This is a genomic window from Alistipes sp. (assembly GCF_048465635.1).
Classification (GTDB): domain Bacteria; phylum Bacteroidota; class Bacteroidia; order Bacteroidales; family Rikenellaceae; genus Alistipes.
In genome coordinates this window covers 57,062-114,732 of sequence record NZ_DBFWLF010000024.1, presented here as the reverse complement: position 1 = coordinate 114,732, position 57,671 = coordinate 57,062, and the positions used below count along the sequence as shown (strand labels likewise).

Here is a 57,671-nt window from a genome sequence, read left to right as displayed (position 1 = left end):
TCCGTTCGGCGGTGATGCCCCACCCGCAGCACCTCTACGACCGCTGCGACGAGGAGGGGGTGTTGGTGTGGATCGACGCCCCGCTGCACCGCGCCTTTCTGAGCGACGTGGCCTACTACCCCACGCAGCGGTTCGAGCAGAACGGGCTGGAGCAGCTGCGCGAGATCGTGGCGCAGCACATGAACCACCCCTCGGTGGTGATGTGGGGCATCTTCTCGCGGCTGTGGATGCGCGGCGACGACCCGGTTGCGTACCTGCGCCGGCTCAACGAAGCGGCCCATGCGCTCGACCCCTCGCGCCCCACGGTGGCGTGCAGCGATCAGGACGGGGATATCAACTTCGTGACCGATCTGGTGGTCTGGCGGCAGGACGTGGGTTGGAACCGCGGTTCGACGGACGACGTGCGGATCTGGCGCGACCAGCTCCAACAGAACTGGTCGCACCTGCGCTCGGGCGTGGCCTACGGCGGCAGCGGCATGCCCGGACACAAGAGCTACACGGCCAAGGCGGCCCCGCGCTCCAACTGGATGCCCGAGGAGCGGCAGACCGCCTTTCACGAGGAGTACGCCCGCAACCTGCAAAACGACTCGCTCTTCTGGGGCGTCTGGATCGACAACATGTTCGACTACGGCTCGGCGCGACGCCCCTACGGCATCAATTCGGAGGGGTTGGTGACCATCGACCGCCGCCTGCACAAGGACGCCTACTACCTCTACCGGGCGTTGTGGAACCGCCGTTCGCCGACGCTGCATCTGGTCGACAAGCGTCATACGCTGCGCGACCGGGAGCGGCAGGCATTCCGCGTCTACTCCTCGGCAGGCGTGCCGCAGTTGGTCGCGGGGACGGATACGCTCGTGATGAAGGAGTACGCGGCCTGCCACTACCGGTCGGATTCGGTGTCGCTCAATGGGCGGGTCGAGGTGAAGGTGTGGGCCGGGGAGCTGCGCGACAGCGTTACTCTGCTGGTAGGCAACGTGCTAAAACCGAAGCGGACGCCGGTCCTTCGGCGAACAACAGGTCCGCAAACGACAAATTAGGTGCAAAGGGCATCCGGTCGGAGAAGACCTGCACATAGGGTTCGGCAGCGAATGCCGGACCCTCTTTTCGTTTGGGACGCAGGTCCCGGTCGCCGGGCGCGGCTTCAACGTAGCGTTCGCTCACGCGGGGCACGGGCAGGCCCAGCTGCGCACACAGGAGTTCGATCAGCGCCAGGTCGTAGTCGGCCAGAAAGGCCCACTCGCGGCGGTAGAACGGCTCGAACAGCGGGGCGTAATGGTCGAAATAGGGCGACGCCTTGTACGAGGCCGTCAGCGCGCCCCAATGCTGGTGCTGCCACCGCTTGGAGTAGTCGATGCGCATGTCGCGCACGGGTTGGCCGGGTCGGTTGGCGTTGCGCACGTGGACCGTCAGCTCCATCACCCCGTCCGGGGCAAGGATGCGGGCGCGGTTGCGCTCCGAGCGCTTCACGAAATGCTCGCCCAGGTCGATGACGCACTCGCCGCGCACGAGGTGCGCGAACCACTCCACGCCGGGCAGATAGGCGATCGGCAGGATGGTCATGGGCGGGCCGGGCTTTCGGGTTCGCTCCAGTCGCCGTGCTCCCGGATCAGCTCGACCAGCCGGTCGAGCGCCTCTCCCTGCGGAATGTTGCGCGCCACGACCTCGCGGCCCTTGTAGAGGGTGATGCGGCCCGGAGCCGCACCCACATAGCCGTAATCGGCATCAGCCATCTCGCCGGGGCCGTTGACGATGCAGCCCATCACCCCGATGCGCAGATTCTTTAGGTGCGCCGTGCGCGCCTTGACCGCCGCCAGCGTCCCCTCCAGATCGTAGAGCGTCCGCCCGCAGCTCGGGCAGGCGATGTATTCGGTCCGCGAGAAGCGCACGCGGGCGGCCTGGAGGATCATCAACTCGACGTCGCGGACCTGTTCCTGCGGAAAGGCGGGCGCGTCGATCCAGATGCCGTCGGCCAGTCCGTCGAGGAAGAGCAGCCCCAGATCGGCGGCGGCCTTGACAGCCAGCGCTTCGAGCGAGGGTTCGTCATAGCGTCGCTTCACCACCACGGGTTCGTCGGAATCGAGATTCAGAATCGCGGCGCGCAGCTCGGCCGTGGGGTTGCCTGAGACGGCTTCGATCACGCGGAATCCCGCCAGCGGCTCGGTATGCACGACGGGAACCGTCACCCGCGAACGGCGGCGGTAGGCACAGGGCGAATACGCCTCCGGGTGCGCGACCGCGAAGACACCGGGCCGCTCGCGGAAGTGGTCGGCCAACAGCTGCGCCACGGGAATCTCGTGCTCGGGCGCTTCGGTGAGCGAGACGCGGATCGTGTCGCCGATGCCGTCGGCCAGCAGCGCACCGATGCCCACGGCGCTCTTGATGCGCCCCTCCAGCCCGTTCCCGGCCTCGGTGACCCCCAGATGAATCGGGAAATTCATCCCCTCTGCATCCATCGCCTCGACCAGCAGGCGGTAGGCGGCCACCATCACCCGCGTGTTGGACGACTTCATCGAGACGACCGCCTGGTCGAACTCCATCCGCCGGCAAATTCGGAGGAACTCCATCGCCGAGACGACCATCCCCTCAGGCGTGTCGCCCCACTCGTCGAAGACGCGGCGGGCGAGCGAACCGTGGTTCACCCCGATGCGGATGGCCACGCCCCGCGCGCGGCACTGCTCGACGAGCGCTTCGAACTCGCCCCGGTCGAGGCGGTAGTTGCCCGGGTTGATGCGCACCTTGTCGACCCATTGCGCGGCCACGGCGGCGACCTCGGGCAGGAAGTGGATGTCGGCCACCAGCGCCGTGTCGAAACCGTCCTCGCGCACGCGGCGGACGATCTGCGCGAGGTTCTCCCCCTCGCGGCGGCCCTGCGCCGTGAGCCGCACGATCTTGCCGCCGGCGCGGTCGATGCGCTCGATCTGCGCCACGGAGGCCTCGGTGTCGTTGGTGTCGGTGTTGGTCATCGACTGCACGGCGACGGGATGCCCGCCGCCGATCACCACCCCGCCGATGCGCACTTCGCACGCGGGGCGGCGTCTGTATTGTGTCAGGTCCATGTTCGGGTATTTGCTGCAACAAAGGTAACGAAAATTTCGGTCGGACGCTCCGCTCCCCGAACGGACGACGCTCGAAAAGACGTGCACGCCCGCCCGCAGGGCGGAAAATTTGTATATGCTCTCCGAAAAGCGTATATTTGTGCTTCGTAGACCGAAACCCCGTGAGCAACTACCTCGATAACGACGTCAAGTTCGTCGCAGGCGTCGGCGAGGCGCGTGCCAAACTCTTAGAACGCGAGTTGGGCATCCGCACTGTCGGCGATCTGCTGCAACACTACCCGTTCCGCTACATCGACCGCACGCGCATCTACCGCATCGGCGAGGTGACCGAGGCGGCCGCGCTCTCCTACGTCCAGCTGCGCGCCCGCATCACGGGCATCTCCTACGCCGGAGCGGGGCGCAAACGCCGCTTCACGGCCTGTGCGCAGGATCAGACCGGGCAGGTGGAGCTGGTCTGGTTCCAGGGGATCAAGTGGATCGAGAAGCGCGTGGAGGTGGGGCGCGAGTACCTCGTTTTCGGCCGCCCGTCGTTCTACCGCGGGGAGCTGCAAATGGCCCATCCCGAGCTGGAGACCATCGAACAGGCCCTTTCGCGCAAGGCCGAGAGCGGCATGCAGGGCATCTACCCCTCGACCGAAGGGCTGGGCAAGGTGCTCGGTGCGAAAGGTCTGTATCAGATCGTCTGCAACGCCTGGGCGCTCGCCAAAGAGCATATCGCCGATCCGCTGCCCGAGAGCGTAAGGATCCGCTACGGACTGGTTCCGCTGCGCGAGGCGTACTACAACATCCACTTCCCCCAGTCGCAGGAGGCGCTGCGGCAGGCGCAGTACCGCCTCAAGTTCGACGAACTGTTAGGTGTGCAGCTCAACATCCAGCAGCGGCGCACCGAGCGGCTGGCCAAGAGCAACGGCTTCCTCTTTCCGCGCGTCGGGGGCGTCTTCAACACCTTCTACACCGAAAAACTCCCCTTTCCGCTCACCGGGGCGCAGAAGCGCGTCATCCGGGAGATTCGGCAGGACACCGTGACGGGCTACCAGATGAACCGCCTGCTGCAGGGCGACGTGGGCAGCGGCAAGACCCTCGTGGCGCTGATGTCGATGCTGCTGGCCGTGGACAACGGCTACCAGGCCTGCATGATGGCCCCCACCGAAATACTGGCCCGTCAGCACTACGCCACCATCACCCGTCTCATGGAGGGCATGGACGTGGGCGTGGCGATTCTGACGGGCGCGTCGAAAGCCCGGGAGCGCAAAAAGGCGCTCGAAGGGATCGCCTCGGGCGAGGTGGACATTCTGATCGGCACGCACGCGCTGATCGAGGACCGCGTGCAGTTCGCCAACCTGGGTTTCGTGGTGATCGACGAACAGCACCGCTTCGGCGTGGAGCAGCGCGCCCGGCTCTGGACCAAGAACGAGCGGCCGCCCCACATTCTGGTGATGACCGCTACGCCGATCCCCCGCACGCTGGCGATGACCCTCTACGGCGATCTCGACGTCTCGGTGATCGATGAGCTGCCCCCGGGCCGCCGGCCGATCAAGACCGTGCACTACACCGACGCGGCGCGGCTGCGGCTGTTCGGCTTCATGAAGCAGGAGATTCGCAAGGGACGGCAGGTCTACGTCGTCTATCCGCTCATCAAGGAGTCGGAGGCGATGGACTACAAGGACCTCACGGACGGTTACGAGGCCATCTCGCGCGACTTTCCGCTGCCCGAATATGTCACGGCCATCTGCCACGGCAAGATGAAGCCCGCGGACAAGGAGGAGTCGATGCGCCAGTTCAAGTCGGGCGAGGCGGACATTCTGGTCGCCACGTCGGTGATCGAGGTGGGGGTCGACGTGCCCAACGCCACGGTCATGGTCATCGAGTCGGCCGAGCGTTTCGGACTTTCGCAGCTCCACCAGCTGCGCGGCCGCGTGGGGCGCGGCGGCGAACAATCCTACTGCATCCTCATGTCGGGCGAGAAGCTTTCGCGCGAGTCGCGGGCACGGCTGGAGGCCATGTGTCAGACCAACGACGGCTTCCAACTGGCCGAACTCGACCTTAAGCTGCGGGGGGCCGGGGACATCAACGGAACCCAGCAGAGCGGCATGGCATTTGATCTGAAGATCGCCAGCCCGACGGCCGACGTGCAGATTCTGACCCTCACGCGCGATGCCGCCGCGGAGCTGCTCGCCGCCGACCGCACCCTCTCCGCCCCCGAACACCGCGGGCTCGAAGCGCTCCGGCGGCGCTATTCGGGACGCGAAGAGATTGATTTTTCGCGTATTTCGTAATATTCGACCCCATCGACCCGTTAACTCTTTAAACGCTACCGAATGAAACGACTTCTGTTTTCGATACTCCTGCTCGCGGCGGCTTCGCCCCTCGCCGCGCAGCTCTACCACCCGGGCGAAGTGCTCGACTACCGCGTGAGCTACAAGGCCAAGATGTTCCCCAACACGGAGGTGGGGACCGTCGAGATCGTCACTTCGATCGACTCATTGCCCGACGGGAAACCCCTCTACAAGGTCGTCGGCGCGGGGCGCACGCTGCCCACCTACCGCTGGTTTTTCAACCTGGAGGATATCTACACGGTGTGGATCGACGCCGAACGGCTGCGTCCCCTGCGCTTCGAGAGCGACATCCGCGAGGGAGATTACACGTTCCAGAGCTTCTACACCTACGACTGGGACAACGCACGGATCGACACCCGCTGGCGCAGCCGGCAGAACCCCTACGAACAGCGGCAGATGGAGCTTACGCAGCAGAGCATGGACCCCATCGCCCTCTTCTTCAACCTCCGCTCCGCCGAGGCAGACGACTTCCGCGAGGGGGAGCCCGCCACGCTGAGGATGGTGCTGCAGGACACGATCCGCGACCTGCGGTTCCGCTACCTGGGCCGCGAGACGAAGAAGATTCGCAACATGGGCCGCTTCCGCACGCTCAAGTTCGAATGCGAGCTGGGTTCCACCGAGGAGTTTTCGTTCACCGACGGCACGGTCTTCACGATCTGGATTTCGGACGACAAGAACAAAATCCCGCTCTACATCGAGTCGCCCGTACGCATCGGCAGCATCCAGGCCTACCTTTCGGGGTACAAGGGGCTGAAATACCCGCTTTCGAGCCGCGACAAGTAACCGGCACGGTCTGCGGCGAATTGCGTAATTTTTCCTATATTTGCCCTATAAACTCAGCTCCGACAGGCGGCGGCCCGGCCCGTGCGCGGTCGGCCACTAACTGAAAACCTATGGAAGAGAACAACAAGGGATACGAACCCTCCGATTACGAGGACGACTACGCGCCCCGGCCGGAAGAGGCCGTCAAATCGATCCGCGGCTACCGCATCGTCATCATCATCCTTTCGGTGATTCTAGTGGCGCTATCGGTGCTCTACTTCAGCATCCACCGCCAGCAGATGCGCGACAACGAGCTGCTGCAGGCCGACCGCGACTCGATCCAGAACGACCTGGGACGGCTGATGACCGACTACGACAACCTCCAGGTTTCGAACGACTCGATCTCGGCCAACCTCACGATCGAGCGCGACCGCGCCGATTCGCTGATGACGCGCCTGAAGAAGGAGCGTTCGTGGAACCTCTCGAAGATCAAGCAGTACGAGAAGGAGGTGGGCACGCTGCGCACCATCATGACGGGCTACATCCGGCAGATCGACTCGCTCAATACGCTCAACAAGCAGCTCATTTCGGAGAACGTCTCCTTCCGCAAGGAGATCACTTCGGCCAAGCTGCGCGCCGACATGGCCGAGGAGAAGGCCGCCGAACTGGACAACAAGGTCAAGGTCGGCTCGGTCATCCGCGCCCGCGACATCCGCCTCTCGGCCCTCAACGCGCGCAGCAAACCCGTTTCACGCGTCAAGAACGCCGACCGGCTGCGCGTGGACTTCGTCCTCGCGGCCAACGAACTGGCCGAACCGGGCAACAAGGCGGTCTACGTCCGCATCATCTCGCCCGACGGCTACGTGCTGACCACCGAGGCCATGCCGACCTTCGAATACGAGGGCGAGCGGCTGAGCTACTCGGCCATGCGCGAGGTCGACTACCAGAATCAGGACCTCGAAGTGGGTATCTACTTCAACTCGTCGGGCTTCGCGCCGGGAACCTATCAGGTGGAGCTTTTCTGCGAAGGCCGGCTGATCGGGCAGTCGCAGATCGTGATGCGCTGATGACCCTCCCTCGGGTGGGGCTTCCGCGCCGCTGCGCGGCACAATGAGGTTGCCGGTCGTCGATACAGGATTCTTTCTCAATAACGAAAGGCGTCCCTTTGCTGGGACGCCTTTCGCAGGTAAGGGGTGACGGATCAGTAGCGGTAGACCGCGCGCACGCGCAGCTCCGTCGTCTTTTCCTTCACGTCGCGCACCTCGTAAGACCAACTGCCGAAGTCGACGTACCAGGCGAAATCGGCGTTCGACGTGCTTTCGTTCGAGGCCCAATACTTGTCCGAGCCGTTGAGCGGCGTACCGCCGTTCGCATTGAGCGTTTGGTTCAACGCGGTCGAATTGTCGTAAATCTGCTTCAGCTCGTTCAGCGCGGGCAGATACCACTTCACCTCGCCGGCCGCGTTCTTCGCGTTGCACCAGGCGAAACCCGGATAGTTCTCCTGCCAGTTGTCGCGCTTGCTGATCCTGCTGAAATTGTAAAGTCCGTCGCTCCACGAATCGGCTCCCGTGGTCTCGCCGACCTCGCGCGAGTAGATGGCCTTAGTCTCGTCCAGCGAGATCAATGTGCCGTGCTCGCCGTCAGTATTGCAGACGACCCCCTTCACCCCGTTCACGTCGTAGAAATCGCCGATCGCGTACTGGCTCTGCGTGACGACGATCTGCCGCTTCATCTTGGCATCGGAAGCCAGCGTCACGTCGATGGTCGCCGAACGGAAGCTGCCCGTCTCGTTGGCCTCGATCGTCAGCACGATCTTGCGCCCGTTGCGCGAACTCTTGCACCAGGCGGTCTCGCTCACATTAACCTGTGCGTCGGCGGGAGAGAGGGTCAGTTCGATCTTCGAAGCGTTCCGGTCGCAGGCCGGCTCATAGAAGGAGAGCGAGAAGGGAATGATTCCGGCTCCCGGGTTGGGATTGGGATTCTCCGGCACCGGGAAGGCGTGCACGGCGCGCATCCCGTGTTCCTCACTCTTATAGAGAGCTTCGTTGCCGAAGGAGAACTTGATCGCATAGCTCATCTCGTTGTCGAACTGCGTGGAGGTCCAGTAGGGAACGGTTTCGAACGCCACGCCGCCGGCAGCGACCAGTTTTGCGTTGAACGCCGCGCGGGCCTCCTCGTTGCGGCCGCTCGGGCCGCCGTTGTAGACCTCGAACACTTTCGACAGCTCGGAGTAGGCGGGTACGTACCAGCCGGTAACCCCGTCGACATTCTTCTCGTCGACCCAGGCGAAGCCGGGGTAGTAACGCTTCCAGTCGGTAATCTGCCGGACGCGCTCCATATTCACGCTGCCGTCGTACCGTTCGCCGTTGCCGTTCTCTCCACCGCTCAGGTCGTCGAAGCGGGGCGACCAGACGCAGAAGGTCTCGTCGAGCGACACGATCATGCCGCTGGTCCCGTTGCTCCCCTCGTCGAGGGCGTAGACGATGCCTTTCACACCGCCGTGGTCATAGAGGTCGCCCACGGCGTAGCTGCGCAACGCTTGGGGCGTAAATTCGATTTCGGCCCACTCCGACGGTGCGAAACGCTCCGTATCCGTGGGGACGGCGCGGACGCGGATGCAGTGGGCGACACCTGCTTCGAGGTCTGCTGCAACGCATTGGCATTCAACAGTAGAGCCGCTCGCAAGGGGGGGGGTATTTTCCCCTTTCAATAATTCATAGTCGTAGGACGCCGCCCCGGCGACCGCCTCCCAGGTGACGGTCACACTTGTTCCCACGATCCCGGGCAGCACCGGAACGGGCTTGTCGAGCCGCGGCAACTCGGGTTTGGTCGACACTTTCACCTCGGCGTATTCCGATTCGCGGAAAGCACCGTTTCCCGAGAGCGCCTTCACGCGAACGAGGTACTCGGCATCCGGCGTCAGCCTCTCGAGCGCAAAGAATCGCTCGGCGGTCGTGCCGCTGACGCCCGCAAGGCCGCCGCCCGTAACTTCGTAACCGTACGAATCGGCATTGGCCACCGGATTCCAGCTCACCCGGATCGTGGTCTGGGTTGCTTCGGTATTGGAAAATACCGGTTTGGCGAGCACGGCCGAACCGTTGTCGTCCTCCGAATCGGAGCATCCGCCGCCGAACATGACGAGCATGCCCGCGGCCATGAAAAAGAAGAATTTTTTCATAAAACGTGGATTTAATGGAACGTGAAACACTTGAGAGAAACCAGCGGTGTCAACCGAACACCCCTTTAACCTAAACCTTTGGTTGCAAGTTAGGGATAAAACGGTTCGGATGTATCGCATCGGGTCGCTTTTCTGTGCAAGCCAAACTATTCCAAAACGTTCTTTTTGTGAACTAAACGGACATATTTTCCCCGGACAACCAAAAAAACAGCCCCCGGTCCGTATCCGGGGGCTTTTGGTTGGTCAGTTTGTGGGTCAGGAGGGCGGGTAACCAGGCTGTAGGACTGTCGGGTGACCGGGGGCCGGGCTGTCGGTCGGACCGCCTGCGCGGGCGGGTGACCAGGCTGTGGGACTGTCGGGTGGCCGGGACCGGGCTGTCGGGAGACCTGCGCGGGCGGGCTATTTCTCCTGCTGCCAGATTAGGGCCGAAGCGCCCAGGATGGCGGCATTCTTGCCCTGGATGCCGCTCGGGAGCAGCTTCACCTTGTTCTTGAAGACGAAGAGCATGTTCTCCTCCATGTACCACTGCGTGGGTTCGAAGATTAGCTTGCCCGCTTTCGACAAGCCGCCGAAGAGGAAGATCGCCTCGGGCGAGGTCACCGTCACCACGTCGGCCAGCGCGCGGCCGAGCAGTTCGCCCGTATAGCGGAACGCCTCCAGTGCGACGGGGTCGCCCTGTTCGGCGGCCACCGAGATCATCGAGGCGTCGAAATCGTCGAAGGCGATGCCGCGCAGCTTGCTCGGAGCGGACATTTTGGCCATCAGCTCGAAAGCCGTGCGCTTGATGCCCGTGGCCGAGACGTAGGTCTCCAAACACCCCTTGCGTCCGCAGCCGCACTCGCGGCCGCCGCGCTCGACGATGATGTGGCCGAACTCGCCCGCGAAGCCGTCGTGGCCGTAGATCATCTCCCCGTTGGCGACGAAACCCGAACCGAGGCCCGTGCCCAGCGTAATCATGATGAAGTCCTTCATCCCCTTGGCGTTGCCGTAGATCATCTCGCCGATGGTCGCGGCGTTGGCGTCGTTAGTGATGAGCGTCTTGACCCCGCCCAGGCAGCGCGAGATATCGTCGGCCAGCGTGAACAGGCGGCGCGACTCGTCGGGATTGGGTTCGCCCTCGCGGAATTTCCAGAGGTTGGCCGGATTTTCGACCGTGCCCCGGTGGTAGTTGGCGTTGGGCGCGCCGATGCCGATGCCCGCGAGCTGGTAGTCGAACGAAACGCTGTCGATCAGCGCGCGCATGGCCGCACAAAGGTCCTCCACATAGGCGGGATAGTCGTCGACAGTGGGATATTTCTTGGTCGAGATGACCGATTCGGCATAGAGGTCGCCGTTCTCATCCACCAGCCCGAAAGCCGTGTTGATGCCGCCGATGTCCACGCCGATAGCGAGTTTTTTCATAGGTCCTGTCTGGGATTGGTTAATTTTCATTCAAAGTTAGGACAAAATTCGGCTACTCCAAACTTTTTTTCTACTTTTGAACCTCCTAAACACCCTAAGCAATATCCAGCCATGCAATCCAACGAGCAACTCCTCGCCCTTATCGAAAACCACCTGGCTCAGATCGAATTCGCGGCCGAGCCGGAACTTCTCTACGCCCCGATCGGCTATTCGCTCGCTGGGGGCGGCAAGCGGCTGCGGCCGATGCTCACGCTGCTGGGGTGCTCCCTGTTCACCGACGAGGTGCAGCGCGCGTTGCCGGCCGCCTCGGCCGTGGAGGTGTTCCACAACTTCACGCTGCTGCACGACGACATCATGGACAATGCCGCCGTGCGCCGCGGCAAGCCGTCGGTCTACGCCAAGTGGGGGCAGAATGTGGCTATCCTCTCGGGCGATGCGATGCTGATCTGCGCCTACCGCCTGCTGGGCGAGGTTCCGCCGCAGCTGCTGCCGCACATCCTGCGGACCTTCAACACGATGGCTCTCGAGGTGTGCGAGGGGCAGCAGTACGACATGGATTTCGAACAGAGGCAGAAGGTCTCGGTGGTCGAATACATGCACATGATCGAGCTGAAGACCTCGGCCCTGCTGGCCGGAGCGACCGTGATCGGGGCGCTGCTGGGCGGCGCTTCGGAGGAGGACTGCCGCAAGCTGCGCCGCTTCGCGGTCGAACTGGGGCTTGCGTTCCAGTTGCAGGACGACTTGTTGGACAGCTACGGCGACCAGCGCCTGGGCAAGGCCATCGGCGGCGACATCCTCGAGGGCAAGAAGACCTACCTGATGATTACGGCCATGAGCCGCGCCGAAGAGAGCGCCCGCGACGTGCTGCGCAACGCCTACCGCGATCCGATGCTCACCGACGCGGAGAAGATCGCCGCCGTGAAGGCCATTTACGACCGCTACGACATCCCGCGGCTGACCGAACAGCAGATTTCGCTGCGCTTCGAACGGGCGCTCGGCATCCTCGAGACGCTGTCGGTCGACCCAGCCCGGCTGGAGCCGATGCGCGAATACGCGCGCGGACTGATGGGAAGAAACAAATAAGGGCCGTCTGAGGCTCCCGAACACCCTGCATCCATGAAACGCACCGACATCGAACTGATGGCCCCCGTGGGGTCGTACGAATCGCTCGCCGCAGCCATCCGGGCCGGGGCCGATTCCATCTATTTCGGCATCGGGAAGCTGAACATGCGTTCGGCTTCGGCGGCCAACTTCACCGAAGAGGACCTCCGCCGGATCGTCCGAATCGCCCATGCACAGGGGGTGAAGACCTACCTTACGGTCAACACCGTCGTCTACGAGGACGAGCTGGAGACGGTCCACGCGGTGATCGACCGCGCCAAGCAGGAGGGGGTCGACGCCATCATCGCCACCGATCTGGCCGCGATTCTCTATGCGCGGCGCGTGGGGGTCGAGGTGCATATCTCCACCCAAAGCAATATTTCGAACTCCGAGGCGGTGAAGTTTTTCGCGCAGTGGGCCGACACCGTGGTGCTGGCGCGCGAGCTGACGCTCGAACAGGTGGCGGCCATCCGGCGGCAGATCGTCGAAAACGACCTCCGCGGACCGCGCGGCGAGCTGGTCCAGATCGAAATGTTCGCCCACGGGGCGCTCTGCATGTCCGTCTCGGGTAAATGCTACCTCTCGCTCTACGAGACCAACTGTTCGGCCAACCGGGGCGCATGCCGCCAGCTCTGCCGCCGTCTCTACACGGTCCGCGACCGGGAGACGGGGGCCGAACTGGACGTGGACGGACGCTACGTCCTCTCGCCCAAAGACCTCTGCACGGTCGACTTTCTCGACAAAATGATCGACGCCGGGGTGCGGGTGCTCAAGATCGAGGGGCGCGCGCGGGGTGCGGAGTATGTCAAACGCGTGGTCGAAACCTACGACGAGGCGCTGCGCGCCATCGAGGCGGGAACTTACACCCCCGAGGCGGCCGCAGGTTACAAGGAGCGGCTGCGGACGGTCTTCAACCGCGGTTTCTGGGAGGGCTACTACGCCGGACGGCCCGTCGTGGAGCACAGCCCGGCCTACGGGTCGTCGGCCACCAGGCGCAAGGTCTACGTGGGCAAGGTGGTCAACTTCTACCGGAAAATCTCGGTCGCCGAGGTGTTGGTCGAAGCCGCGCCGCTCGCGGTGGGCGACGAAATTTTCTTCCTCGGGCCGACCACGGGCGTCGCGGAACAGCCGCTCGCGGAGCTGCACGGGCCGGACGGCGCTCCGGTGCGGGAAGTCGCGCAGGGCGAATTGTGCGCCATGCGGACCGAGAGCGTGATCCGGCGCGGGGACAAGCTCTACAAGTTCGTTCCGGCAGAATAGGGCGGACGGAATTTCCGGCGAGTGAACGGGAAATAAGAAAAGCGGCTTCGGGCCGCTTTCTTCGTGGATGGGAAGGGGTTGTCAGACCTCGACGATGCCGTTGCGGATGGCGTAGACCACCAGCGAAGCGGTATTCTTGCAGCCCGTCTTTTCGAGGATGTTGGCGCGGTGCTTGTCGACCGTGCGTTTGGAGATGAACAGTTCGTCGGCGATCTCCTGGTTCGAAAGGCCGCGGCACACGGCCACCAGTATCTCGCGTTCGCGCGAAGAGAGCTCTTCGTCGGCGGCATCCTCGCGCGTGCGCATGCGTCCCGTGAGCGACGAGAGGAGCCGCGGGCTGAAGTAGCTGCCGCCCGCCGCCACCGTCTCGACGGCTTCGAGCACGTCGCCGATGTCCGAATCCTTCAGCACGAAGCCGCGCGCCCCGGCCTGCACCATGCGCGAATAGTAGCTCTCCTCCCCGAACATGGAGAGCGTGATGATCTTAAGCTCGGGCCGGCGGGCCAGCGCCCGTTCGGTGGTCTGCGCCCCGTCGAGCCCCGGCATGGCGAAATCCATGAAGACCACGTCGGCCTCCAGCGTATCGAGCATCGCCAGGAACTCCTCGCCCCCGCCCGCCTCGGCCACGACGCGGCAGCCGGCGCAGTGCTCCAGCAGCCCCCGCAGTCCGTTGCGGAAGAGCGTGTGGTCGTCCACCAGCGCGATCCGGCACTCCGTCATCGTCTGCGTCGTTTGGGCCGGCGACCGGCCGGTTCCTCCTGCGTGCTCACGCGGATCGCGGCGCGCATGCCCTTGCCCTTGGCCGAAACGATGTCGAACGTCCCGCCGAGCGAACTGATGCGCGAGGCGATGTTCGAAAGGCCCATGCCGCAGTCCATCATCGCCTGCGGGTTGAAGCCGTGGCCGTTGTCGGTGTAGTCGAGGGCCAGTTCCGTGCCGTTTTGCGAGAGCGAGAGGTTGACGGCTGTGCAGCCGGCGTGTTTGAGCGAGTTGTTGATCAGCTCGCAAATCACCCGGTAGAGGATCACTTCGACGTCCGTGTCGAAGCGCTCCGAACGCAGATTGGTCGTGAAGCGGATCTTCACGTCGTGCATCGCGGCGCTCTTGTCGATGAAGTTCTGTACGCCGCGCGCCAGACCGAAGTCGTTGAGCACGTGGGGCGAGAGGTTGTTCGAGATTTCGCGCAGCGAGCGGATGGCCTCGTCGATGACGTAGGTCGTGTTGTCGATGATCTCGCGCTGCTCGGCGTCGTGCTCCTCGCGCGCAAGCGCCGTGAGCGACATTTTGGCCGAGGAGAGCAGCGGACCCAGCCCGTCGTGCAGCTCCTTCGAGAAGCGCGAGCGGGCCTTCTCCTCCGTGCGCAGCACGGCCGTGAGGATGCGTTTGTTGAGCAGCTGCCGCTGGCGGTTGAGGCGGCCGATGTACTTGAAGAGCTTGTGGGCGTACATCACCCCGATCGAGAGGCAGATGGAGATCACGATGCCCAGGTAGCCGAACCACCAGCGCGGCACGTACTGCCCGCTGGCGATCAGCAGCTGCACCAGCCGCTCGACCGAGAGCAGCGAGAAACCGATGATGAAGAGAATCCACACCGAGTTGTACTTGGTAGTGCGCACCAGCCTGAGGGCGTAGACCGTCGCCACGGTCTGGATGAGGATCGAAATGACTAACAGGACTTTGATGAGCATAGGCGGTCGTTTTTACAAAGGTAACAACAATTCGGAACCTGCCGCTGCGATTCGCCGAATTTTTTCGTTCAGCGGAGCACTCCCCGCAGCCGCTCCAACTGGCGGTAGTCCGTCAGATCGACCTGCACGGGAACCACCGAGACGTAGCCGTTCCGCAGCGCCCACTCGTCGGTGTCCTCCGCTTCGGGTTCGCCGTTGACGAACTCGCCCGTGAGCCAGAAGTATTCGCGGCCCCGGGGGTCTTCGTGGCGGAAGAACTCCTCGCGCCAGAAGCCGCGGTTCTGCCGGCAGAGGCGCAGCCCGCGGACCGTCTCCGGTTTGCCGGCCGGAACGTTCACGTTCAGACACAGCGGCAGTTCCACCCCGCCCGCGAGCACCTGCTCCACGATGCGCCGCCCCCAGATGACGGAGGCTTCGAAATCGGCGTCGGCGGCGTGGTCGTCCAGCGACAGCCCGACGGCGGGGCAGCCGTAGAAGCTCCCTTCGATGGCCGCGCCCATCGTACCCGAATAGAGCACGTTGACCGCCGAATTGGAGCCGTGGTTGATGCCCGAGATGACCAGATCGACCCGCTCGTCGCGCAGCAGGTAGTCGAAAGCCATCTTCACGCAGTCGACCGGCGTTCCGGAAAAGGCGTAGACCTCCAACCCCTCCTCCTCGCGCACACGGCGCAGGAAGAGCGGCCGGTACATGGTGATGGCCTGGCTCATGCCGCTCTGCATCTTCTCGGGGGCCACGACCACGATGCGGCCCAGGCCGCGCGCCGCCTCGACGGCCGCGGCCAGCCCCTTCGAGTCGAAGCCGTCGTCGTTGGTGATAAGTATCAGTCGTTCGTTCATCTTCGTTGAATGTGTTGAAAGCAGCCGGCGGTGCAGGGCGGCCTCCCCGCCGCGGCGCACAGGGCCGGCCGGATTATTTCGGACAAATATACGAATTTTTGTGCCACCCTTGCGCGAATGAAAAAAACTTCTTACCTTTGTCCTCCCTTCGGGGACGTATATCGACCTCTTTCATTGGGCGCTACGGCGGATGCCCGGGACGGCTGCCGAAAGGCGGCGGCTCTTCGGGCGGGATTGCGGATCAGGGAATCCGCATGGTAGCCACCGCGCAGCGGGAATGTCGAATGCGAAACAGCAAAAAGTTGCAACCATGAACAAAGATGCAATCATCCGGCTCGTCAACGAGCAGATGTGGCCCAAGACCGACGCCGACGTGCCGTCGTTCAAGGCCGGAGACACGATCACCGTATCCTACCGGATCGTCGAGGGCAGCAAGGAGCGTATCCAGAGCTTCCGCGGCGTAGTGATCCAGATCAAGGGTTCGGGCAAGACCAAGATGTTCACCATCCGCAAGGTGTCGAACGGCGTGGGTGTCGAGCGTATCTTCCCGCTCTACTCGCCCCACATCGACAAGATCGAGGTCAACAAGGTCGGTGTAGTCCGCCGCGCCCGTATCTACTACCTGCGCGATCTGACCGGCAAGAAGGCCCGCATCAAGGAGAAGCGCATGACCCGCACCACGGAGGAGAAATAATCCGGCGAGTCGATTCCGCAAAAAAACAGGATGTCCCCAAGGGGCGTCCTGTTTTTTTGTGTCCGCAGGGGTCCGCGGCAAAGCGCTCCGTCCGCCGCAAACGGAATTTCAGCGCAGTTTCGGCCCGGCGGATCGGCGGATCGGCGTATCGGTACGATTTGTGCGCACCTCCCCGATCGGCGCCACGGGGACCGCGTCCGTGCGGAGCCGCGCGGCAGCGCCGACAACCATCGAACCATGAACAAGATTTTGGTAATAGGAAGCTCCAACATCGACCTGATCGCCCGGGTCAGGCAGCTGCCCCGTCCCGGCGAGACCGTGGGCGAAGCCCTCTTCATGCAGGCCAACGGCGGCAAAGGGGCCAATCAGGCCGTGGCGGCCGCCCGGCTCGGGGGCGACGTGGGTTTCGTCTCCTCGCTGGGCAGCGACGCGGCGGCCGCAGTGCTGCGCGAGCAGTTCGCCGCGGACGGCATCGACACCTCGACCCTTATGACGGTCGACGACATCCCGACCGGCACGGCGCTGATCTTCGTCTCGGAGGACGGTGAGAACAGCATCGCCGTGGCGCCCGGGGCCAACCGCCGCCTGACGCGCGAGCGGATCGACGCCGTGGCGGACCGCATCGCGGGGGCCGACTACCTCCTGCTGCAGCTCGAAATTCCGCTGGATACGGTGGCCTACGCCGTCGAGCTGGCACACCGAGCGGGCACGAAGGTCGTGCTGAACCCCGCCCCGGCCATGCCGCTTCCGGACGAGCTGCTGCGCCAGGTCCACCTGATCACCCCCAACCGCACCGAGGCCGAAACGCTGACCGGCCGGGCGGTGCACACGGTGGACGACGCCGCCGAAGCGGCCGGCATCCTGCTCGGAAAGGGGGTCGGACAGGTCATCGTCACCCTCGGGGCCGACGGAGCGCTGATCCGCACGCCGGAGCAGACCGAGCATGTCCCCGCACCGCACGTGACCCCGGTGGATACCACCGCCGCGGGCGACGTCTTCAACGGCGCCCTGCTGGTGGCGCTCTCCGAACGGAAAAGCCTCTCCGACGCCGTGCGTTTCGCCGCCCGCTGCGCCTCGGTCTCGGTCACCCGCATGGGCGCACAAACCTCGATCCCGTGGCGGTGCGAAATCGGGGACGACCGCTGAAACCGTACGAAACTTAAAACTCTCCTGCTATGTTCGTTGTAAACAGTTATTCGCTGGCCGTGGTCTTCTGCTTCATCACGATGCTTTGCTGGGGCTCGTGGGGAAACACGCAGAAACTCGCCGGCAAGACGTGGCGTTACGAATTGTTCTACTGGGACTATGTGATCGGCATGGTGCTCTTCGCCGTCGTGCTGGGCTTCACGATGGGAAGCATCGGAAGCGAGGGCCGGCCCTTCGTCCAGGACCTTTCGCAGGCCGCCTGGGCCGCCGTAGGCAGCGTGCTGCTGGGCGGGGTGATCTTCAACGCCTCGAACATCCTGCTCTCGGCATCGGTCTCGCTGGCCGGACTGTCGGTCGCCTTTCCGCTCGGGGTGGGGCTGGCGCTGGTGCTGGGGGTCATCGTCAACTACATCGGAGCGCCCAAGGGCGATCCCTATATCCTCTTTCTGGGCGTGGCGCTGATCGTGGTGGCGATCGTCTGCAACGGCATCGCCTCGGGACGCATGCGCCGAAGCGGCGACTCGGCCTCGCGCAACCGCAAGGGGATCGTGCTGGCCATCGTGGCGGGCATCCTCATGTCGTTCTTCTACCGCTTCGTCGCCGCCGCCATGGACCTCAACGACTTCGCCTCCCCGACGCGGGGCATGCTGACCCCCTACACGGCCATCTTCGTCTTCTCGGTCGGCGTGCTTTTGAGCAACTTCGTCTTCAACACGCTGGCCATGCGGCGGCCCTTTGTCGGCGCTCCGGTCTCCTACCGCGATTACTTCCGCGGCTCGCTCCGAACGCACCTGGTGGGCGTGCTGGGCGGCGCGGTCTGGTGTCTGGGCACGGCGTTCAGCTACATCGCCGCCGGCATGGCCGGAGCCGCCATCTCCTACGCCCTCGGGCAGGGCGCCCCGATGATCGCCGCCGTCTGGGGCGTCTTCATCTGGAAGGAGTTCCGGGGCGCGGACCGCAGGACCGTCACGCTGCTGGTGGTCATGTTCCTCTTCTTCATCGCCGGACTGGCCGCGATCATCGCCTCAGGCGGCAGCTGAGCCGGACGGAACACAACGAGGAGGCGGCCGGTCACTGGACCCGCCGCCTCCTCGTTTCGGCAAACACCGCACAGGTTATTCCACCGGAATATCCTTGTTGACGTTCTTCGAGCCGATCAGCGCATAGTAGAGCAGGTAGGCCAGCCCGGCGATAATCACCCAGTAGCTGGTCAGATAACCGGCCGCGTCGGAGACCGCACCCTGGATCAGGGGCAGGATACCGCCGCCGCACACCATCACCATGAAGAAGCCCGAGCCCATCGAGGTGTATTTGCCCAGTCCCTCGACCGCCAGGTTGAAGATTCCGCCCCACATCACCGACGTGCACAGACCGCAGAGGGTGATGAACATCAGACCGATGGGAACCTGTACCAGCCCGAAGCCCGTACCCGTGAAGACGGGCATCGAAACCTCGCTCGTCAGCGGCGAGAAGATGCCCGCGACGACGAAGGCGATGGCCAGCGTCGAGACGAACGTCAGCTGCACCTTGCTCGACACCTTTCCGCCGATGGCGCCGCCGATCAGCCGGCCGCACATCATCAGGAACCAGTACGTGCCTACCAGCGATCCGGCGGCCGCGGCAGCCATGCCCACGCCGCTGGTCGAAGCGTCGCGCCCGGCCGTCAGGAAGAGGTACATGAAGTTGGGAATGCCCACCTCGACGCCTACGTAGATGAAGATGGCCAGCGCACCCAGCACGAAGTGGCGGAACGAAAGGGCGCTGTACTTCTCCTTCTTGGCCGACTTGGCGGTCTCGATGGCGAACGGTTCGGGAATCTTCACGGCGTAGAGCACCACGAAGACCACGGCGAAGATGCCCATGGCGATGAAGAGCGCCGGAGCGGCGTCGCTGATGGTTGCATTGGCCGCGTTGCCCATCAGGTAACCCACCAGAATCGGGACGATGGTCGCCGAGATCGAGTTCAGCGAGCCGCCGAACTGGATCAGCTGGTTACCTTTCTTGCCGCCGCCGCCCAACGTGTTGAGCATCGGGTTGACCACCGTGTTGAGCATGCACATCGAGAAGCCCGAGATGAATGCGCCCGTCAGGTAGACGCCGAAGCTGCCCGCCTCGCCGGCGAGGAACTGGATACCCACGCCGAAGAAGCCCACGGCCACGGCCACCAGCGCCGTCTTCTTGTAGCCGATGCGCTTTAGCATCAGCCCGGCCGGAATGCCCATGAAGGCGTAGGCGATGAAGTTGGCGGCGTTGCCCAGCTGCGACATCCAGTTGGCCACGGCGAACTGGTTCTTCACGATGACGCCCAGCGGGTTGGTCAGACCCGTCACGAACGAGATCATCGCAAAGAGCGCGAACATCATGACGATGGGCAGCGTGTAATTTTTTTTCTGTTCCATGTATCGATTTTTTAGGTTAATGAGTACTTCAGGCGGTTATCACCGGTCGCGTTCGGCGATGTAGGAGCAGAGATCGACCAGCGCCTTGCGGCAGTCGGAGGGTTCGTATTCGGCGAGCATCTCGGCGGCGCGCGTGACGTAGCCGCGCATCACCTCGGCGGCGTAGTCGAGTCCGCCCTCGTTTTCCACGACGCGCTGCAGGTAGTCCACCGCCCCGTCCTGCTCGCGGCAGCGGTCGAGCCGCTCCACCAGCTCGGCCCGGCGCTCCGCCGGGACGCGTTCGAGCACGGCCAGCAGCGGCAGGGTGATCTTGCCCTCGCGCAGGTCGTTGTTGGCAGGTTTGCCCGTATGGGAGCGGGGCTGGAAGTCGAGAATGTCGTCCTGAATCTGGAACGCCATGCCCAGCGCCTCGCCGAAGCGGCGCATCAGCGCCACCTTGTCGCGCGTCGCACCCACGGCCAGCGCCCCGGCCGAGGCGCTCACGCCCAGCAGGCAGGCGGTCTTCTTGTAGATGATGTCGAGGTAGCTCTGGCGCGTCATCGCCTTCGTATCGGCGCATTCGGCCTGCTGCACCTCCCCCTCGCAGAGGGTGGCCATCGAGCCGCAAATGTGGGTCACCAGATCGAACTGGCCGCTTTGCAGGCCGATGGCCAGGTTACGCGCCAGCACATAGTCGCCCAGAATGACCGCCTTGTGCGACTGCCAGCGGGCGTTGACCGAGGCGCGGCCGCGGCGCGTGTCCGACTCGTCGATCACGTCGTCGTGGATGAGCGACGCCACGTGGATCATTTCGACCAGCATGGCGGCCAGACAGGCCCGCCGGCCCGTCGAAGCCCCCTTGACGGGGGCGTTCAGCGCCGCCGAAAGCATCACCAGCAGCGGACGGATGCCTTTGCCGCGCGACGAAAGCGCGTAGCGGAGCATCTCATTGAGCAGCTCGCCCTCGGCCGTGAACTGGCGCTCGACGAAATGATCGTAGGCCTCCAGCTCCGCAGTCACAGGCTTGCGGATGGTATCGAGTGTAATCATAAACAGTTTGTTGCTTGCCGCGGGGCGCACCGCACGCCTCCCGGACATTCGGCCTCGCAGCATCCCGACCGCCAGTCGTCCGCCGCCGTACTCCGGTCCGGCTCGTGCTGCCGGACGCAAAACAGGCCGAAAGTCGGATTCTCTCCGAGGCGCAGCCCGTCGTAAGCCGAAGTTCATCTATTCGGGCGCAAGCGAGCGCGGAATCGAGCGCTGCTCATAATGCCGGGGCCTGTCCGAGCCGAGGTTTACTTGGGCAAAGATAATGATTTTTCGCAATCGCGGCTCGCGGAGTAGTAGATTTTTCGTACCTTTGGCCGGTAGTTAACCGCTGAAAAAATGGAATTTCCGAAAACGCTCCTGCAACGGCTCCTGCCTACGGTGACGGCGCTCGCCCTCTTTTTCGTGGTGAGCGCGCTCTATTTCGCACCTCAGTTCCGGGGCGAGGCGCTGCCTCAGCACGACGTGATCCAGTATGAGGGCATGTCCCGGGACATCAAGCAGCTGCGCGCCGAAACGGGCGAGGACCCGCAGTGGACGGGCGGCATGTTCGGCGGCATGCCGGCCTACCTGATCAACGTGGCCTATCCGGCGCAGATCGTCAAAAACACGGTGGGTCAATCGGTTAAGATCATCGACACCCCCGCCGGATTCCTCTTCTTCGCCATGACGGCCTTCTGGCTCATGCTGCTCGTCTTCGGCGTCAACCCCTGGGTGGGGATCGTCGGGGCGCTGGCCTACGGCCTTTCGACCTACTTCCTGTTGATTATCGGCGCGGGCCACGTCACCAAGATGTGGGCGATCGTCTACGCTCCGCTGATGATGGGCGGCGCGTGGATGACCCTGCGGCGCAACCACTGGTGCGGGGCGGCGCTCACAGCCGTGGCGGCGTCGCTCGAGATCGGCGCCAACCACCCCCAGATCACCTACTATTTCCTCCTTGCGATGGCCGCCTTCTGGGTGAGCGAGGCCGTCGCCGCCATCCGCGGCAAGCGGCTGCGCGACTTCGGTCTGCGCACGGCGGCGCTGGCCGCGGCGGGGCTGCTGGCCGTCGGGTCGAACTTTTCGCCCCTCTGGTACACGGCCCAGCATACGAAAGACACGATGCGCGGCGGCTCGGAGCTGGCCTCGACCGCCGAGACCTCGCCCCGGGGCCTTGCCATCGACTACGCCACGGCGTGGAGCTACGGCCGCGCGGAGACGTTCAACCTGCTCGTACCCGACTTCATGGGCCGCGAATCGGCCTCGACCTTCCCCGCCGACAGCCAGACGGCCGCCGTGCTCGACGGCTACGGCCTGCGCGGCGCGGCGCAGCAGCTGCCGACCTACTGGGGCGGGCAGCCCTACACCGGAGGGCCGACCTACCTCGGCGCAGCGGCGATCTTCCTCGCGGCGCTGGGTATCGCGCTCGCCCGCGGACGCAACAAGTGGTGGATCGTGGGGATCAGCGTGTTGATGATCCTGCTTGCATGGGGTCATAACCTAATGGGATTCACCGAGTTAGCTTTCAAATACCTGCCCGGCTACAACAAGTTCCGCACCGTTTCGATGACCCTCGTGGTGGTGCAGTGGGCCGTGCCGGTGCTGGGTGCGCTGGCGTTGATGCGCTTGTGGAAAGAGGAGATTCCGCGCGAGCGGCTGCTGCGCGCGCTGGCCTGGTCCGCCGGGGTGACGGGCGGCCTCTGCCTCGTCTTCGCGCTCTTCGGCGGCTCGCTGTTCGATTTCGGGGAGCGCGAGAGCGCCGCCATGATGACCGACCAGTTCCACCGCATCTTCGCGGCCAACGACATGCAGGAGTACCTCGACCGCGGCATGGACGCGGAGTGGGGCGAAGCGACGGCCGTCGCCATGGCCGCCGACCGGGCCGCGATGCTGGAGGCGGACGCCTGGCGGTCGCTGGGGATGATCCTGCTCGCCGCGGGCGCGGTGGCGCTATTCGCGCTGCGGCGGATCAACCGGTACGTTCTGACGGGGCTGCTCGGCGCGGTGATGCTGCTCGATCTGGTTCCGGTGGACCTGCGGTTCCTCTCGGCGGAGGACTTCGTTCCGGCGCGCCGCCGGCAGATCGCCGCCACGGCGGCCGACAAGGCCATCCTCGCGGACAAGGATTTGGGTTACCGGGTGCTCAACCTCACGGTCAGCCCCTTCAACGACGCGACGACCTCCTATTTCCACCGCTCGGTGGGCGGCTACCACGGGGCCAAGCTGGCCCGTTACCAGGACCTGATCGACCGCTACCTGAGCCGGCTGGACGACGGCGTGCTCGACATGCTCAACACGCGCTACCTGATCGTTCCGGGCGACGACGGACAGCCGCTCCCCGAACGCCGCGCGACGGCCTTCGGTCCGGCGTGGTTCGTCGACAGCGTGGTCTACGCCCCCACGGCGCAGGAGGAGATCGACCTGCTGGGTGCGGTGAACCTCCGCACGACGGCGGTCGTCGCCGACAGGGAACGCATCCCCGCGACAGCGCTGACTCCCGACGCTCCGGCGCGGATCGAACTGACCCAGTACCGTCCGAACTACCTCAAATATACCTATTCTACCCCCGAAGAGCGCGTGGCGGTCTTCTCGGAGATCTACTACGACAAGGGGTGGCAGGCCTACGTCGACGGAGTCGAAGCGCCCTATTTCCGCGCCGACTACGTGCTGCGGTCCATGCTGCTGCCCGCCGGGGAGCACATTGTCGAGTGGCGCTTCCGCGCCCCGGCATGGAACGCGGTGGAGGGCGCGACGCTCGCCTGCTCGGTGCTGATCCTTTTGGGTGCGGCCGCGGCGCTGGTATACTGCGTCAGAAAGCGAAAAGAAGGCGGCGACCGCTGAAGCGCTCTCCCGACGGTGGAGGGGTGGACAACCCTTCCAAAACAGAAAACAGGCATTGGAAGAAACTATTAGCGGCAGGAATTTAGAAAAATAAAAGCCTCCCTTTTCAAAGGGAGGTTCGAAGGGATTGTCCATACGTTCATTTTCGAATCGGACAACCCGTCAGCAAAACAGGAAACAGGCATTGGAAGAAACTATTAGCGGCAGGAATTTAGAAAAATAAAAGCCTCCCTTTTCAAAGGGAGGTTGGAGGGATTGTCCATACGTTCATTTTCGTATCGGACAACCCTTCAGCAAAAACAGGAAACAGTCATTCGAAAATGAAAGACGACAGACGTCTCAAAAGAAAGGTCCGCAATTCCTACATCGTATCGACCGTCAGCATGGCGCTCGTTCTGTTCCTGCTGGGTTCGGTGGGGTATCTGATGGTCGCCGCCATGAAGGTGGCCGATACGCTGCAGCAGAGCATTTCGATGACCGTCGAACTGCGCGAAGGACTCACCGCCGAGCGACGCGACGCAATCGCTTCGCAGCTCACCGCGCAGCCGATCGTCCGCACGATCGCCTTCGTCTCCAAGGAGGATAAGATCGAGGACGCCGAGTTCCGCAAGATGTTCGAGAGCCAGATCGAGGAGATTCTGGGCGAGAACCCCCTGCCCGACTCCTACGAACTCACCCTCACGGCCCGGTCGTCGGACAGGGAGCTGATCGCCGCATTCATCGACGCCGTATCGGCGATCGACGGCGTGGAGCGGGTCTCCTACCCGGCGCAGATGGCCGAGCGGCTCCACGCCACGGTGAACAAGATTCGGCTGGTGCTGCTGCTCTTCGGCGGGGCGCTGCTGGTGATCTCGCTGATCCTCTTGAGCAACACGATCCGGCTGGCGATCTACTCGAAACGCTACCTGATCAACACGATGAAGCTCGTCGGCGCGACCAAGTGGTTCATCATGCGGCCGTTCCTGGCCGGCAGCGTCACGCAGGGCATTCTGGCCGGAGCGGGCGCTTCGGCGCTCTTCTGCGCCGCCGTCTACGGGCTGAACGAAGCGGTCCCCGAGCTGCTGACCATCGCCCAGGCGGGCAAGATCGCCCTGATTCTGGGCGCGATGATCGGCGGCGGCATCCTCATTGCGCTGCTATTCACCTTTGCGGCGCTCAACAAATTCGTCAACATGAAGTCGAACAAGATATACCTCTATTAATATGGGAAAGACCCCGAAAAAGACCGACGGGCAGCCGGAGAATCCGCGCCTGCCCCTGACCCGGCGCAACTACGTGATCCTCGCGGCGGGATTCCTCGTCATCCTCCTGGGCTTCGTCCTGATGGCCGGAGGCGGCAGCGATTCGCCCGACGAATTCAACTACGCCATGTTCTCCTGGCGGCGTATCACGCTGGCCCCGATCCTGGTGATCGGCGGCTTCGTCGTGGAGATTTACGCCATCATGAAACGCTACAAGTAACCCCTCCCTCGCCCGAACGTATAAATGGACACCTTACAAGCCATCCTGCTCGGTATCGTGCAGGGTATCACCGAATTTCTGCCCGTTTCGTCGAGCGGTCACCTCCAGATCGCCAAGGCGCTGCTGGGCGTCGAACTGGAGGAGAACCTCACCTTCGACGTGGTGCTGCACGCCGCCACGGTGCTCAGCACGATCGTCGTGCTCTGGAGCGAGGTGTGGCGGCTGCTCAAGGGGCTTTTCTCACGCCGTTTCACCCCCGAGCAGGCCTACGTGCTGAAGATCGTCGTCTCGATGATCCCCATCGGCATCATCGGTTTCCTGTTCAAGGACCGAATCGATGCGATGCTCGATTCGCCCGCGATCCTGGTGATCGTCGGGGCGATGCTGTTGCTCACGGCGGCATTGCTCGCCTTCGCCTACTTCGCCAAGCCGCGGCAAAAGGCCGAAATCTCCTACCGCGACGCCTTCATCATCGGCCTGGCGCAGGCTGCGGCCGCCATGCCGGGCCTCTCGCGCTCGGGCTCGACCATCGCAACGGGGCTTCTGTTAGGCAACCGGAAAGCCGCCGTGGCGCAGTTCTCGTTCCTGATGGTGCTCGCCCCGATTCTGGGCGAAACGCTCCTGACGGCCGCCGAGGGCGGCCTGACGACCGGCGTGGGAGCCGTGCCGCTCGCCGCGGGCTTCGCCGCCTCGTTCGTGACGGGCTGCCTGGCGTGCAAATTCATGATCGAGATCGTCAAACGGGGCAAACTGATCTGGTTCGCCGTCTACTGCGCCGCGGCCGGCATCCTCTCCATCACCAGCTACTTCCTCTGATGAACGAATCACACGACCTGCGCGGCCTCAACTTCGAGGAGGGCTACATCGCCGTGCTGGACAAACCCCTCGAATGGACCTCGGCCGACGTGGTCCGCAAGATCAAATTCACGCTCCGCAAGCTGGGTTACCGCAAGATCAAGGTGGGCCACGCCGGGACGCTCGACCCGCTGGCAACGGGGATTCTCGTGGTCTGCATCGGCCGGGCGACCAAGCTCGTCGACGCCCTGCAGGCCGAGGAGAAGGAGTACGTGGCCGACGTGATGCTGGGGGCCACCACGCCCAGCTTCGACCTGGAACACCCCGTCGACCGGACCTATCCGTGGGAGCATATCGACCGCGAAGCGGTGCTCGGCGCGCTGGCGTCGCTCACCGGAGAGCGGCTGCAAACCCCACCCCGCTACTCGGCGAAGAAGATCGACGGCACGCGCGCCTACGAACTGGCCCGCGCCGGGGAGGAGGTCGAGATGAAGCGGGCCGCGGTGACGATCTACGAGCTGGAGCTGCTCGAATACGCCCTGCCGCGCATCCGCATCCGCGTGAGGTGCAGCAAGGGAACCTACATCCGCTCGCTGGCGCAGGAGATCGGCGAGGCGCTGCAAAGCGGCGCGCACCTCACCTCGCTGCGGCGCACGCGCAGCGGCGGCTTCACCGTCGGCAAGGCGTGGCAGCTGGAGGACTTTCTGGAAAATCTGCAACGGCTTGAAACAAAATAGACTTTTTTGCGTATAATAAATAATTTGTCACTGCCCTCGACGCAGAAAAAGTACCATAACCTATGAAATTATCGCAATACGGCTATGACTTCGCCCCCGAAATGCTGGCGAAATATCCGGCGGAGAACCGCGACGACTCGCGCCTGATGGTCATCAACCGGGCCAAGAAAACCATCGAACACCGCATCTTCAAGGAGATCATCGAGTATTTCGACGAAAAGGACCTCTTCGTGTTCAACAATACCAAGGTCTTTCCCGCGCGTCTCTACGGCAATAAGGAGAAGACCGGTGCGGAGATCGAGATCTTCCTGCTGCGCGAGCTGAACCGCGAGCTGCGGCTGTGGGACGTGCTGGTGGACCCGGCGCGCAAGATCCGCATCGGCAACAAGCTCTACTTCGGCGACGACGACCTGCTGGTGGCCGAGGTGATCGACAACACCACCTCGCGCGGCCGCACGCTGCGCTTCCTGTTCGACGGCTCCTACGAGGAGTTCAAACAGGCGCTCTTCGCGCTGGGCGAAACGCCCCTGCCGAAGTGGGTGCGCGAGAAGGTCGAACCCGAGGACGCCGAGCGCTACCAGACCATCTTCGCCGAGAAGGAGGGCGCGGTAGCAGCCCCGACGGCCGGCATGCACTTCTCCAAACATTTGATGAAACGCATGGAGATCAAGGGAATCGACCGCGCCTTCATTACGCTGCACGTCGGGCTGGGCAACTTCCGCACGGTCGATGTCGAGGACCTCTCCAAGCACAAGATGGACTCCGAGCAGTTCTTCGTCGACGAGGCTGCGGCCGCAGCCGTGAACGGCGCCAAGGAGCAGGGCCGCCGCGTGGTGGCCATCGGCACGACCGTCATGCGCACGCTCGAGACGGCCGTCTCGACCAACGGCATGATCAAGCCGATGGAGGGGTGGACCAACAAGTTCATCTTCGCCCCCTACGACTTCACCGTGGCCGATGCGATGGTCACCAACTTCCACCTGCCCTACTCCACTCAGCTGATGATGGTGGCGGCGTTCGGCGGCTACGACCAGGTGATGAACGCCTACCGTGTCGCCCGCGAGGAGGGCTATCGCTTCGGTACGTACGGCGACGCGATGCTCATCCTCTGACCGCACGGCGGAAACCCGTCCGTGCGTGATGTCCGCCGGCGGCTTTTTCCGCCGCAATCGGAGCCTGCCGCGCCGGGCGGATGCTGCCCAAAGCAGGGATGCCGCAAAAAGCGCGTTGGCCCAGCGGACGGAGCCTGCCACGCAAAGCATGGATGCCGCACAAACCGAACCGCCGGGAACCGAGCCTGCCGTACCGGGCGATGCGACACAAAGCAGCGATGCCGCGTAAAGCGAGTATGCCCCCGGGTGCAGCCTGCCGCGCAAGGCAAATGCGGCACAAAGCAGCGATGCCGCGTAAAGCGAGTATGCCGCCGGGAGCGGAGCCTGCCGCGCGAAGCGGGGATGCTGCGGCGGCAGAAACCCCGAATTTGTTTTTGCCCGCGATTTTTCGTATCTTTGCGGTTATAAACCCCACGAACCATGGTTAGCAAGATTCTGTACGTGTGTCAGCAGATCACTCCCTATCTTCCCGAGACGGAGTCGTCGCAGCTTTGCCGCGCGCTGACGCAGGCGATGCAGGAGCGCGGCAACGAAATCCGCACGTTCATGCCCCGCTACGGCTGCATCAACGAGCGCAGACACCAACTGCACGAGGTGATCCGTCTCTCGGGCATGAACCTCATCATCGACGACAACGACCACCAGCTGATTATCAAGGTGGCGTCGATCCCCGCCGCACGCGTACAGATCTACTTCATCGACAACGACGACTACTTCTCGCGCAAGGCCGCGCTGACCGATGCCGCGGGAGAGTACTTCCCCGACAACGACGAGCGGGCGATCTTCTTTGCCCGCGGCGTATTGGAAACGGTCAAGAAACTGCGCTGGACCCCCACCGTGGTCCACTGCCACGGCTGGTTCTCGGCCGTCGCGCCCGTCTACCTGAAGACGGTCTTCGCCGACGACCCGATCTTCCGCAACGTCAAGGTGGTCGTCTCGCTCTACGACGACGCGTTCCCGGGCGAGCTGGACAAGGGCTTCCGCACGAAGATCGCCAACGAAGGCGTTCAGAATAAAAATCTTGCGATTCTCGACACCCCGTCATACGAAAATCTCTGCCGCTTCGTTATGGAGTATGCCGACGGCGTGGTGGCGGCCTCCGGGAAGATCGACGAAAAGATCCTCTCGATAGCCCGCGCGAGCGGAAAACCGATGCTCGAATACCAGTCGCCCGAAGCGGATGACTTTTTCGATAATTACCTGCGATTCTATGAAGCGATTCAATAAATTCCGCCGCCTGCTCGGCTCGGCCGCCCTCGCGGCCGCAGCCGCCGTGGCGATGCTCACGGGCTGCACCGAGGTGGACGACACGCTGGGTTCGAACCTCGTTCCCGACAACCAGCAGATGAAGGCGGGCTTCCGGTCGCTGCCGGGCATCAAGGAGCAGAACCCGAAGAAATACGTCGAGACGCGCCTGTTCCAGACCGACTCGATCCTCGCCTCGAACATTTCGAACGGCTACCTCGGCTCGACGCTCAGCGACACGCTGGGCCTGCGCACGGCCGGGTTCCTTTCGCAGTACATCAGCTATTACCTGGTCGACTCGGGCTACTTCGGCTTCCGGCCGATCTTCGACTCGGCGCAGCTGCTGCTCTCGGTCAACGGCTACGGCAGCGACACGCTCACGCGGCAGCTGTTCGAGGTCTATGAGGTCATTAGCAACGACTACCTCTACGAGAAGCCCGTCGCCGCCGGCAAGAGCCAGCGCGACACGGCCTTCTACCTCACGTTCGACCCCGAAAACGTCGACTACCTCGACGGCAGCGGGAAGCGCATCATCTCCGAAAAGCCGCTCTTCACCTTCGAGCTGGGCGGCGACAGGGGTCCCGCGACTACGGCCGTGACGATGACCCCGACCGAGGAGGGCAAGAAGTTCGTCAAGCGGCTGATGCTTCACCCGGAGGACTACAAGGAGGGCGATCCGATCGATTACTCGTTTTACAGCACCGACAGCCTCTCGTTCTGGGTCGAGAAGTTCAAGGGGCTCTACATCCGGCCTGCGGCCGTCCAGCCGGAGCTTTCGGCCGCTGCGCCCGGCACGGTCTACTCGCTGTCGCTGGCCGCTTCGGGGCTTTCGATCTACGGGCGTAACCGCGTGAAGGAGGACCCCTCGCTCATCAAGGACACGATCGGCATGGTCTACTACTTCTACGACAGCTACCAAAACACCTACGGCAACGTCTCGGTGAACGTCGTCGACCACGACTACGACCGGGCGACCTCGCCGGCGAAGATCGAGCTTTCGGAGGCGGCGGAGTGGGTGAAGGTGGGCGACCACTACGAGAAGAACCTCCGTCCGGAGAATCCGCGCGCCTACGTGGCGGGCATGGGCGGCGTGGTCACCGAGCTGACCTTCACCGAGCAGTTCTTCGACGAACTGGAGCGCATCATCGAGGCCGAGAACGACGCTTCGGGCAAGACGTTCGAGCGGATGGCGTTCAGCCAGGCGCGCATGTCGGTCTACTTCCCCGCGAGCCATTACGACTGGAACGAAATCAACCCGGCCAACCCGGGACGGCTGATCGCGGAGATGAACGCCGCGCCGACCCGGCTGGGGCTTTACACCGACTACAAGAAGCTCACGCCCGTGGCCGACTACCTCTACGTCTACGAGAACAGCTACGACGTCACGATCGCCTACGGCGGCTACGTCAACCGCAGCCACGGCTGCTATGTGATGGACGTGACCAGCTACATCCAGGAGTTGTGGAACAGCTACCTCTCCCTGAAGCAGCAGGCCGGCGCGACCTACGTCAGCGCCGAGAAGGACCCGGCCGCCCACCGCGTCTGGGCCGAGAAGATCGACTGGACGAAGATCGCCAACCGCACGGTCTACCTCGGACCCGAGGCCTACGACATCTTCACGCCCCGCACCACGGTGCTCCAGGGCGCGGCCACCGAGGGCGGAGCGGCCATCGAAAACAACGCCCCGATCCGGTTCGACCTCACGTACAACCTGGTGAAATAGACCACAAACAGACCGATCTGCGAAACCTAAGTGTACACATGCTTAGGTTTTCGCATTTCTGAAAAGCTACCATACAAAACGCAATGCAGGAAAATTTAGTTATCGTCGAGTCCCCCGCCAAGGCAAAGACCATCGAGAAGTTCCTCGGCAAGGATTTCATCGTCAAATCGAGTTTCGGACACATCCGCGACCTGTCGAAAAAGGACCTGGGCATCCATATCGCCGAGGGGTTCCGCCCCGTCTACGAGATCCCGACCGACAAAAAGAAAGTCGTGGACGAACTCTCGAAACTCGCCAAGTCGAAGACCGTCTGGCTCGCCTCCGATGAGGACCGCGAGGGAGAGGCCATCGCCTGGCATCTGACCGAGGTGCTGGGGCTGCCCGTCGACAAGACCAAACGAATCGTCTTCCACGAGATTACCAAGCGGGCCATCCTCGAGGCCATCGAGCAGCCCCGCACGGTCAACATGAACCTGGTCAACGCCCAGCAGGCGCGCCGCATCCTCGACCGGCTGGTGGGCTTCGAACTCTCGCCCGTGCTCTGGAAGAAAGTGCGCCCCTCGCTCTCGGCGGGCCGCGTGCAGTCGGTCGCCGTGCGGCTGATCGTCGAGCGCGAGCGCGAGATCATCGCCTTTCGCTCGACGCCCTATTTCCGCGTCGTGGCGCAGTTCTACGCCGCCGGAGACCCCGAAAAGACGCTCTTCAAAGCGGAGCTGTCGTCGCGGTTCGACACGCGCGAGGAGGCCGAAAAGTTCCTCCAAAGCTGCATCGGAGCCGATTTCACAGTGGTCCGCGCCGAGGAGAAACCCGCCCAGCGCTACCCCGCGCCGCCGTTCACCACCTCCACGCTCCAGCAGGAGGCCGGGCGCAAGCTGGGCATGTCCGTCTCGCAGACCATGTCCGTGGCGCAGCACCTCTACGAGCAGGGTCTGATCACCTACATGCGTACCGACTCGGTCAACCTCTCGCAGCAGGCGCTGGCCCAGTGCAAGGAGGAGATCATCAAGCTCTACGGCGAAAAATACTCGCGCTGGTTCAACTACAAGACCAAGACCAAGGGGGCGCAGGAGGCCCACGAGGCGATCCGCCCGTCGTACATCGACCGGCAGCAGATCGAGGGCACGCCCGCCGAAAAAAAGCTCTACGACCTGATCTGGAAGCGGACCGTCGCCTCGCAGATGGTCTGCGCCGAACTGGACCGCACGACGGTGGCGATCGACATTTCGGGGTCGTCTCTGCAATTCGTCGCCACAGGCGAGGTGGTCCGCTTCGACGGCTTCCTGCGGCTCTACTCCGAGTCGACGGACGACGATCAGGCCGCTGAAAGCGGCGAAGGGCTGCTGCCGAAGATGGCCCCGGGCGACCGCGTGACGGCCACGCAGATCACCGCCACGGAGCGCTTCACGCAGGCGCCCGCGCGCTACAACGAAGCCTCGCTGGTCAAGCGCCTCGAGGAGCTGGGCATCGGCCGCCCGTCGACCTACGCCCCGACCATCACCACGATCATCAACCGCGGCTACGTGGTCAAGCAGAACCGCGACGGCCAGAAGCGCGGCTACGTGCAGCTCACCCTCACGGGCGACAAAATCGCGGCCAAGAACCTCACGGAAAACGTCGGCAAGGAGAAGAACCGCCTCTCGCCCACCGACATAGGGATGGTGGTCAACGACTACCTGGAGACGCAGTTCGGCCCGATCATCGACTACAACTTCACGGCCAGCGTCGAAAAGGAGTTCGACCGCGTGGCCGAGGGAGACATCACCTGGGACCGCATGATCGGCGACTTCTACGGTCCGTTCCACACGATGGTCGACACGGCCATCGGCACGCAGACCGACAAGCGCGGACAGGCCCGCATCCTGGGCAACGACCCCGCGACGGGGCACGTGGTCAAGGCGCGTATCGGGCGTTACGGCCCGATGGTCGAGATCGAGGGCGAGGAGGGGGCCAAAGGGCGCTTCGCCTCGCTCAAGAAGGGGCAGCTGATCGAGTCGATCACCCTGGAGGAGGCGCTGGAGCTCTTCGCGCTGCCCCGCGCGCTGGGCGAACTGGACGGCGAGGAGCTGATAGTCGGCATCGGCAAGTACGGTCCCTACGTCCGCTACGGCAAGTCGTTCGCCTCGCTGCAGAAGGGCGACGACCCCTACACGATCGGCTACGACCGCGCCGTGGAGATCGTCCGCGCCCATCAGGCGGCGGCCGCGGCGGCCAATACCCCGCTGCGCAGCTTCGCCGAGGATGCCGACATGCTGGTCAAGAACGGCCGCTACGGTCCCTACATCGCCTACAAGGGGAAGAACTACCGCATTCCCAAGGGCGCGAAACCCGAGGAACTGACGCTCGACGACTGCCTCGGGATCGTCGCCGCCTCGAAAAAATAACCCAAAACCGCTTACCGATGAAACTACCGCTCACCCTTTTGACGCTCGCCGCGGCCCTCGCCACGGCCGGAACCGCCTCTGCGCAAACCCCCGAAAAGACCGACTCGACCCAAGGGTACGTCTTCACCGACCTGAGGACCCTTCCCTCGACCCCCGTCAAGAACCAGCACCGCAGCGGAACCTGCTGGTGCTTCTCGACGATGACTTTTCTCGAGAACGAGATCGTAAGGGCGGGCGGACCCGAACTGCACCTTTCGGAGATGTGGATCGTGCGCAACTCTTTCATGGAGAAGGCCGAGAAGTACGTCCGCCTGCACGGAGCGCTGAACTTCGCGGAGGGCGGCGCTTCGCACGACGTGATCGAGGGGATCAAAACCTACGGCATCGTCCCGTTCGAGGTCTATCCCGGGCTGAACTACGGAACCGACAAGCCCGACTTCCACGAACTTTCGCGGGTGCTGAAAGCCTACCTCGACGCGGTGATCGCTGCGGCAGGAACCTCCGACCTCAAGCCGCTCTCGACGGCGTGGAAACGGGGGTTCAATGCTCTGCTGGACGAATATTTCGGGGAAATGCCCGAACGGTTCACCTACGCCGGAAAGAGCTACACCCCGCAGGAGTTCGCCGCGCAGCTGCCCCTCGACCTGGACGACTACGTGGACCTCACCTCCTTTACGCACCACCCCTTCTACGCGGAGTTCATCCTGGAGATTCCCGACAACTGGATGTGGTCCGCATCGTGGAACCTGCCGCTCGACGAGCTGATGGCCACGATCGACCATGCGCTCGAAAACGGGTACACCGTCGCCTGGGGCACGGACGTGAGCGAAAAGGGATTCAGCCGCACGAAAGCCATCGGCATCGTCCCGGAGGCCGACCCGGAGGGGATGAACGACACCGAAGCTGCCCGGTGGGGCCAGCTCACCGAGAAGGAGAAAGAGGAGGCGCTCTACAAGTTCGACAAGCCGGGCCGCGAGCGCACGATCACGCAGCAGATGCGCCAGACGGCGTTCGACAACTACGAGACCACCGACGACCACGGCATGGTCATCGTGGGCACGGCCGTCGACCAGGCGGGCAACCGCTATTTCAAGGTGCAGAATTCGTGGGACGTTCGGCCGCCCTACGGCGGGTTCTGGTACTTCTCGCGGCCGTTCGTGGCCTACAAGACCACCTCGATCACCGTCAACCGCAACGCCGTTCCCAAAACGATCCGCCAAAAGCTGGGCTGGGAGTAGTACGGGACGCAGGCAGGCTCCGATGGCCGGGCGACTGACTATGCCGTCCGATCGCAGTCCCGAAATGCCAAGAGGGGCGGATCGGGCAACAGCCTGCGGAGGCGTGTACCGTGCGGATCACCGCGGCCCGAGCTGCGGCCTCGTGGAGGAGTGCGAAAAGCGGGGCCTCTGGAGGCTGCTGCCCGACAGACCGAAAGACTTCGGGGCTGTTCCAGTCCGTGCAGGCTGCCCCTCTTCCTTCGGAAGCCCCATACCTCCTCCATAAGGCTGTCGCAAGCCATATGCCCCTATAAAAACCAGCCCGGCCATCAGGTCGGGCTGTTCCATTATGGTTGCCCCTCTTCCTTCGGAAGTCCCATACCTCCTCCATAAGGCTGTCGCAAGCCGTATGCCCCCTATAAAAACCAGCCCGGCCATCAGGTCGGGCTGGTTCGTTATGGAAGTTTTAAAAGTTGCTTTTTTAAGGGAGATTAAAGCTCTCGCTGTTTGATGCTCTCTCCCAACATAATCAGGGCGGTACGGAACCACTCGTTGATCTTCTCCTTCATACTCCGTGAATTTACTTAGTTATTAAAAAATTTTATCATCTAAGACGGGGGCAAAAGTAATACCACGGAGGATAACTTCCAAATATTTTATTAAGAATTTTTACTAAATATGTAAATTTTTTGAATAACTCACTAATCCTCAATCTCTACGCCCAACAGACGGATCAGGTCGAGTGCCTGCAAACGATTGATTTTTAATCCTTTCAATTCATACGAATCGATTTCGCGCACCCGCAGGCCCCGAATGTCGCAGCTTGCGAACGAGATACCCCGCAGCCGCGTACCGCTAAAATCGCTCTCGGTGAGGTCGCATCCGTCGAACGCCGTGCGCTCCAGCCGGCACGCATCGAACGCCGCTCCGTGCAGTCCGCACCCCTCGAAGCGAACCTGACGGGCGCGCAGCAGCGCGAATGAAGCCAGCGGGGCCTTGCAGCCAACGAACGACACATCCCGCAGGGTCGCTTCGGCGAAGCCCGCACCCAGGAGTTTGCACGTCTCGAAACGGACCCGCTGGAGGCAGGACCCCTGCCAGTCGACATTCGAGAGGTCGCAGTTGCGGAAAACGACGTCCGTAATTCGCGCCCCATGCAGCGCGCAGGCGGGAAAGAGGCAGCCGGTGAATGTGCAGCCGTCGACCTCCAGGTGCTCGCGCCGGAGCACCGGGATCGCTCCGCGGAATGCACAGCCCTCGATCTGCTCGTCGGCGGTCAGGCGCGTCGGGTCCCCGTCCGAAAGCGGGGCGGAAAACTGCGGTACGGCTGGTTCTGTCATCGGTTCTTCGGATTCGATGCCGCCGCAACCAGCGGCGACGGGATAAATGTACGCTTTTTCCGACAAACCCGGAAACGCGGTCCGGCATTTTTCGCCCGTTTTGCGCAAAGGCAAAACGGCTTACCTCAGCAAACCGCGGACAGGGACGGAAAACGCATCGTTCCCGGTGCCGGCGACCTGACCCAGATCGGGCCGGAAGGCCCTCCGATCTCGGTCTGAGGCAATCCGCATCTGCCGCAGAACCGCAAGCGCTTCCCGGCATTCCTTGCCTTGGAGGCGTTCGCAAAATCAAAGGATCAAGACCACGGCGTAACCCGCATCGAAGCGGACCGTAAGTTCGACCGGCTCCCCGTTCCGAATGCGTCCGGTGAGTTTCCCGCCAGTCGGGTCCGCCCGCTCGATGCGCAGGTCGCGCAGCAGATCGAGCCCTTTGCGCCCCGCATACTTGTAGAGGGTCTCCTTGGCGCACCAGGCTATCAGCGGGAAAAGCGGATCGTCGGACAGGGCGCGCTCCGCCGCGGTCAGAAAGCGCTCCGTCACCCCGGCGACCGACCGATCGACGGGTTCGATGTCGACGGCGCAACGGGCGTCCGAAAGCAGGACGGCCACCCGGTCCCGGCAATGGGCCACGGAGATATGAACGGGGTAATTTTCGACCACGGGCGCCCCCGCACCGTCGTAGGCGATCCGGGCATCGGCTCCGACCTCGCGCCGCACCATTGCCCGCCACGCAAGGTATTCGCGGCGGCGACGGGGCGGCATCCTGCCCGCTGCGGCCAGCTCGGCAGCGGTCGCCCACCGCGCGGCCTCGCACTCCTCCATCGGGGGTTCGACCACCAGCCGTCTCATGGCAGGTCGACGCGAATCTTGTCGATGCGGTGGCCGTCCATCTCCTGCACCGTGAAACGGATGGCGTGCGAGGTGAAGACGTCCCCCTTGCGCGGGAAGTCGCGCTTGAGTTCGAGCATCAGCCCCGCCAGCGTCTCGGCCTTGCCCCGCACGTCGGAGAAGGTCTCCTCGTCGAGATCGAGCACGCGCTCGAAGTCGCCGATATGGGTCTTGCCGTCGAAGAGGTAGCGTTTGGCATCGAGGCGCGTGTAGAGGCTCTCGTCGTTGTCGCTCTCGTCCGAGATTTCGCCGACGATCTCCTCGATGATGTCCTCCAGCGACACCAGCCCCAGCGTCGAACCGTACTCGTCGACCACGATGGCCATGTGGACCTTGTTCGACTGGAAGTCGGCCAGCAGGTCGTTGATCTTCTTGTGCTCGGGCACGAAGTAGGGCTTGCGGATCAGCTTCTGCCAGCCGAATTCGTTGCCGTGGTTGATGTAGGGCAGCAGGTCTTTGACGTACAACGTGCCGCGGATGTTGTCCATGTCCTCCTGGTAGACGGGGATGCGCGAGAACCCCGAGTCGATGATCGTCCGCTTGACCGTCTCGTAGTCGTCGGTCATGTCGAGCGCCGTGATGTCCACGCGGGGCTTCATAATCTCCTGCACCTCGGTGTTCACGAAGTTGACGATGCCAGAGAGCATCACGTGCTCCTCGGGGCTGGAACTCTGCGTGAGGTCCACGGCGTCGGCCAGCTCGTCCAGCGACAGCTCGCTGCGGTGCGAAGCCTTCTCGCTGATGCGGCTGCTCGTGCGCACGAGCACGTAGGACAGGGGGTAGAACAGCCACCGCAGCGCCACGAGCGGACGGGCGACCAGCGAGGCGAAGCGAACAGGAGCCGTCTGCGCCAGCACTTTGGGCAGTATCTCGCCGAAGAGCAGCAGCAGGAAGGTCACCAGCACGGTCTTGAACAGGAACTCGAAGCGGCGGAACGTGAAGAGCGTGTCGATGATGTTCGACGAAAGGATGACGATGCAGATATTGACCAGGTTGTTGACCACCAGAATGGTGGCCAGCAGCAGGTCGACCTTTCCCAGCAGGCGCAGCACCGCCTCGGACGAGGCGGTCGTCCGCGTTTTTAAGCGCTGCACATCGCTGTGGGAGAGCGAAAAGAAAGAGGTCTCGGCTCCCGAAACCAGCGCCGAGACGCACAACAAGGCGAGCGTCAGGACGCACAACACGGCCAGATGGGCCGTGAAGCCGTTGTAGGTGATCCAATGGGTCGCAGTATCCAAATCGGCAGCGGATTGGTTAGTCGAAGAGCGACCCGCCCTTCGGCTCCTCCGGCGGGGTCTCGCTCTGCGGAGCCTCCTCGCGCAGCACCTCCTTGCGGCCGCCGGGCATCTGCACGACAAACTTCGAGTTGCGCGACTGGTAGGCGGGTTTGGCCAGCAGCAGGTCGATGTTGCTGTAACGCGTCGGCTTGGCGCCGAGCATCACCAGCTCGGGCTGGCGCGGCGCCGCGGCGCGGGGCTGCGGCTTGATGGGTTCGAGCACGGGCGCGGCGGCCGGCTCCGGACGCACCGGTTCGACGACGCGGGCCGGGGGGATGATCTGCTTCATCACGCCCTGCTTCGTCTGGGCGTCGAATCCCGTGGCGACGACCACCAGCTCGATGGCTCCGCCCAGCTGCGGCTTCTCGCTCGTACCCCAGATGATGTTGGCATCGTGGATCACGCCGTTCTCGTCCTGCACGCTGGCATGCGCCTGAATGTACTCCAGAATGCGCACGACCTCCTCGTACATCAGCTGCTCGGCGTTGGCCACCGAAATGTTGAGCAGGATATTCTTCGCGCCCGAGATGAGGTTGTGATCCAGCAGCGGCGAGCGCAGCGACGCCTCGGCGGCCACTTCGGCGCGGTTGTCGCCGTCGGCCGTGGCGACGGCCATGTGGGCGCGGCCGCTGTCGCGCATGACCTTCGACACGTCGGCGAAATCGACGTTCACCAGGTCGCTCTCGACGGTGATGATCTCGGCGATGCCCTTCGTGGCCGAGGCCAGGATGTCGTCGGCTTTGCCGAACGCCTGCTTGAGCGACAGGCGGCCGTATATCTCGAGAATGTTCTCATTGTTGATAATCAGCAGCGAATCGACGTTCTGCCGCAGCTCCTCGATGCCGCGGAACGCCTGCTCGTAGCGGATCTTCCCCTCGACGGCCAGCGGCGAGGTGACGATGGCCACCGTCAGCAGCCCCATCTCGCGGGCCAGCTTGGCGATGACGGGCGAGGCGCCCGTACCCGTACCGCCGCCCATGCCGGCGGTAATGAAGAGCATCTTGGTTCCGGCCTCCTCCAGCTGCTGCCGGATTTCGGGCAGCGATTCGACCGCGGCGCGGCGACCGTTCTCCGGGTCGTTCCCCGCCCCGAGGCCCTCGCTGCCGAGGCGAATCTTCAGCTCCACGGGGCTTTTGTCGAGCGCCTGCTGGTCCGTGTTGCAGACCAGAAACGTCACGCCCCGAATCCCGAGCGTCCACATGTGATTCACGGCGTTGCCGCCTGCGCCGCCGACCCCCACCACGGTGATGATCGACCCTTTGGCAGGCGTCGCCTTGATCTCCGATATCAAATCGTCCGTCATATCTGTCTCTCTTTTTTTACCTGACAATGCCGCCGGCATGGCCGAAAAAAGCCTCCGGCCGGAAAGCTGCGGACCTGCATACCGCAAAGACCGACCTCCCCCGGCTAAATCTCCTCGTCCTCGGCGGCGGTGAAACTGTTGTTGAGCTTATTGATCGCCCCCATGACGATCGAGCCTAAGCTGCGCTTGCGCCGAGGCTCGGCCGCGGTCTGCTCCTCCGAAGCGGTCTCTTCCTCCGGCTCTTCGGGCTGCGGCTCCTCCTGCACGGGCGCACCGGCCGTCTGCGGGAAGCGGGGCGGCACGTGACGGAATTCGGGTCCCGACTGCGGGTGCGGCGGCCGGAAACCGGCCGGCTGTCCGGGTTGAACGGGCTGAACGGCGGATTTGGCTCCGGGCACGGCGGCGTTTGCCGGTGCACGGTCGACCACCACGCTCGAACCGCCCGCCTCGGCGCCCTTGCGCAGGATGCCGACGGCCGCAGCGAAGGCGGGATCGTTCACGCGCTCCTTCGACTCCTCGGTGATTCCCGCCTCGGGCACGGCGACGCGCACGTCCATGCCCGTCACGCGGCGGAACAGCTCGTCGAGGTCCTTCAACCGGGCCGAACCGCCCGTGAGCACGATGCCGTAGGCCAGCTTCCCGGCGTAGCCCGAATCCTTGATCTCCTGCGCGACAAATTCGGCGATGTCCGTGGCGCGCGCCTCGATCACCGTCGCCAGGTTGCGCAGCAGGATGTCCTTCGCCTCGCGGGCCGTACGGCCGTTGACGCGGACCAGCTTGTCCTCGGGGGCCAGCTCGGCCACCGCCGAGCCGTATTTCTGCTTGAGGCTCTCGACGTACTTCTCGGGAACGCTCATGGTGCGGATGTCGCGGTTGATGGCCGAAGCGCCCATCGGGATCGTAGCCACGTAGCGGACCACGTTGCGGTAGTAGACCGCCACGTCGGTAACCCCGCCGCCGATGTCGACCACCGCGGCGCCCTCCTCTTTCTCGTCGGGCAGCAGCACCGCCTCGGCCGCGGCCAGCGCGCCGGGCACGACGCCCAGCAACCGGATGCCCAGCCGTTTGAGCGCCATGTCGAGGCGCTGCAACGGGGTTTTGAGGCAGAGGATGAAGTTGAATGTCGAGGAGAGTTTCTTGCCGAACGAACCTACGGGGTTTTTCACTTCCTGGCTGTCGTCGACCAGGTAGTTCTGCGGAACGCGCTCCATGATGGTCTCGTCGTCGGGGGCCTGCACGTTGCGCATGCGCTCGAACAGCGCCTCGACGTCCTTCTGGTCGACGCCGTTCTGCGGATCGTAGACGAATACGTGGTCCGTATGGCGGGCGCAGCGCACGAAGTCGCCCGAAATGCCTGCATAGGCCTCCGTGACGCGGATGCCCAGCTGCTGCTCGACCTCAGACACGGCCTCGCGGATGGCGCTGCCGACCAGTTCGATATTCTCGATTCTGCCCGCATGGACTCCCTCGACGGGTTTCCGGGCCACGCACACCACCTCGAGCGGTCCGTCGGCGGTAGGCTCCCCGACAGCCACCGTGACGTTCGATGAACCCAGGTCAACGGCGATGGTATAATTCTTTCTTTCCACGGTATCCTCCTGTTATTTGCTGCAAACCACCTGGTCGTCGTATCGGATGTCGATCGTGCGGTACTCGTCCCACCCGATGCGGGAGAGACCGCGGCGGTAGAACCGCATGAGTTTTTCGAACTTCTCCTCCGCATTTTCCAGCCGTCCGAAACGGATCGTATGCCGGCCGCTGCGGGGGATCAGATCCACCTCCAAAGCGCCGCTGGGGACCGTCCGGGCCACGATCTGGACCACTTCCGACCTCCAGAAATCATCTTCCTCGACTTTCTCCACAAAGGTAAGGAGATTCATGAAATCTTCGTACGTTTTCTCCAACTTTTTTTGTTTGCGACGCTCGGCCTCCTGCTCCGCGGCGATCCGGTCGATCCCCTGCTGCACCATGCGCGCTTCATAGCGATAATCGCGCCGTTTTTGCGCTTTGTAGCGTCGCAGCTCCTCGACGCGCGTCTCGAATTCGCGCGCGCTTTCCAGCCGCCACCACCGCCGCTTGACGCGCATGCGCCGCAGCGCAGAGAGGTTGCGGTCGTTCTTCAGCTCGCGCTTGTAGAAGGGATACTTCTCGTGTTCCAGTTGGGCGATGCGGCCGTCGATGCGGCGCAGCTCGCCGTCGATATACTCCCGGGCGTCGCCCGTATGGTCCGCCGGAAAGGGCGGACGGTAGGAGCCGGTCACCACGGGCACATAGAGCGACGAGGCGCGCGGCGCCGAGAAGACGAACCCCTCGCGCGTCACATAGGAGTTCACCCCGTCGGTGAGCAGCCGCAGCAGCGGCTTGCGCTGGCTGATCTCGATGCGCAGCACGCCGCGGTAGGTGACGTAGGCCGCCACCCGGTCCACGAAGCCGTTGCGGGCGATGAGCTGCTCGAGGGCCGTCAGATCGACCGCATCGACCCGCTCGCCGACAGTTTGAATATCGCTCCGGGCGATCCAGCCGCGGACGCTGCCGGTCGAGACCAGATGCCCCTGCGAGGTGCTGTCGACCACCTCGATCTCCAGCGCGCGGACCTTCCGTTCGCCCCGCCGGGCGTGTGCGGTCGCCGCCGCATAGGCGACGTATGCGGCCACGGCGCTCCACATAAGGGCGAGCAGGGCGTATCGAATCCACGGCTTCACGGTCGGTGCTTAACTTTTGCGTCCGAGTCGTTCGGCCAGCTCCCGGCAGCAGGCGTCGATGTTGCCCGCGCCGAAGCTCACCACCACGTCCGTGGGCATCGCGGCCACCTCGTCGGCCAGCCGTTCGCGCTCCACGATGCGGCACGGCACGGCGATGCGTTCGGCAATGATCTCCGACGCGATGCCCGGGATAGGCTCCTCGCGCGCCGGGTAGATCGGCAGCAGGACCACCTCGTCGGCGTGGGAGAGCGCTTCGGCGAACTCCTTATACAGGTCGCGCGTGCGGGTATAGAGGTGGGGCTGGAAGAGGGCCGTAATCCTCCGTCCGGGGAACATCTTCCTGACGGAGGTCAGCGCGGCGGTCAGTTCGCGCGGATGGTGGGCGTAGTCGTCCATATAGACCTGCCGGGGTGTGTTGACCCAGAACTCGAAGCGCCGCTTGACGCCCGAGAACGCTGCCAACCCCTCGCGCAGCCGGTCCGGATCGAGCGGTACACCTTCGGCCCGGGCCGCGCACCACACCATCGCCGCGGCCGCCACCGAGTTCTCCACGTTGACCCAGCCCGGAATGCCCAGCGTGCAGCCGGCGATCACCCCGTCGGGGGTCACGATGTCGTAGCGGTAGTGACCGCCCGCGAGCAGGGTGACATTGCGGGCGTAGAAGTCGCACGGCTCATCGAAAGCGTAGCGGTAGCGGGTGATGCCGGGGTTGTCGATATTCAGATCGACCCCCTTTTTCAGGATGAGCGACCCGCCCGGGCGGATCTGCCCCGCGAACTGCGCGAAAGCCTCACGGACGGCCTCGTGCGTGCCGTAAATATCGAGGTGATCGGCGTCGGCCGAAGTGATGACGGCCACGTCGGGCCACAGGCGCAGGAACGAACGGTCGAACTCGTCGGCCTCGACCGCCAGCCGCGGCCCGTCGCCAAGCACGAGGTTGCCCCCGAAATTCTTCGAGATGCCGCCCAGAAAGGCCGAGCCGCCCCCCGTCAGCGCCCGGTTGAGCCACGCCACCAGCGTCGAGGTGGTGGTCTTGCCGTGCGTGCCCGCAACGGCCATCACGTATTTGCCCGCGGAGAGGTGGCCCAGCATCTGGGAGCGTTTCTCGATGCGGAACCCTTCTTGGGTGAAGTAGCGCAGCTCGCCGTGCTCCGCCGGGATGGCGGGCGTATAGACCACCATCGTCGTTCGGGGATCGCGGAACGGCGCGGGGATCAGCCCGATGTCGTCGGTATAGTGGATGGCCGCACCCTCGGCTTCCAGCTCGGCCGTGAGCGGCGTCGGCGTGCGGTCGTAGCCCGCCACCGCACAGCCCTCATGCAGGAAATAGCGGGCCAGGGCGCTCATGCCGATGCCGCCGATACCCAGAAAGTAGATATTCTCGAATTGCATATTATGATGATCTATTTCAGCACTCCGATAATCTCGTCCACGATGCGCTCCGCCGCGTCGGGCCGGGCGAGCGCCTCCAGACTGCGGCTCATCTTCCGCAGCGCCTTGGGATCGGCCGTCAGCTCCAGCGCCCGCTCCATGCCGCGCGTGCGGCACTCGCAGTCGGGGACGACCACCGCGGCCCCTCGGGACTCCAGCGCCCGGGCGTTCTTGGTCTGGTGGTCCTCCGCCACGTTGGGCGACGGTACGAAGACGACGGGTTTGGCCACCAGACAGAGTTCCGAGACCGTCCCGGCCCCGCTGCGCGAGAGCACCACGTCCGCCGCGGCGTAGGCGTAGTCCATGCGGTCGATGAAGGCCCCCTGCCAGACGTGCGCGGCGGGGTGCGCGGCCAGAAACGCCTGCATCTCGCGCTCGTAATACTTGCCCGTCTGCCAGATTACCTGCACCGGAGCCTTGCCGCCCGTGCGCAGCAGCCACGCCTTCATCATCTCATTGAGCGAGCGCGTGCCCAGCGATCCGCCGACCACCAACACCACGGGCAGCGCGTCGGTGAATCCGTAATAGGCGAGCGCCTCGGCCCGGTCGGCTCCCTCTTTGGAGAAGCCGCCCCGCAGCGGATTGCCCGTCAGGGCGATCTTCTCCGGCGCAAAGAAACGCTCCATCCCCTCGTAGGCCACGCAGATGCGGTGCGCCCCGCGCGCGAGGATCTTGTTCGTCACCCCGGCGTAGGAGTTCTGCTCCTGAATGACGGTCGGCACGCCCATGCGCTGCGCCGCCCACAGGACGGGCGCGCTGGCGTAACCGCCGAAGCCGACCACGGCATCGGCCCCGAAGTCGCGGATCGTGCGCCGGGCCTGGCCGACGCTCCGCAGCACCTTGATGGGAACCAGCAGGTTGCGCCACTCCAGCCGCCGCTGCAGACCGGCGATCGGCAGGCCCACGATGCGGTAACCCAGCGCCGGGACCTTCTCCATCTCCATCTTGCCCTCCGCGCCGACGAACAGGATGTCGACCCCGTCGCCCAACCGGCGTTTCAGCGCCTCGGCCACCGCCACAGCCGGGTAGATATGGCCCCCCGTGCCGCCTCCCGAAAGAATGATTTTCGTCATAAGAATTTGTAATTTTTAATTCTTAATTCTTAATTCAACGCCCCCACGTACCCCGGTCGAGCGAACGGTAGCCGATCGCCTCGGCCACATCCGCCGCTTCGATGCGTTCGCGTCCGGCCAGGTCGGCGATCGTGCGCGCCACCTTGAGGATGCGGTCGTAGGCGCGTGCCGAGAGCGACAGCCGCTCCATCGCCCGTTCCAGCAGCGTCGCCGAGGCCGCATCGAGGCGGCAATGCTCGCGCAGCAGCGCCGGATTCATCAGGGCGTTGGTATGCACGCCCGCCGCGCCCCGGAAGCGCTCCTCCTGCACCGCGCGCGCCCGGACGACCCGCTCGCGGACCGCGGCGCTCGGTTCGCCCGGCGCAGCATCGGCCAGCGCCGCCGCCGGGACGGGCGTCACCTCGACGTGGAGGTCGATGCGGTCCATCAGCGGACCCGAAATGCGGTTCATGTAGCGTTGCACCGACCCCGGGGAGCAGGTGCACTCCTTCGCGGGGTGGTTGTAGTAGCCGCACGGGCAGGGATTCATGGCCGCCACCAGCATGAAATTGGCCGGGTACTCGACGCTGTATTTCGCCCGCGACACGGTAATCCGCTTGTCTTCGAGCGGCTGCCGCAGCACCTCCAGCACGCTGCGCCCGAACTCGGGCAGCTCGTCGAGGAACAGCACGCCGTTGTGGGCCAGCGACACCTCGCCCGGGCGGGGCGACTGTCCGCCGCCGACCACCGCGACCTGCGAGGTGAGGTGGTGCGGCGCCCGGAACGGCCGGCGCGTCATCAATCCGCCTGCGAAGCCGCCCTTGCCCGCCACGGAGTGTATCTTGGTCGTCTCGAGCGCCTCCTCGCGCGTGAGGGGCGGCAGGATTGAGGGCAGGCGGCGCGCCAGCATCGTCTTGCCCGAGCCGGGAGCGCCGATCAGCAGGACGTTGTGGCCGCCCGCGGCGGCGATCTCCAGCGCCCGCTTGACGTGCTGCTGCCCCTTCACGTCGGCAAAATCCTCCTCGCAGCGCGCCGCATCGAGCGGCTCCGGCGGCGCAGGCACGGCGGGTTCGATCGCCGCTTCGCCCCGCAGCCAGGCGAGCGTCGCGGCGAGGCTTCCGACCGGGACGACCTCGAGACCATCGACCACCGCGGCCTCCGCCGCATTTTCGCGGGGCAGCACCAGTCGTTTCAGCCCCTCCTTGCGGGCGCAAACCGCCATCGGCAGTACGCCCCGCACGGGTTTCACCGTTCCGTCGAGCGACAGTTCGCCCGCGAACATCGTTCCGTCGAGCGCTTCGGCGTCGATGCGTCCCATCGCCGCGAGGATGCCCACGGCAATCGGCAGGTCGAACGCCGCGCCCTCCTTCCGCAGATCGGCCGGGGCGAGGTTGACCACCACCTTGCGGCCCGACATCCGCTCGCCCGAGTTTTCGAACGCCGCGCGGATGCGCTGCTCGCTCTCCTTGACGGCATTGTCGGGCAGGCCGACCAGGTACATGCCCAGTCCGCCGCCCGCGATGTTGACCTCGACGGTCACCCGCACGGCGTCGATCCCGACGACGGCTCCCGCATCTACGCTGACGAACATAGGCTCTATGAGTTAGAACGGAGCTTCGTCGTTCAGGTTGGCCGAGGCGTTGGGGTCGAACTCCGCACCCACGATCGCCCCCAGACCGCCCGCCGAACCGTTCGAGCCGCTGGCATAGTCGTCGTAGGCCTGCTGGCTGTCGGCGGCCTGCGCGGGCGGCAGCAGCGAGTCGTCCATGTCGGCGAAGCGCGCCTGCTCCTTAAGGAAGCGCAGGTTCACGTCGCACACCGCCCCGTTGCGGTGCTTGGCGATGATGATCTCGGCCATACCGGCCGTCGGCATGCCGTTCTCGTCCTGGTTGATGCCGTAATACTCCGGACGGTGGATGAATGCCACGATGTCGGCGTCCTGCTCGATGGCGCCCGACTCGCGGAGGTCCGACAGTTGCGGACGCTTCGAGCCGCCGCGCATCTCCGTGGCGCGGCTCAGCTGCGAGAGGGCGATCACCGGGACGTTCAGCTCCTTGGCGATCGCCTTGAGCGTGCGCGAGATGAAAGCCACCTCCTGCTCGCGGTTGCCTTTCGAATCCTGGTTGCCGGTCATCAGCTGCAGGTAGTCGATAATGATGATCTTGATGTCGTTATGGATTTTCAGCCGGCGCGCTTTCGAACGAAATTCGAAGACCGACAAGGCCGGCGTGTCGTCGATGAAGAGCGGCGCGGCACCGAGCGGCTTGGTCGCCGATTCCAGATGCCGCCACTGCTCGGGGGTGAGGCGGCCCGACTTGACGTCGTTGCCCGCAAGGCCCGTTTCGGCGATGATCAGACGCATCATCAGCTGCACCGAGGACATTTCGAGCGAGAAGAACGCCACGCCCTGTTCGTGGTCGACGGCCATGTTGCGGGCCATCGAGAGCACGAAAGCGGTCTTGCCCATCGAGGGGCGCGCAGCGATGATCACCAGGTCGGACAGCTGCCAGCCCAGTGTCACGCGGTCGATGGCCATGAAGCCCGACGGCACGCCGTTGAAAGCGCTGGTGTTCTTCGACGCCTCCTCGATCTGCATGAGCGCCCGCGAAAGGATGTCTTTCGACGACTGCACCGAGCGCTTGACATGGCCCTCCGAGACCTTGAATATCTCGCCCTCGGCGAAGCCGATCAGCTCCGTCACGTCGGTCGATTCGTCGTAGGAGCGGCGCTGGATCTCGGTCGCCGAGCGGATCAGCTCGCGCTGGACGTATTTCTGGGCGATGATCTTGGCGTGGAACTCGACGTTGGCCGCCGAACCCACCTTCTGCGTCAGCTGCGCCAGGTACGAAGCGCCCCCCACCTTCTTCAGCTCCTTGCGCGACTTGAGGCGCTCGGTGACCGTATAGAGGTCGATCGGCTTCAGCTCCATCGACAGCTCCTCGATCGCCTTGTAGATCGTACGGTGCTCCTCGGTGTAGAACGCCTCGGGGGTGACGAACTCCTGCACGGCGATGATGCTGTCCTTTTCGAGCATCAGCGCGCCGAGCACGGCCTCCTCCAGCTCGACCGCCTGCGGGGGTACGTTGCCGGCCGAATCGGTCATCGCTTCATACGCCTCCCGGTTACGGGAGGAGGGGTTGTAATCTTTTGCCATGTATACGGGATGTTTCTGCGTTCAAAAGTAACGATTCGGGCCGACATATCAAAACCGGCCGGCGGATTTATGCGCCGAAATATTCCCGGCCGCCGCTACTCCCTGATCCCCAGCCCGCGCCGCGAGACGGCCAGCGCCGCCACACTCACGCGGCAGCCGGGCGCGGCGCGGAGCATCGCCCCGGCGCACGCGAGCAGCGTACTGCCCGTGGTCATCACGTCATCAACCAGCAGCACGTGCCCCGCAAGGCGTTCGGGCCGGCGCACCTCGAACGCCTCCTCGACGTTGGCGGCGCGCTCGCGGCGCGGCTTGAGCGCCTGGCTGGCCGTATTGCGGCAGCGGCGGACGCTCTTCCGGTCGACCCGCGCACCCAGCTCTGCGGCGATCCCCTCAGCGATGTATTCCGCCTGGTTGTACCCCCTTCGGCAGCGTTTGCGGAAGTGGAGCGGCACGGGAACGACCGTCTGCACGTCGTCGTAAAGGCCGCTCTCCCGCAGGCAGCGCCCGTACCACCGTCCCATCGCAAGGGCCGCGCGCCACCGGCCCCTGTACTTGAACGCGTGGATCAGCCGCCGCCAGCCGCTGCCGCGCACGAAGAAGAGGAACGCCGAGGCGCGGTGGACGGGCAGCAGGTCGCGGCAGCGCTCCGCGACGGGGTTGTCCGTCTCGCGCCAGTAGCCCGTCAGCGGCGCAGTCGTGCGGCAGAGGGTGCAGACGAAGCGTTCGCCCCGGGCGAGCGGTTCGCCGCAGACGGCGCAGCGCTCCGGAAAGAGGAGCGCACGCAGGTCGCGCAGCCACTCACTGAGGATCGACATTGACCTGCACGGTGACGGTTTTGAAATCTGGATTGGCGAGCAGCGCGGCGATCTGCGCGGAGAGGATGTCGCGGGCCCGCGCCGAGGAGGCGCCGCTCTCGACCTTGAGCAGCAGCCCCAAGAGGTATTCGCCGCGGATGCGGTCGACGGGCGGGGCCATCGGTCCTAACACGCGGCGGCCGAAACGGCTGCGCAGCCCCTCGGCCAGCTGCGCGGCGGCGCGGCGCAGCAGCTCCGGATCGCGGTGGCGCAGCGTGAGGGCCGTCAGCCGCGCATAGGGCGGGTAGAAGAAGGCTTCGCGGTCGGCCAGCTGCGCACGGGCCATCGCCTCGTAATCACCTGCGGCGACCTGCCGGATGACGGGGTGGCCCGGTTCGGAGGTCTGGATAATCACCTGTCCCCCGTCCGAGCGGCGTCCGGCGCGCCCGGCGACCTGCATCATCAGCTGGAACGCACGCTCGGCGGCCCGGAAGTCGGGGTTGTTGAGCAGGTTGTCGGCATTGAGGATGCCCACCAGCGACACCCCGCCGAAGTCGAACCCCTTGGTGATCATCTGCGTGCCGACCAGAATGTCGGTGCGCCCCGCGGCGAAGTCGGCCACGATGGCGTCGAACGCCCGCTCCGAGGTCACGCTGTCGCGGTCGAGCCGCGCCACGCGGGTCTCGGGAAAGAGGCGGGCGACCTCTTCGACGATCTTCTCCGTGCCGAAGCCCATCGGAACCACATCGGTCACCCGGCACGAGGGGCATTTGGCCGGGACAGGCTCGGTGTGGCCGCAGTAGTGGCAGACGAGGCGTTCGCCGCTGCGGTGGTAGGTCAGCGTCACGTTGCACGAGGGGCAGCGGGCGGTCCAGCCGCACTCGGTGCACTCGACGTAGGGCGAAAAGCCGCGGCGGTTCTGGAAGAGCATCACCTGCTCGCGGCGGGCGAGCGCCGCTTCGACGGCATCGAGCAGCGCTTTGTTGAAGTGAGAGTGGCGCTCGCCGCGGCGGGCGGCGCGCAGCGTGTCGGAGACAATGATCGCGGGAGGCCGCGCCTCGCCGTAACGCTCCGTAAGCACGGCGCTGCCGTACTTGCCGCTGCGGGCGTTGACCCACGTTTCCAGCGCGGGCGTGGCGCTGCCGAGCAGCGTGCGGCCGCCGAACAGGCGGGCCATCACCACGGCGCAGTCGCGGGCGTGGTAGCGCGGTGCGGGGTCGGTCTGCTTGTAGCTCGCGTCGTGCTCCTCGTCGACCACCACCAGTTGCAGGTGCTTCAGCGGCAGGAAGATCGCGGAGCGCGCCCCGACCACGAACTCGCCCCCCTCGGAGCGGTTCAGCCGCAGGTAGGTCTCCGTGCGGCGGCGTGCGGTCAGTTTCGAATGGTAGGGGGTGACGCGGCTGCCGAAGATGCGCTCCATGCGCTCGATCAGCTGCGCCGTGAGGGCGATTTCAGGGACCAGCAGCAGCACATCGCCGCCCCGGGCGAGCGTCTCGGCGATCAGGTGGATGTAGATTTCGGTCTTGCCCGAACCGGTGATGCCGTGCAGCAGCGCCGTGCTCTTTCCTCCGGCGAACTGCGCACGGAGCGTCGCAAGGGCCGCTTTCTGATGTTCGGTCAGCTCCGGCAGACGGAAGGCCGCGCCGCCGCGCTCGACGGTGCGCTCGCGCTCCGTACGGCGGATGAACCCTTTGCGGTCGAGCGCATGGAGCACCGCGCCGTCGGCGCGCAGCAGCCGACGCGGAATCTCTCCGGTGGCGATCCGCTCGCCGTCGCCTGCCGAGGCGATCTCCAGCAGGGCTTCGTACTGCTTCGGGGCACGGCGGGCGAGCCGTTCGAACACTTCGTGCAGCCGCTCCTCATCGTGCAGTTCGGGCGCAAGGGCCACGTACCACTCCCGGCGGGGGCGGAACACCTCCTCGGAAAACTCCTCCGCCGAACCGCCCGAGGGCTTCATCAGCGCAGGCAGCGCGCCGCGCATCACCTCGCCCAGCGAGCAGAGGTAGTAGCCGGCGATCCACTCCCAGAGCGCCCGCTGGGGCCCGGAAAGGAGCGGTTCGTCGTAGAGAACCCGGTGGATGGGCTTGATGCGCTTGAAATCGGGCCGCTCCCCGTGGACCCGCCACACCACCCCCGTATAGAACTTGCGGGGACCGAACTGCACGGCCACGGCCTGTCCCACAGCGACCGCCATGCCCTCGGGCACGGCGAACGTGTAGAGAGGCTGCGCGAGCGGCAGCACGATATCGGCATAGCGGGACATGACGTTTTAACGGAGTATAAGGATGCGCCGGAACCGGGCAGGTCCGGCAAAGTCGGGTTCGATTTCGGGTTCGGATCGGAATTAGGTTCCGAGAGCGGATCGGGATCGGGTCCGACGTGCGGGTCAGATCTTGGTAAGCGTCTGGAACCCCTTGCCGTAGACGCCCATCACCGAACCCACGGTCATGAAGGCGTCCGGGTCGATCGACTTGACGAATTTGAGGATCATGGCCGTTTCGCGCTTGCGGCAGACGACCATCACGATCTTCGATTCGGTCTTGGAGTACCACCCCTGCGAGTCGATCAGCGTCACGCCGCGGTGGACGTTCGTCACGATGGCGTCGGCCATCTTCTCGTAGTCGTGCGTGACGATCAGCACCTGGCTCGACTGCTGGTTGCCCGACATGATCATGTCGACCGTATAGCCGAAGACGGCGGTCATGACGTAACCGTAAATCACCGTGTCGATATGAAACCCGACGAGCATCGACGAACCGATGATGACGAAGTCGGAGTAGATGACAATCTTGCCGTAACTGACCGTCCGGTACTTGTTGATGATCATGGCGGCGATGTCCGTACCGCCGGTCGAGCCGCCCTGCATGAAGCACATCGCCACGCCGATACCGGCCAGAATGCCGCCCAGTATAACGGCCAGGATGCGTTCCAGGTGGAGGAAGTCGCCTTCGGGCAGCACCGTCTGCCAGAAGTTCATGCCCAGCGAGATGACGAAGACGCAGAAGACGGTCTTCACGCCGAAGTTCCAGCCGACGATGAATCCGGCCACCAGCAGCAGCACGGCGTTGATCAGAAAGACCATCGTACCGATCTGGATCGAGACGCCGAACCACTCCTCGACGGCGTGGCACAGGACCAGCGACAGACCCGCCGCACCGCCGCCCACGCCCTTGGCGGGGAGGATACAGCCGATCCACGCAAACGAATACAACATCATGCCGACGGCCATCAGGAAATATTCGCGGACGGTCCTCAGCACCACTTCCAGGGTCAGGGTTTTCATAGCTTGCGCGGATTTAAGCGGTTACGGGACAAAGTTAGGAAAAAATTCGCCTTGATATGCTCCCCGCTCCTCCAATCTTTTCTCCAGCAGGGACCACAGCCGCTCGTTGCGCACCAGCCCCCAGTTCGGGCCGTAGTGGTAGCGCGGCGGAGCCTCCGAAGCGAAGCGCTCGACCACCAGCGCGGGCCGCAGGCGGCGCAGCAGGTCGACCACCAGGTCGATGTACGCCTCCAGCTCCCAGAAGCGGTAGCGGGCGGGGTTGCGGTCGTAGTCGGCGGCCATCGCCGTGTCGCGGAAGATTTGCAGCTGGTGGAACTTGACCGTCGTGAGCGGCAGAGCGTTGATGCGCGCGGTCTGCGCCAGCAGCATCTCGTCGCTCTCGCCCGGCAGGCCGAGGATGAAGTGCGCCCCGACGGGGATGCCCCGCTCGGCGGTCATCTCCACGGCCCGCACGGCGCAGGCATAGTCGTGGCCGCGGTTGACGGCGCGCAGCGTGAGGTCCGAGGTCGACTCGATGCCGTACTCCAGCGCCACGTAGCGGTCGCGCGCCAGATGGGCGAAGTAGTCCAGCTTGCGCGCATCGACGCAGTCGGGACGTGTCCCGACGACGATGCCGGCAACAGCCGGATGGGCGAGCGCTTCGTCGTAGACGGCGCGCAGCCGTTCGAGCGGCGCATAAGTGTTGGAGAACGACTGGAAGTAGACCAGGTAGCGCGTCGCCTCGCGGTAGCGGCTCCGGTGAAACTCGATACCCTCGTCGATCTGCTGCGTGACGCTTTTAATGGGCATACAATAAGAGGGGGTGAACGCCCCGTTGTTACAGAACGTACACCCTCCTCTTGCAATGGTTCCGTCGCGGTTGGGGCAGGTGAAGCCCGCGTTGACCGCCACTTTCTGCACGCGGGCGCCGAACAGGCGGCGGAAATACCCCGAATAGGAGTTGTACCGCCTCGTATCGCCCCACGCGTAATTCATCCCCTTACAGTCCCCAGTCAGACGGGTTGTAGGAGCTTTTTGGTGCGGCGGGCACATTGGCGAAGAACGTGTGCCCGGTAAGCTGTTCGAGGTCCGTAATCGACATCATCTCTTTCGAGGTTACCTTTTGACCATGGAGGCTGTTGCTGTGAGCACGCACGAACGCCGCACACATCAGCTCGTCCTTCGTACAGTTCAGCACCGATTTTCCCGTATTGCCTTTTTTCGTACGCAGCACGGCGATGTAGAACATCGTCGGACACGACACGTCGCTGCGTCCGCCGAACTGTATCTTCTTGGGCGATGCCGACACTCCGTAGCCGTCGGTGTAGGACTCGAAATAGGTTCCGATCACCAGGTAGGTCGTATCGGAGCAAACCTTGCCGTCGATCCAGTCCTCCAACGTGTTCCATCCGCCGCCCCCGGTGTTGTATCCCGAGGAGTATTGCGGAGCGATGTTGGAGTAGTAGAAGACCTGCTGGTTGACCTGCGTGGTCGTTTCGCGTTCGGACGAGCCGAGCATATGCCCCTTGTTGCAGCCGCCTCCGACGGTCTTGCTATTGTACTGGATGCCTGCCGGAATGTCGGGGTCCTTCCTATAGGCATTGGTGCGGCCGGTGTTCTTCTGGTAGCAGGCGTGACGCGGAGCAGCCACCCAGACGGGACAGTGGTGCTTGGCACTGAAGCAAACCGTGTAATTGCGCGCCAGATGTCCCTGAACCTTGAAATCGGGACAGATATGGTAAGCGTAATAGTATTCGCTATTAGCTTTCGTAACATCCTCGGACACCAATTCCGGCCAACCCGGATAGCGGGTGGCGACGACGGGATTCCCCGATTCGTCGTAAGTCGTGAACGCCCCGGCCTGGCTCGTGTAGGTCTCCCCGTCGATTACCACGCAGAGGCGGAACGTGTAGCGCGTCGAGGGGGTAAGTCCCGTCAGCGAGGCGCTCTTCGTGCCGGGCTGCGTCGAAGCGACCGCCGCACGCTGATCACCGCCCGTGGGACCGGCATAGAGGAAGTAAACCTCCGACACCGTCTTGGTTCCCGTATAGTCGTAGTCGCAGAGGATCGTGGCGCTGTTCTTGGTCAGCGACACATAGGCCGGCGCAGCGAATGTGGGTTTGGGCTCCGGTTCGGGTTTGTCGCTGCTGCCGCCGCAGACGATTTTCAGTTCCCCGACCTGGCAGGCGGAACCGTCGTTGGCGAGCGTGAAGAAAGCATAGTCGTAATCGGTGCAGTCGAAGACACAGGTCTGCCCCGTAATCTGGGGATGCACTTCGACGCCCGAGGGGCGAATGTCAGCCCGCACACCCAGCGCACGCTGAGGCTGGGTTTGCTCACCCAGCGTCAGCACCAGATCGCCCGTGCCGTTGGTGAAGAGCACCTCGATCCTGCGGATCGGACCCTTGTCCTCGGCATTGGCGATCATACCGGAATTTCTCTTGAACTGGATGTAGTCTTTGCCAGCGAAGACGGCCACGTCGCGTAGCGCATAGTAGTAATCGCCGATCTGCGCGGTCGTGGTCGAGTAGGCCGTCGGCCACCCCGGATCGCTTGCGTTAAGCTGAATTTCGACGGGTTCGGGCTGGGGTTTCGAATCGGCGGCGCGCTGCACGACGGTCACCCGCTGCGCCTCGGCCTGCGGGTAGGTCAGCGTGATGACGGCCGTGCGCTCGGCGCCCTTATTCTCGTCGACATCGAAAGTGAGTTCGCCCTTGACCGTATTGTCGAACGAATGAACCCACCCGTCGGGGCAGGAGGCCTCGACATACGCCCCCTCCACGGGGTTGATGATCGAATAGGTGATCGTGTAGACCCCCTCTGCGGCCACGACCGGCAGGGTGGTCAGGCTGGTGATCTCCAGCACGGTCTCGTCCGGAGCAAGCTCCTTGGTGGTGAAAACGGCCGCGGGGCTTAACACGCGCGACGTGCCCAGATCGAGGTAGGCATAGACCTGATAGGTCGTACGGGGCATCAGTCCCGACAGGCGGCCCCGCAGCAGGTTGCCGTCGGCCGTACAGGCGTCCGCATCGGCGAATACGCCCAAGACGCCCTCGTCGTCGACCGCCGCGTAGGTGAAGCCCGCGTTCGAAGAGGCGAGCACCCCTTCGGCCAATCCCGACTGGCAGACCACTTCCGCGGTCGTTCCGGTCACGGCCGTCGCCTGAGGCTGGCCGAACCACTGATCGTCGCTGTTTCCCGTTTTATCGTCGCTGCACGAGACGAAGGCCACGGTGAGGGCACAGAACAAAACACAAAAAATCTTCTTCATATATTCATTAAAAAATCAATCGCTTCATCTGCCCGCCGAGGGGCTTTTCGCATCATTGCCGCCGGTCGCGGGTCCTGTATCCGACGCATCTGTCCGGCCGGGAAGATCACTCCCGCAGCCGGGAATCTATCCAGATCGTCACGGGTCCGTCGTTGACCAGCGAGACCTGCATGTCGGCCCCGAACTCGCCCGTGGGGACCTCCCGTCCGGTCAGCTCCCCGACGCGGGCCGCGAACCGCTCGTACAGCGGCCGCGACAGCGGTTCGGGGGCCGCCTTGATGTAGGAGGGGCGGTTGCCCTTGCGCGTGGAGGCCATCAGCGTGAACTGACTGACCACCAGCACCTCACCGCCCGCCTGACACACGTCGCGGTTCATCACGCCCGCCTCGTCGTCGAAGATGCGCAGCCGCACCAGCTTGCCCGCCAGGTATTCGACGTCCTCCTCCGTATCGTCCGTTCCCACGCCGAGCAGCACCAGCAGCCCCCGTCCGATCCGGGACCGGACGCGGGAGCCGATGGCGACCGAGGCGCTTTCGACGCGCTGGATAAGCATTCGCATGGTGAGGGAAGATCAGAGTTTTTCGAAAAAGGCCCACAGGTTGTCCCCCGCAGGTACGGGAGCCGTGACCGAGAGGGATTCGCGGCGCACGGGGTGCTCGAACTCCACCCGGCGCGAGTGGAGCGAGATGCCGCCCCCTTCGACCGAGCGCCTGGCCCCGTATTTCAGGTCGCCCCGGATCGGGCAGCCGATCTTGGCGAGCTGGGCACGGATCTGGTGGTGGCGCCCCGTAAGCAGCTCGACGGCCACCAGCGTGTAGTGCGTGGCGGCGGCCAGCGTCTCATAGCGCAGCCGCGCCTGTTTGGCGTCCCCCTTGGGGGCGTCGTAGGCGCGCGAACGGTTGGTGCGGCCGTCGCGCAGGATGTAGTGAACCAGTTCGCCCCGCTCGGGATCGGGCGTCTGCTCGGTCAAAGCCCAGTAGACCTTGCGGATGCGGCCCTCGCGGATCATCTCGTTGAGGCGCACCAGCGCTTTGGAGGTCTTGGCGAAGAGCACCGCGCCGCTCACCGGGCGGTCGATGCGGTGCACCACGCCGAGAAACACCTCGCCGGGCTTGCCGTCGCGGGCTTTGATATAAGCCTTGATCTGATCTTCCAGCGCGCTTTCGCCCGAGGGGTCGGGCTGCACCAGGTCGCCGCAGTGTTTGTTGACGATCAGCAGATGGTTATCTTCGTAGAGGATGTCTTCGGGTCGGAACATTTCGGGGTCGGATCACAAAACAAAGGTGAAGGGGAGCAGCAGCGAGGCCGATTCGACGACGGTCGCCGTGCCGCGGCCGCTCATGACGACCCGCATGGGCACGCCCTGCCGCCGTTCAACGTCGACCATCACCTGCCGGCACTGCCCGCAGGGATAGCACTCGCGCTCCGAGGGGTCGGAAGCGATGGCCAGCGTCTCGATCGGGTCGTCGGCATAGTTGGCCTGGGCATAGAACATCAGCGAACGTTCCGCGCAGAGACCTGCGGGGTAGACTTCGCTTTCGAAATTGCTGCCGTAGAGGACCTTGCCGCTTCTCAGACGCGCCGCAGCCCCCACATGGAACTTCGAATAGGGTGCATGGGCGTTCGCCGTGGCCCGTTCGGCCTCGGCGACCAGCTTGCGGTCCGCCTCGGAGAGTTCCGACAGCTCCGCAAAGTGCTGGTAATTGAAACAAAACTGCTTTTCCATAGCTCCTTTTTCAAAGGGGGTGAATTACAAAGATAGTAAAAATTTGAGAAAGTGAACCTCGAAAATTGTTTTTTATCGCTTTCACATCGCTTCGAAGCCGCATCCGACGCTTTTTCGAACCGGGCGGTTTATAAAAAAGGGACCCTTCGGCGGGTCCCTTTCTTTCGGCCGCGGTCGGGCGGATTACTCCAGCACGAACTTGGCCTGCACGTTGTATTGCAGCTTGATCGTCTTGAAGTCGAGCGGCTCGTCGGCCGTCTCCCCGGCCGCGTATTCGGCCTTGGCGCTGCGCATGACCGCCATATTGTCGTAGAATATGGGCATGATGTTGTTGTTCGAGTCGTAGATGTAGAAGCACTTGCCGATGCTTTGGCCGATGGCGTCGGCCAGCGTGCGGGCGCTCTGCTGTGCGTTGCGGATCGCCTGGACGCGCACCTCGTTCTTGAACTGCTCGATCTGCGAGTGCGACACCTTCAGGATCGAGACGTTGGAGATGCCCAGGTTGTCGAGCGCCTGCCAGACGCGGGCCACCTCGGCCGACGAGGAGAGCTGCAGCTGGTACTTGGCGGTGGCCACCGAGGTCTTCTTCTTGAAGAACTCGCTCGAGAGGTTGGCAACCTTGAGCTGCTTCTCGACGTTCACGCCCAGGCGCTTCAGTGCGGCGATCATGTCGCGCTGCTGGCTCTCGACCGAGATCTTCCCTTTCGAGTCGCGCTCGTTGATGACGATCGACAGGTAAAATTCGTCGGGCGCAACCTCCTTTTCGGCCTGTCCGTTGACCTGGATGTAACTGGGATACGCCTCGTTGTTCTGGGCCGCCGCGGAGAGCGCCATCAGCGCAGCCGCAGCCAGTAAAATCACTCTTTTCATCTTTTCGGTTTTTAGGTAACTGTGCAAATTAAACGCCAGAAACCTCCGAATACTGCATCGTTGGCGGGTCGGTTCACCCCCGTTTCGGGCCGTTTCACCCCGCGAACGGGTTGCCGGCGGCTAATTTTTCCGGGCGGCCTGCCACCGCTTCAGCTCCTTTTTGGTCAGTTCGGCGGTCTGCATCTCTTCGGTCAGCACGGGCGTGTAAACCTGTCCCGACT

The 57,671-nt window shown here is 64.0% G+C and carries 48 protein-coding genes (2 of these 48 running past the window's edge); 19 read left to right on the top strand and 29 right to left on the bottom strand.

What is annotated here, in order from left to right:
* Positions 1-1,037, top strand: partial view of a glycoside hydrolase family 2 protein gene (locus ACMO9O_RS09055; RefSeq protein ID WP_418983544.1) — the 3' portion only. The gene continues 991 nt to the left of window position 1, outside the view; the window shows 1,037 of its 2,028 coding nt (coding positions 992-2,028); its start codon lies off the left edge, out of view; the stop codon is at positions 1,035-1,037.
* Here ACMO9O_RS09055 and ACMO9O_RS09050 read toward each other — a convergent pair.
* Positions 955-1,560, bottom strand: a complete 606-nt coding sequence (locus ACMO9O_RS09050) for a WbqC family protein (protein WP_418983543.1) — start codon at positions 1,558-1,560, stop codon at positions 955-957. The genes ACMO9O_RS09055 and ACMO9O_RS09050 overlap by 83 nt on opposite strands.
* Complete coding sequence (ispG, locus tag ACMO9O_RS09045) at positions 1,557-3,056, bottom strand: (E)-4-hydroxy-3-methylbut-2-enyl-diphosphate synthase (RefSeq protein ID WP_418983542.1); 1,500 nt, start codon at positions 3,054-3,056, stop codon at positions 1,557-1,559. Before ispG ends, ACMO9O_RS09050 begins: the two co-directional genes overlap by 4 nt.
* Before the next feature lie 161 nt (positions 3,057-3,217).
* On the opposite strand from ispG, the gene recG reads away from it, so the two are divergent.
* From recG to ACMO9O_RS09030, 3 genes are all read left to right on the top strand, one after another.
* On the top strand, positions 3,218-5,332 hold the full coding sequence (recG, locus tag ACMO9O_RS09040) for an ATP-dependent DNA helicase RecG (protein ID WP_418983541.1): 2,115 nt from the start codon (positions 3,218-3,220) through the stop codon (positions 5,330-5,332).
* Positions 5,333-5,374: 42 nt separating this feature from the next.
* The gene (locus ACMO9O_RS09035) at positions 5,375-6,175 is read left to right on the top strand and encodes a DUF3108 domain-containing protein (protein WP_418983540.1); all 801 of its coding nucleotides are present in this window, start codon (positions 5,375-5,377) and stop codon (positions 6,173-6,175) included.
* Between the two features lie 110 nt (positions 6,176-6,285).
* Positions 6,286-7,221 carry a hypothetical protein gene (locus tag ACMO9O_RS09030; RefSeq protein ID WP_418983539.1) on the top strand — a complete coding sequence of 312 codons (936 nt, stop codon included), beginning with the start codon at positions 6,286-6,288 and terminating at the stop codon, positions 7,219-7,221.
* Between the two features lie 134 nt (positions 7,222-7,355).
* On the opposite strand, the gene ACMO9O_RS09025 is transcribed toward ACMO9O_RS09030, so the two are convergent.
* The gene (locus ACMO9O_RS09025; RefSeq protein ID WP_418983538.1) at positions 7,356-9,332 is read right to left on the bottom strand and encodes a DUF1566 domain-containing protein; all 1,977 of its coding nucleotides are present in this window, start codon (positions 9,330-9,332) and stop codon (positions 7,356-7,358) included.
* A 399-nt stretch (positions 9,333-9,731) separates the two neighbouring features.
* The gene (locus ACMO9O_RS09020) at positions 9,732-10,733 is read right to left on the bottom strand and encodes an ROK family protein (RefSeq protein WP_418983537.1); all 1,002 of its coding nucleotides are present in this window, start codon (positions 10,731-10,733) and stop codon (positions 9,732-9,734) included.
* Positions 10,734-10,844: 111 nt separating this feature from the next.
* On the opposite strand from ACMO9O_RS09020, the gene ACMO9O_RS09015 reads away from it, so the two are divergent.
* Entirely contained in the window at positions 10,845-11,816 is a 972-nt protein-coding gene (locus ACMO9O_RS09015; RefSeq protein WP_418983536.1) for a polyprenyl synthetase family protein, read from the top strand.
* A gap of 33 nt (positions 11,817-11,849) precedes the next feature.
* Positions 11,850-13,094, top strand: a complete 1,245-nt coding sequence (locus ACMO9O_RS09010) for a peptidase U32 family protein (protein WP_418983535.1) — start codon at positions 11,850-11,852, stop codon at positions 13,092-13,094.
* An 81-nt stretch (positions 13,095-13,175) separates the two neighbouring features.
* On the opposite strand, the gene ACMO9O_RS09005 is transcribed toward ACMO9O_RS09010, so the two are convergent.
* The 3 genes from ACMO9O_RS09005 to surE all read right to left on the bottom strand — a co-directional run bounded on the left by ACMO9O_RS09005 (position 13,176) and on the right by surE (position 15,621).
* Entirely contained in the window at positions 13,176-13,814 is a 639-nt protein-coding gene (locus ACMO9O_RS09005) for a response regulator (RefSeq protein ID WP_418983534.1), read from the bottom strand.
* On the bottom strand, positions 13,811-14,782 hold the full coding sequence (locus ACMO9O_RS09000; RefSeq protein WP_418983533.1) for a sensor histidine kinase: 972 nt from the start codon (positions 14,780-14,782) through the stop codon (positions 13,811-13,813). Before ACMO9O_RS09000 ends, ACMO9O_RS09005 begins: the two co-directional genes overlap by 4 nt.
* Positions 14,783-14,850: 68 nt before the next feature.
* The gene (gene surE, locus ACMO9O_RS08995) at positions 14,851-15,621 is read right to left on the bottom strand and encodes a 5'/3'-nucleotidase SurE (protein ID WP_418983532.1); all 771 of its coding nucleotides are present in this window, start codon (positions 15,619-15,621) and stop codon (positions 14,851-14,853) included.
* A 310-nt stretch (positions 15,622-15,931) separates the two neighbouring features.
* On the opposite strand from surE, the gene rplS reads away from it, so the two are divergent.
* The 3 genes from rplS to ACMO9O_RS08980 all read left to right on the top strand — a co-directional run bounded on the left by rplS (position 15,932) and on the right by ACMO9O_RS08980 (position 18,501).
* A complete protein-coding gene (rplS, locus tag ACMO9O_RS08990) occupies positions 15,932-16,315 on the top strand; it encodes a 50S ribosomal protein L19 (RefSeq protein ID WP_418983531.1) in 384 nt (127 codons plus the stop codon).
* Between the two features lie 237 nt (positions 16,316-16,552).
* Complete coding sequence (gene rbsK / locus ACMO9O_RS08985; RefSeq protein ID WP_418983530.1) at positions 16,553-17,461, top strand: ribokinase; 909 nt, start codon at positions 16,553-16,555, stop codon at positions 17,459-17,461.
* A 29-nt stretch (positions 17,462-17,490) separates the two neighbouring features.
* Positions 17,491-18,501, top strand: a complete 1,011-nt coding sequence (locus ACMO9O_RS08980; RefSeq protein ID WP_418983529.1) for a GRP family sugar transporter — start codon at positions 17,491-17,493, stop codon at positions 18,499-18,501.
* Positions 18,502-18,576: 75 nt separating this feature from the next.
* Here the strand turns inward: ACMO9O_RS08980 and ACMO9O_RS08975 are convergent, their stop codons facing one another.
* The gene (locus ACMO9O_RS08975) at positions 18,577-19,860 is read right to left on the bottom strand and encodes an MFS transporter (RefSeq protein ID WP_418983528.1); all 1,284 of its coding nucleotides are present in this window, start codon (positions 19,858-19,860) and stop codon (positions 18,577-18,579) included.
* Positions 19,861-19,899: 39 nt separating this feature from the next.
* The gene (locus tag ACMO9O_RS08970; RefSeq protein WP_418983527.1) at positions 19,900-20,889 is read right to left on the bottom strand and encodes a polyprenyl synthetase family protein; all 990 of its coding nucleotides are present in this window, start codon (positions 20,887-20,889) and stop codon (positions 19,900-19,902) included.
* Between the two features lie 336 nt (positions 20,890-21,225).
* Between ACMO9O_RS08970 and ACMO9O_RS08965 the strand changes: the two genes are divergently transcribed.
* The 10 genes from ACMO9O_RS08965 to ACMO9O_RS08920 all read left to right on the top strand — a co-directional run bounded on the left by ACMO9O_RS08965 (position 21,226) and on the right by ACMO9O_RS08920 (position 34,401).
* On the top strand, positions 21,226-23,709 hold the full coding sequence (locus ACMO9O_RS08965) for a hypothetical protein (protein ID WP_418983526.1): 2,484 nt from the start codon (positions 21,226-21,228) through the stop codon (positions 23,707-23,709).
* Between the two features lie 320 nt (positions 23,710-24,029).
* A complete protein-coding gene (locus ACMO9O_RS08960; protein WP_418983525.1) occupies positions 24,030-24,911 on the top strand; it encodes a cell division protein FtsX in 882 nt (293 codons plus the stop codon).
* A 1-nt stretch (position 24,912) separates the two neighbouring features.
* Positions 24,913-25,170, top strand: a complete 258-nt coding sequence (locus ACMO9O_RS08955) for a DUF3098 domain-containing protein (RefSeq protein WP_418983524.1) — start codon at positions 24,913-24,915, stop codon at positions 25,168-25,170.
* Positions 25,171-25,194: 24 nt separating this feature from the next.
* On the top strand, positions 25,195-25,986 hold the full coding sequence (locus ACMO9O_RS08950) for an undecaprenyl-diphosphate phosphatase (RefSeq protein ID WP_418983523.1): 792 nt from the start codon (positions 25,195-25,197) through the stop codon (positions 25,984-25,986).
* Entirely contained in the window at positions 25,986-26,702 is a 717-nt protein-coding gene (truB, locus tag ACMO9O_RS08945) for a tRNA pseudouridine(55) synthase TruB (RefSeq protein WP_418983522.1), read from the top strand. Before ACMO9O_RS08950 ends, truB begins: the two co-directional genes overlap by 1 nt.
* A gap of 62 nt (positions 26,703-26,764) precedes the next feature.
* Complete coding sequence (gene queA, locus ACMO9O_RS08940; RefSeq protein WP_418983521.1) at positions 26,765-27,814, top strand: tRNA preQ1(34) S-adenosylmethionine ribosyltransferase-isomerase QueA; 1,050 nt, start codon at positions 26,765-26,767, stop codon at positions 27,812-27,814.
* Between the two features lie 420 nt (positions 27,815-28,234).
* Complete coding sequence (locus ACMO9O_RS08935) at positions 28,235-29,041, top strand: glycogen/starch synthase (RefSeq protein ID WP_418983520.1); 807 nt, start codon at positions 28,235-28,237, stop codon at positions 29,039-29,041.
* Positions 29,025-30,782: a DUF4270 family protein gene (locus ACMO9O_RS08930; protein WP_418983519.1), complete on the top strand. Its 1,758-nt coding sequence runs from the start codon at positions 29,025-29,027 to the stop codon at positions 30,780-30,782. Before ACMO9O_RS08935 ends, ACMO9O_RS08930 begins: the two co-directional genes overlap by 17 nt.
* 83 nt (positions 30,783-30,865) lie before the next feature.
* Entirely contained in the window at positions 30,866-33,163 is a 2,298-nt protein-coding gene (gene topA, locus ACMO9O_RS08925; RefSeq protein WP_418983518.1) for a type I DNA topoisomerase, read from the top strand.
* Positions 33,164-33,180: 17 nt separating this feature from the next.
* Positions 33,181-34,401, top strand: a complete 1,221-nt coding sequence (locus ACMO9O_RS08920; protein WP_418983517.1) for an aminopeptidase C — start codon at positions 33,181-33,183, stop codon at positions 34,399-34,401.
* A gap of 680 nt (positions 34,402-35,081) precedes the next feature.
* Here ACMO9O_RS08920 and ACMO9O_RS08915 read toward each other — a convergent pair.
* From ACMO9O_RS08915 to ACMO9O_RS08820, 20 genes are all read right to left on the bottom strand, one after another.
* Complete coding sequence (locus ACMO9O_RS08915; protein WP_418983516.1) at positions 35,082-35,720, bottom strand: pentapeptide repeat-containing protein; 639 nt, start codon at positions 35,718-35,720, stop codon at positions 35,082-35,084.
* Positions 35,721-36,008: 288 nt separating this feature from the next.
* A complete protein-coding gene (locus tag ACMO9O_RS08910) occupies positions 36,009-36,569 on the bottom strand; it encodes a 4'-phosphopantetheinyl transferase family protein (RefSeq protein ID WP_418983515.1) in 561 nt (186 codons plus the stop codon).
* On the bottom strand, positions 36,566-37,846 hold the full coding sequence (gene gldE / locus ACMO9O_RS08905; protein WP_418983514.1) for a gliding motility-associated protein GldE: 1,281 nt from the start codon (positions 37,844-37,846) through the stop codon (positions 36,566-36,568). The genes ACMO9O_RS08910 and gldE overlap by 4 nt, the downstream gene beginning before the upstream one ends.
* Positions 37,847-37,862: 16 nt before the next feature.
* Positions 37,863-39,188, bottom strand: a complete 1,326-nt coding sequence (gene ftsZ, locus ACMO9O_RS08900; protein ID WP_418983513.1) for a cell division protein FtsZ — start codon at positions 39,186-39,188, stop codon at positions 37,863-37,865.
* A 104-nt stretch (positions 39,189-39,292) separates the two neighbouring features.
* Complete coding sequence (gene ftsA, locus ACMO9O_RS08895) at positions 39,293-40,777, bottom strand: cell division protein FtsA (protein ID WP_418983512.1); 1,485 nt, start codon at positions 40,775-40,777, stop codon at positions 39,293-39,295.
* Between the two features lie 12 nt (positions 40,778-40,789).
* Positions 40,790-41,890, bottom strand: coding sequence for a hypothetical protein (locus tag ACMO9O_RS08890; protein ID WP_418983511.1), 1,101 nt, complete (start codon positions 41,888-41,890; stop codon positions 40,790-40,792).
* A 9-nt stretch (positions 41,891-41,899) separates the two neighbouring features.
* Positions 41,900-43,282: a UDP-N-acetylmuramate--L-alanine ligase gene (locus tag ACMO9O_RS08885; RefSeq protein ID WP_418983510.1), complete on the bottom strand. Its 1,383-nt coding sequence runs from the start codon at positions 43,280-43,282 to the stop codon at positions 41,900-41,902.
* An 11-nt stretch (positions 43,283-43,293) separates the two neighbouring features.
* Positions 43,294-44,394, bottom strand: coding sequence for an undecaprenyldiphospho-muramoylpentapeptide beta-N-acetylglucosaminyltransferase (gene murG / locus ACMO9O_RS08880; protein ID WP_418983509.1), 1,101 nt, complete (start codon positions 44,392-44,394; stop codon positions 43,294-43,296).
* 34 nt (positions 44,395-44,428) lie between these two features.
* A complete protein-coding gene (locus ACMO9O_RS08875; protein ID WP_418983508.1) occupies positions 44,429-45,964 on the bottom strand; it encodes a YifB family Mg chelatase-like AAA ATPase in 1,536 nt (511 codons plus the stop codon).
* 12 nt (positions 45,965-45,976) lie between these two features.
* Positions 45,977-47,527, bottom strand: a complete 1,551-nt coding sequence (dnaB, locus tag ACMO9O_RS08870; protein WP_418983507.1) for a replicative DNA helicase — start codon at positions 47,525-47,527, stop codon at positions 45,977-45,979.
* Positions 47,528-47,622: 95 nt separating this feature from the next.
* Positions 47,623-48,342: a ComF family protein gene (locus ACMO9O_RS08865; RefSeq protein ID WP_418983506.1), complete on the bottom strand. Its 720-nt coding sequence runs from the start codon at positions 48,340-48,342 to the stop codon at positions 47,623-47,625.
* Positions 48,326-50,584 carry a replication restart helicase PriA gene (gene priA, locus ACMO9O_RS08860; RefSeq protein ID WP_418983505.1) on the bottom strand — a complete coding sequence of 753 codons (2,259 nt, stop codon included), beginning with the start codon at positions 50,582-50,584 and terminating at the stop codon, positions 48,326-48,328. Before priA ends, ACMO9O_RS08865 begins: the two co-directional genes overlap by 17 nt.
* A 123-nt stretch (positions 50,585-50,707) precedes the next feature.
* A complete protein-coding gene (locus ACMO9O_RS08855; RefSeq protein WP_418983504.1) occupies positions 50,708-51,604 on the bottom strand; it encodes a YitT family protein in 897 nt (298 codons plus the stop codon).
* 21 nt (positions 51,605-51,625) lie between these two features.
* Positions 51,626-52,579: a TIGR01212 family radical SAM protein gene (locus ACMO9O_RS08850; protein ID WP_418983503.1), complete on the bottom strand. Its 954-nt coding sequence runs from the start codon at positions 52,577-52,579 to the stop codon at positions 51,626-51,628.
* Positions 52,580-52,583: 4 nt separating this feature from the next.
* A complete protein-coding gene (locus ACMO9O_RS08845; protein WP_418983502.1) occupies positions 52,584-54,854 on the bottom strand; it encodes a DNA/RNA non-specific endonuclease in 2,271 nt (756 codons plus the stop codon).
* A gap of 106 nt (positions 54,855-54,960) precedes the next feature.
* Positions 54,961-55,413, bottom strand: coding sequence for a D-aminoacyl-tRNA deacylase (dtd, locus tag ACMO9O_RS08840; protein ID WP_418983501.1), 453 nt, complete (start codon positions 55,411-55,413; stop codon positions 54,961-54,963).
* Between the two features lie 12 nt (positions 55,414-55,425).
* On the bottom strand, positions 55,426-56,112 hold the full coding sequence (locus ACMO9O_RS08835; RefSeq protein ID WP_418983500.1) for an RluA family pseudouridine synthase: 687 nt from the start codon (positions 56,110-56,112) through the stop codon (positions 55,426-55,428).
* Between the two features lie 12 nt (positions 56,113-56,124).
* The gene (locus tag ACMO9O_RS08830) at positions 56,125-56,580 is read right to left on the bottom strand and encodes a cytidine deaminase (RefSeq protein ID WP_418983499.1); all 456 of its coding nucleotides are present in this window, start codon (positions 56,578-56,580) and stop codon (positions 56,125-56,127) included.
* A 183-nt stretch (positions 56,581-56,763) separates the two neighbouring features.
* Complete coding sequence (locus ACMO9O_RS08825; protein ID WP_418983498.1) at positions 56,764-57,450, bottom strand: SIMPL domain-containing protein; 687 nt, start codon at positions 57,448-57,450, stop codon at positions 56,764-56,766.
* Between the two features lie 120 nt (positions 57,451-57,570).
* A protein-coding gene (locus ACMO9O_RS08820) for a hypothetical protein (RefSeq protein WP_418983497.1) crosses the window boundary here: on the bottom strand, positions 57,571-57,671 show its end. The gene runs 820 nt beyond the window's last position; 101 of the gene's 921 nt are visible here — the last part of the coding sequence; its start codon lies off the right edge, out of view — the gene reads right to left on this strand; it ends in the stop codon at positions 57,571-57,573.

Excerpts from the sequence above, each read along its gene's own strand:
- ACMO9O_RS08970 (WP_418983527.1), bottom strand. The coding sequence starts at position 20,889 with ATGATTACACTCGATACCATCCGCAAGCCTGTGACTGCGGAGCTGGAG.
- dtd (WP_418983501.1), bottom strand. The coding sequence starts at position 55,413 with ATGCGAATGCTTATCCAGCGCGTCGAAAGCGCCTCGGTCGCCATCGGC.
- truB (WP_418983522.1), top strand. The coding sequence starts at position 25,986 with ATGAACGAATCACACGACCTGCGCGGCCTCAACTTCGAGGAGGGCTAC.
- surE (WP_418983532.1), bottom strand. The coding sequence starts at position 15,621 with ATGAACGAACGACTGATACTTATCACCAACGACGACGGCTTCGACTCG.
- rbsK (WP_418983530.1), top strand. The coding sequence starts at position 16,553 with ATGAACAAGATTTTGGTAATAGGAAGCTCCAACATCGACCTGATCGCC.
- rplS (WP_418983531.1), top strand. The coding sequence starts at position 15,932 with ATGAACAAAGATGCAATCATCCGGCTCGTCAACGAGCAGATGTGGCCC.
- ACMO9O_RS09035 (WP_418983540.1), top strand. The coding sequence starts at position 5,375 with ATGAAACGACTTCTGTTTTCGATACTCCTGCTCGCGGCGGCTTCGCCC.
- ACMO9O_RS08885 (WP_418983510.1), bottom strand. The coding sequence starts at position 43,282 with ATGCAATTCGAGAATATCTACTTTCTGGGTATCGGCGGCATCGGCATG.
- ACMO9O_RS08915 (WP_418983516.1), bottom strand. The coding sequence starts at position 35,720 with ATGACAGAACCAGCCGTACCGCAGTTTTCCGCCCCGCTTTCGGACGGG.
- ACMO9O_RS08865 (WP_418983506.1), bottom strand. The coding sequence starts at position 48,342 with ATGTCGATCCTCAGTGAGTGGCTGCGCGACCTGCGTGCGCTCCTCTTT.
- ACMO9O_RS09015 (WP_418983536.1), top strand. The coding sequence starts at position 10,845 with ATGCAATCCAACGAGCAACTCCTCGCCCTTATCGAAAACCACCTGGCT.
- ACMO9O_RS08980 (WP_418983529.1), top strand. The coding sequence starts at position 17,491 with ATGTTCGTTGTAAACAGTTATTCGCTGGCCGTGGTCTTCTGCTTCATC.
- ACMO9O_RS08955 (WP_418983524.1), top strand. The coding sequence starts at position 24,913 with ATGGGAAAGACCCCGAAAAAGACCGACGGGCAGCCGGAGAATCCGCGC.
- ACMO9O_RS08975 (WP_418983528.1), bottom strand. The coding sequence starts at position 19,860 with ATGGAACAGAAAAAAAATTACACGCTGCCCATCGTCATGATGTTCGCG.
- ACMO9O_RS08830 (WP_418983499.1), bottom strand. The coding sequence starts at position 56,580 with ATGGAAAAGCAGTTTTGTTTCAATTACCAGCACTTTGCGGAGCTGTCG.
- ACMO9O_RS08935 (WP_418983520.1), top strand. The coding sequence starts at position 28,235 with ATGGTTAGCAAGATTCTGTACGTGTGTCAGCAGATCACTCCCTATCTT.
- ACMO9O_RS08960 (WP_418983525.1), top strand. The coding sequence starts at position 24,030 with ATGAAAGACGACAGACGTCTCAAAAGAAAGGTCCGCAATTCCTACATC.
- ACMO9O_RS08850 (WP_418983503.1), bottom strand. The coding sequence starts at position 52,579 with ATGAATTACGCGTGGGGCGATACGAGGCGGTACAACTCCTATTCGGGG.
- ACMO9O_RS09005 (WP_418983534.1), bottom strand. The coding sequence starts at position 13,814 with ATGACGGAGTGCCGGATCGCGCTGGTGGACGACCACACGCTCTTCCGC.
- ACMO9O_RS09050 (WP_418983543.1), bottom strand. The coding sequence starts at position 1,560 with ATGACCATCCTGCCGATCGCCTATCTGCCCGGCGTGGAGTGGTTCGCG.
- ispG (WP_418983542.1), bottom strand. The coding sequence starts at position 3,056 with ATGGACCTGACACAATACAGACGCCGCCCCGCGTGCGAAGTGCGCATC.
- ACMO9O_RS08855 (WP_418983504.1), bottom strand. The coding sequence starts at position 51,604 with ATGAAAACCCTGACCCTGGAAGTGGTGCTGAGGACCGTCCGCGAATAT.
- ACMO9O_RS08835 (WP_418983500.1), bottom strand. The coding sequence starts at position 56,112 with ATGTTCCGACCCGAAGACATCCTCTACGAAGATAACCATCTGCTGATC.
- ACMO9O_RS08875 (WP_418983508.1), bottom strand. The coding sequence starts at position 45,964 with ATGTTCGTCAGCGTAGATGCGGGAGCCGTCGTCGGGATCGACGCCGTG.
- ACMO9O_RS09000 (WP_418983533.1), bottom strand. The coding sequence starts at position 14,782 with ATGCTCATCAAAGTCCTGTTAGTCATTTCGATCCTCATCCAGACCGTG.
- priA (WP_418983505.1), bottom strand. The coding sequence starts at position 50,584 with ATGTCCCGCTATGCCGATATCGTGCTGCCGCTCGCGCAGCCTCTCTAC.
- ACMO9O_RS08920 (WP_418983517.1), top strand. The coding sequence starts at position 33,181 with ATGAAACTACCGCTCACCCTTTTGACGCTCGCCGCGGCCCTCGCCACG.
- ACMO9O_RS09010 (WP_418983535.1), top strand. The coding sequence starts at position 11,850 with ATGAAACGCACCGACATCGAACTGATGGCCCCCGTGGGGTCGTACGAA.
- ACMO9O_RS08845 (WP_418983502.1), bottom strand. The coding sequence starts at position 54,854 with ATGAAGAAGATTTTTTGTGTTTTGTTCTGTGCCCTCACCGTGGCCTTC.
- ACMO9O_RS08965 (WP_418983526.1), top strand. The coding sequence starts at position 21,226 with ATGGAATTTCCGAAAACGCTCCTGCAACGGCTCCTGCCTACGGTGACG.
- murG (WP_418983509.1), bottom strand. The coding sequence starts at position 44,394 with ATGACGAAAATCATTCTTTCGGGAGGCGGCACGGGGGGCCATATCTAC.
- ACMO9O_RS08950 (WP_418983523.1), top strand. The coding sequence starts at position 25,195 with ATGGACACCTTACAAGCCATCCTGCTCGGTATCGTGCAGGGTATCACC.
- ftsZ (WP_418983513.1), bottom strand. The coding sequence starts at position 39,188 with ATGACGGACGATTTGATATCGGAGATCAAGGCGACGCCTGCCAAAGGG.
- ACMO9O_RS09030 (WP_418983539.1), top strand. The coding sequence starts at position 6,286 with ATGGAAGAGAACAACAAGGGATACGAACCCTCCGATTACGAGGACGAC.
- ACMO9O_RS09025 (WP_418983538.1), bottom strand. The coding sequence starts at position 9,332 with ATGAAAAAATTCTTCTTTTTCATGGCCGCGGGCATGCTCGTCATGTTC.
- ACMO9O_RS08825 (WP_418983498.1), bottom strand. The coding sequence starts at position 57,450 with ATGAAAAGAGTGATTTTACTGGCTGCGGCTGCGCTGATGGCGCTCTCC.
- ACMO9O_RS08910 (WP_418983515.1), bottom strand. The coding sequence starts at position 36,569 with ATGAGACGGCTGGTGGTCGAACCCCCGATGGAGGAGTGCGAGGCCGCG.
- topA (WP_418983518.1), top strand. The coding sequence starts at position 30,866 with ATGCAGGAAAATTTAGTTATCGTCGAGTCCCCCGCCAAGGCAAAGACC.
- ACMO9O_RS08930 (WP_418983519.1), top strand. The coding sequence starts at position 29,025 with ATGAAGCGATTCAATAAATTCCGCCGCCTGCTCGGCTCGGCCGCCCTC.
- ACMO9O_RS09020 (WP_418983537.1), bottom strand. The coding sequence starts at position 10,733 with ATGAAAAAACTCGCTATCGGCGTGGACATCGGCGGCATCAACACGGCT.
- dnaB (WP_418983507.1), bottom strand. The coding sequence starts at position 47,527 with ATGGCAAAAGATTACAACCCCTCCTCCCGTAACCGGGAGGCGTATGAA.
- queA (WP_418983521.1), top strand. The coding sequence starts at position 26,765 with ATGAAATTATCGCAATACGGCTATGACTTCGCCCCCGAAATGCTGGCG.